The following is a 55600-nucleotide window of genomic DNA, read 5'->3' as shown; positions in this document are numbered from 1 at the left end:
CATGATCGCGTAGCCGACCTTCTCGGAACCGGTGAAGGAGATGACCGGCAGGCGCTCGTCCTGGACCAGGGCGGGCATCTTGTCGTTGGCGACCGGGAGGATGCTCCAGGACCCGGCCGGGAGGTCGGTCTCCGCGAGCAGTTCGCCGATGATCAGGCCGGAGAGCGGGGTGGCGGGCGCCGGCTTGAGGATGATGGGCGCACCGGCGGCGATCGCGGGCGCGATCTTGTGGGCGCACAGGTTGAGGGGGAAGTTGAAGGGCGCGATGCCGAGGACGACGCCCTTCGGGAAGCGGCGGGTGAGGGCGAGACGGCCCTGCCCGCCGGCGTCGGTGTCGAGGCGCTGGGCCTCACCGCCGTTGAAGCGGCGGGCCTCCTCGGCGGCGAACCGGAAGACGGAGACGGCGCGGCCGACCTCGCCGCGGGCCCACTTGATCGGCTTGCCGTTCTCCGCCGAGATCAGCCGGGCGATCTCCTCGGTGCGCTCCACGAGTCGACGGCTGACGTGGTCGAGGGCGGCGGCGCGGACGTGGGCGGGGGTGGCGGCGAAGTCCTCGCGGACGGCGTGGGCGGCGGCGACGGCCTCCTCGACCTGGGCGTCGCTCGGCACGCTCACCTTGCCGACGAGCCGGCCGTCCCACGGGGAGGTGACGTCGAAGGTGTCCTCGCCGGTGGCCTGGCGGCCGGCGAGCCAGAAGGCGGTGGTGACTGCGACGTTGCTCTGGGGCATGTGCGGGTCCGGCCCTTCCGCGGTAGGGGGTGTGCGGGGTGGTTGTGGGTCCACGGTAGGGCGGTGGGGGCGAGGGTGCGCTTGTCCGGGGCGTACTGGTCGGGGGGGCGGGGTGCGCCGGTTTGGCGCGGTGGTGGGTGCGCGGGGTTGCACGGTGCCGCGCGGGAGGGGTGTTTCGCCCCGCCGCTCCTACCGGTCCCGTCCCAGGGGCTCCGCCCCGGGACCCCCGCTCCTCAAACGCCGGAGGGGCTGGATCAGCCCACGGGGCCGGAGTCACCCACCGATGTCGCCTTCAGGGCCAGCCACAGTTCCATCCGTACGTCCGGGTCGTCCAGCGATCGGCCGAGGATCTCCTCCACCCGTCGCATCCGGTAGCGCAGGGTGTGCCGGTGGACCCCCAGGTCTGCCGCCGCCGCGTCCCACTGGCCGTGGCGGGAGAGCCAGGCCCGCAGCGAGGCCACCAGGTCGCCGCGCCCGGTCGCGTCGTGCTCGTACAGCGGGCGCAGCAGCCCGTCCGCGAACGCCTTCACCGCGTCGTCGGCGAGCAGGGGCAGCACGGATCCGGCCGCCAGCTGCTCGTGCGCCACGCACACCCGTCCACGGCGCCGGGCCACCGACAACGCCTGCTCGGCCTGCTTGTACGCCGCCGCGGCCGCGATCGGCCCCACGGGCGCCGACAGCCCCACCACGACCTCGTCCACGTCACCGCCGGCCGGCTCCCGCGCGGCCTCCAGGGCTGCCGCGTACTCACCGCACGCGGCGACCGCCGCACCTCCGTCGGGGGCCAGCACGATCAGCCGTTCCCCCTCGGGCACGAGCAGTACGGCCTCCCCGGCCCGCGCGGCCGCCGACTCCACGGTCTCGGCGAGCGCGGCGAGCGGGTCTCCACCGGCGTCGGTGGCGACCCGCGTGGCCGCCTCGGCGACGATCATCCGGAAGGGGGCGTCGAGGAGGCCTCCGTACAGGTGGCCCGCGACGGCACGCGCATGGTCCGGCTCCCCCGCCAGCAGCATGCGCAGCACCGCCGCGCCGATCCGCTGTTCCGCCGCGTGGAGCGACCTGGAGCGTTCGGTCGTCAGCGTCAGCAGCGCGATCGCCGAGTGGACCGCGTACCGCTCGGCCGTGCCGAGGGCCGCCGCCGTGCCCACCGCGAGCGCCGCCCGCGGCCGCCGCCCGGCGCCCAGGGAGTGCAGTTCGACGCGGTCCTCGTTGTCCGGGGAGCCGACCACCGAGGACGCCGGCGCCGGCCGCTCCTGCAGCCGCTCCACGTCCGCGGTGAGGCGCGCGGCGCGCCGGCCCGCCCACTCCGGTGCGGTGGCGACGACGGCGCCCGAGGCGTCGTAGAGCGCCGCCCAGCCGTCGACCTGCGAGGCGAGTCCGGCGAGCAGGCCCTCCGGACCGTCGGTGAGCGCCTGCTTCGTCAGTTCCCGCTGTGCGGCGAAGCCCGCCGTCACCGCCCGGTACTGGTCGGCGGCGATCTCGGCGGACACGGCCTTGCTGATGGCGAGGAACGGGGTGCGGCGCGGTACTTCGAGGAGCGGCAGCCCTTGCTCCTGAGCCGCGTCGACCAGCGCCTTGGGGGTCTCCTCGTAGTTGACGCCGACGGCGAAGCCGAGGCCCACCACCCCGGCCTCCGCCAGCCGCTTCACATACCGCCGCATCGCCTGCGGATCCTCCGCGTCCAGCTTCAGCGCGGTGATCAGCAGCAGCTCCCCGCCCTCCATGTAGGGCACCGGATCGGAGAGCTCGCTGACATGCGCCCAGCGGACGGGCACGTCCAGGCGGTCCTCACCCGCGCGCACGGTCAGCTTGAGCGCGGAGTGGTGGACGAGCGAGGCGAGCGTCGGGGGCATGAGGCCTTCAGGTCGGCGGGACAGTCTGCGGAGATCACGCGAACAGCGTGATCTTTTGGCCGCCACGTATGAACGACCTCTGCCGATTCTGCCTCACCGTACGGTCACTGTGTGCTGTGAAGGAGGGACCTATCCCCTCAGATCCACCAGCAGCGGTGGCGCGTGCTCCCCCTTCACGTTCGTCAGCGACAGCACCGCATGCCCCGGCGGCACCCCGTGCGCCAGCTCGGACGCCGACCACCGCTCGCGTTCGACCTGCCGGACGGTCACGGCCCGCTGGGTCGGCGCCTTGCCGGTGATCACGCGGCGCAGCACGTGCAGGGCCTTCCCCGCAGGGGTCTCGGCGATGATCTGCCGGTCGGTGACGTCCCGCGCCTCGGTCCACTCCTTGCCCCACACCTCGGCGAAGTCCTGGCCGTCCCACGGGGTGAGCCCGGACAGCGCCATCCGGCATCCGGTGGAGCCGAGCAGCGGACCGCGCAACGGCCTCGGTACGTCGTCCAGGGAGCGCAGGGTGAGCACGGCGCCGGCGTTCGCCGACCGCAGCCGCTGGATCCCGCGCACGGCCTCCGGGGTCACCACCCCGGACGCGTCGTCCAGCACCAGACAGGCGAACAGCGACCGGTCCTCGCGCATCGCCACGCTCGCCGTGAACTGTGCGAGCACCAGCCGCGCCAGCATCCGCGAGGCGTCCGCGTGCCCGCGCTCGGGCAGGTCGATACGGACCCGCACCGGGTGGTCGAGGGCCTTGAGGGAGAACGGCTTGGACTGTCCGGACGTGTCGAAGAACGCGGCGAACGCGGGCCGGTCGAGCAGCGCCACCCGGTCCGCGAGCACCGCCGCCACATCACCGGGGTGCCCCAACTGCCGCTCTCGCGCGTCCAGTTCACGCAGCAGCGACTCCTGACCCGAGCCCTGCAGCGCCGTGCGCAGCGTGTCCAGCGGACCGGGCGCCCCGTCGAGCAGCTGCCGCAGCTCCGGCACGGAGGGGAAGCGGCCGTGGACCGCCCGGAACGGTCCCAGAAGCTGGGCGAGCACGGTCGTGGACCGACGGCTGTCACTGCCCGGGTGCGGATCGGCGAGGTCCCCGACCAGCGCCTCGGCCAGCACGGCCGCGGCCTCGTCGGGGTCGCCGCTCCCGCCGTACAGGTCCAGGTCGTACACCGATTCCGGATGCCCGATCCGTACGACGACGTCGTACGCGTCGACCGGCCCGAGCCCCGCGCCCGCTGCGCCGACCACGACGACCGCGGCCCGTCCGGCGAGGGCGTGCAGGCACAGTGACTCGGCGAGCGGCCGCACCACGGTGCCGGTCTTGCCCGAGCCGGCCGGGCCGACGGCGAGCAGGGAGGTGCCGAGCAGATCGGGGTCGAGGCCGAGGCCGGCGCCGCGGTAGGCGTACGGGTTGCGGGGGTCGTCGGCGGTGATGCCGAGCCGCACCTGCCCGGTCAGCAGGTCGTGCCGGGAGAGCCGGGCCGGCAGGTCACGCTCCCCGGAGGGGTGCAGACAGGCGGCGGCGCCGTCCTTGAGCACGGCGCCGGTGAACGCGGCGAGGGTGTGCCGGCCGCTGCGCACGCCCTGCCAGGCGCGCACGATCCGGGCGTGGTCCACGTCCCGCATCAGCCCGGAGCGGGCCTCGCCGGCGAGGCGCTCGGCGGCGTCGACGGCTCCGGCGGCGCGGAGCTGGGGCCACTCGGCGGGGTCCTGTTCGGGGGCGGGCGGGCGCTCGGTGCGGGGCGCCGACCGCCGGTTCCAGGCGGGCGGCCCGTAGCGGCGCCAGATCTCGCCCCACCGTCCGAGCCTGCCGACGCCGATCATGATGACCAGGGCGATCAGCACGTAGTAGGCGTAGACGACCACGACCGAGGCGAAGCTGTGGGGCTCGGCCCAGGAGCCGGGGATCATCGCGTAGAGCGGGAGCAGCCACCAGCCGCCGAGGTAGCCGTTCCACAGCAGCGACCAGATCAGCCAGCCGACGAGGAAGGCGATCACCGCGCCGCTGACCAGCTGGCGGGCGGGGATGAGTTCGGGCTCCTCCTCCGGCCGGGGCCGGTGCCCGAACCGCCACACGCCCGGCGCCACCTCCGGCCGCGGCGCGCGCAGCCACGTCAGGAACGCCGACCCGTCCGGCCGCGGTGGCACATCCGGCGCCGCGGGAGGCCGGGCCGGCATCGCCGGAACCTGCGGTGGCCCCGCCGGACGCGGCACAGGATTCGCGTGCGTGCCCCGTGCGTCGTGCGTCCCGTCGCTGTCCATCGCCCTCGCTCCCTGACCAGCCGTTCCGTCCTCAGCGGTCAATCTAACGCCCCGGCCAAGGGAGTTCACCGCTTACGCGGCCGCGGGCGGGGAGCGGAACCGAACCCGGTGGTGACCGTCCGGCCGTCCTCGCCATGTCCACCACGGACAACCCGTTTCCCCGACAGCGCCCACATGGAGCATGCCCACCCCCCTCTCCCGGCCCTAACCTGCGAGAAAAGAAGGCAAGAGTCCGCAAGGCCGCACACCCCCAGGAGCCCCTCATGAGTGCACTTCCGCAGGAGCGCCGGATCGTCACCGCCATCCCCGGTCCGAAGTCGCAGGAACTGCAGGCCCGCCGTACCGCCGCGGTCGCGCAGGGCGTGGGCTCCGTGCTGCCGGTGTTCACCGCGCGTGCAGGCGGCGGGATCATCGAGGACGTCGACGGGAACCGGCTCATCGACTTCGGTTCGGGAATCGCCGTGACGTCCGTCGGCGCGTCCGCCGAGGCCGTCGTACGCCGCGCCTCCGCGCAGCTCGCCGACTTCACCCACACCTGTTTCATGGTCACTCCGTACGAGGGCTACGTCGAGGTCGCCGAGGCCCTCGCCGAGCTCACCCCCGGTGAACACGCCAAGAAGTCCGCCCTGTTCAACAGTGGCGCCGAGGCCGTCGAGAACGCCGTCAAGATCGCGCGTGCGTACACCAGGCGGCAGGCCGTGGTCGTGTTCGACCACGGGTACCACGGGCGTACCAACCTCACGATGGCGCTCACGGCCAAGAACATGCCGTACAAGCACGGCTTCGGTCCGTTCGCGCCCGAGGTCTACCGCGTCCCGGTCGCGTACGGCTACCGCTGGCCGACCGGTCCGGAGAACGCCGGCCCCGAGGCCGCCGCGCAGGCCATCGACCAGATCAGCAAGCAGGTCGGCGCCGAGAACGTCGCCGCGATCATCATCGAGCCGCTGCTCGGCGAGGGCGGCTTCATCGAGCCGGCGAAGGGCTTCCTGCCGGCGATCAGCCGGTTCGCCCAGGACAACGGGATCGTGTTCGTCGCCGACGAGATCCAGTCCGGGTTCTGCCGTACGGGCCAGTGGTTCGCCTGTGAGGACGAGGGCATCGTCCCCGACCTGATCACGACGGCGAAGGGCATCGCGGGCGGTCTCCCGCTCGCCGCCGTGACCGGCCGCGCCGAGATCATGGACGCCGCGCACGCCGGCGGCCTCGGCGGCACCTACGGCGGCAACCCGGTCGCCTGTGCCGGTGCGCTGGGCGCCATCGAGACCATGAAGGAGCTCGACCTCAACGCCAGGGCGAAGAACATCGAGGCGGTCATGAAGAGCCGCCTCGGTGCCATCGCCGAGAAGTTCGACATCATCGGCGACGTGCGGGGCCGGGGCGCGATGATCGCCATCGAGCTGGTCAAGGACCGCGCGACCAAGGAGCCGAACCCGGAGGCGGCCGCCGCGCTCGCCAAGGCCTGCCACCAGGAGGGCCTGCTGGTCCTGACCTGTGGCACGTACGGCAACGTGCTGCGTTTCCTGCCCCCGCTGGTCATCGGCGAGGACCTGCTGAGCGAGGGTCTCGACATCATCGAGCAGGCCTTCACGCGCATCTGAGACCAACGGAATCCGCAGCTCACACACAGGGTGCACACCACATGAGCACCATCCGCCCCAGCCCTTGCAGCCCCTGCGATTCCGGGGCCGGGGCGGCCGCCGTCAGGCCGTGTGAAGAAGGTGTGCGAGGTGGATGGCGTAACGCGATTCCGCCTGTCCTGAGCGCTTCGGCTGTCGTAGGTTCTACCCAGATGAGAGATACACCCCGCCCACAGGGGACTGTGGGCGACATCAGGACGGGGCCTCCCCAGCTTCGCCCTGGTCGTGCCCTCGCGCACACACACGGAGCCTTTGGCTCCGGATCTCCTCACCGATCGGACAGTCGCCCGCCCCAAACCCCCCGGGGTGGGCGTCGATCCGATCTGATCGGCCGCCCCGGAACCACCCCCCCTGTTCCGGGGCGGCCGGCCTCCTTTCTTCTCCTTCTCGGGCTTCCCGCCCTTCTCTTCGCGCTGATCACCTGGCAGGTCGTCTCCGACGGCCTGCTTCTGCGCGTGGACCGAAGGGTCAGCCTCGCCCTCACGCATCCGGACCGTTTCTCCGAGCGCCTCTCCGACCTGGGCAATGTCCAGGTCGCGGTGCCGGTGCTCGCCGTAGTCCTGGCCTACGTGGCCTGGCGGGGCCGGGCGTCCGGGATGTACCGCTGGTGGCTGCCGCCCCTCGCGGCGGCCCTGGTGATGGCGCTGGTCCCGGCCCTGATCGTGCCCCTCAAGGCGCTGGTCGACCGCCCGAGCACCCCCGTCATGCCCCCGGCGACCGGCTACTACCCGTCCGGCCACACCGCGACGGCCACCGTCGCCTACGGCTCGGCGACCCTGCTCCTGCTCCCCTGGCTGCGCACGGCGTACTCCCGCCGCGCGCTGGTCACCGCCTGCGCCGTCGTCACGCTCGCCGTCGGGTTCGGCCTGGTCCGGCGCGGCTACCACTGGCCACTGGACGTCGTGGCCAGTTGGTGCCTGTGCACGGTGCTGCTCACGTCTTTGTGGATCTTCCTGGTTCGCGTCGGCCGCACGGGTGGCCGCCGCGAGAGCTCCACGGAGGACGAGTAGGCCTCTGGCCATCAGCGGCCCGTCATGTGTCACCGGCCCGCCATGTGCCCTCCTCGCTCGCCAGCCCCGCTGCCGCCTCGTGCATCGCCAGTTCGAGGAGCGCGGGGTCGGTGAGGGTGCCCGAGCCGTCCGGTGGGATCAGCCAGCGCACCCCACCGGTCGACCGCCCCGGGTACGGCACCACGATCCAGGTGCCGCCTCCCGCGGTGCGGATGCCCGTACCGAGCCAGCGGGCCGCGGTGCCCGGCGGCACGAGGAAGCCGATGCGCGCGTCCCCGAAGTCGACCAGGACCGGCCCCGGCCGGTCGAGGATGCGGGTGAGGACATCGAGCGTGGGATAGCCGAGCCGGCTCGGCAGGATGAGTACGTCCCAGGCCCTGCCGGCGGGCAGCAGCGCGATTCCCAGGGGGTTGCGCTCCCACTCCAGGCGGCAGGCCTCGGGATCCGGAGCAACGGATGCCAGCCACTCGACCGCCGTTTTCGCCCCAGCCATGTGGAGCCTCCCTGTCTCTCCTTGACGCTGATCGACGCTGATCGCGCCAAGGGAGAGAGGGAGGTTTCCTGGCAGGCATTACGCGGGTTTCCACAGCCAACTGAAGTGAGCTGGATCACACTGGATCGCATTCAGCTGTCGAACCCCAGGCCCATTCTGTCCATCGTCCGCAGCCAGAGGTTCCGCCGGCCGCCGTGCGCATCGGCGCGGGCCAGCGACCACTTGGTGAGCGCGATACCGGTCCAGGCGAACGGCTCGGGCGGGAAGGGCAGCGGCTTCTTGCGGACCATTTCGAGGGAGGTGCGTTCCGTGGTCTCCCCCGCCAGCAGGTCCAGCATCACCTCGGCGCCGAAGCGGGTGGCACCCACGCCGAGACCGGTGTAGCCCGCCGCGTAGGCGACGTTGCCGTGGTGCGCGGTGCCGAAGAACGCGGAGAAGCGCGAGCAGGTGTCGATCGCGCCGCCCCAGGTGTGCGTGAAGCGGACGCCCTCCAACTGCGGGAAGCAGGTGAAGAAGTGCCCGGCCAGCTTGGCGTACGTCTCCGGGCGGTCGTCGTACTCGGCGCGCACCCGGCCGCCGTAGTGGTGGACCGCGTCGTAACCGCCCCACAGGATCCGGTTGTCGGCGGACAGCCGGAAGTAGTGGAACTGGTTGGCGCTGTCCCCGAGGCCCTGGCGGTTCTTCCAGCCGATCGACGCCAGCTGCTCGTCGCTGAGCGGCTCGGTCATCATCGCGTAGTCGTAGACCGGGACGGTGTACGCCCGTACGCGCTTGACCAGGTTCGGGAAGATGTTGGTGCCGAGCGCGACCTTGCGGGCGCGGACGGAACCGTAGGGGGTGCGTACGGTCATGCCGGCGCCGTACGGCTTCAGGGTCAGGGCCGGAGTGTGTTCGTAGACGCGCACGCCGAGCGCGAGGCAGGCACGTTTCAGGCCCCAGGCAAGCTTGGCCGGGTGGAGCATGGCCACGCCCCGGCGGTCCCACAGGCCCGCCTGGAATGTCGGTGAGTCGACTTGTTCCCGCACCGCTTCGGCGTCCAGGAACTCGACGCCGTCGGCGAGGCCCTCGCGCTCCATCTCCTCGTACCAGTCGCGCAGTTCCCACGCCTGGTACGTCTCGGTGGCCACGTCGATCTCGCCGGTGCGCTCGAAGTCGCAGTCCAGGGAGTGGCGGGCGACCGCCTTCTCGATCTCGTCGAGGTTGCGTGCGCCCAGCTCCTGCAGCCTGTGGATCTCGTCCGGCCAGCGGGTCAGACCGTTCGGCAGGCCGTGAGTGAGGGAAGCGGCGCAGAAACCGCCGTTGCGGCCCGAGGCGGCCCAGCCCACCTCGCGGCCTTCCAGCAGGACGACGTCCCGTCCGGGGTCGCGCTCCTTGGCGATGAGCGCGGTCCACAGTCCGCTGTAGCCGCCGCCGACGACCAGAAGGTCGCAGGTCTCGGCGCCGGTGAGCGCGGGCTCGGCGTGAGGCTTGCCGGGGTCTTCCAGCCAGAACGGGACCGGCTGTGCGTCGGAGAGTGACTTTGTCCAACTAGGGGGTCCGGGGGTATTTCCCCCAGAATTGAGGGGCATGGCGCCTGGGGCCATGATTTCAACTCCCTACAGGGCTTCTGCGATTATGCCTTCTGCTTGTTTCGGCGATTGCCGATAAGCATCGAGGAAAGCACAAGGAGTACGGCGACGAGGAACATGGCCGTACCGATGACATTGATCTGGACGGGCGTTCCGCGCTGTGCCGAGCCCCAGACGAACATGGGGAAGGTGACGGTCGAGCCCGCGTTGAAGTTGGTGATGATGAAATCGTCGAAGGAGAGCGCGAAGGACAGCAGCGCACCCGCGGCGATTCCGGGCGCCGCGATGGGCAGGGTGACGCGCAGGAAGGTCTGCGCCGGACCGGCGTAGAGGTCCTGTGCCGCCTGCTCCAGGCGCGGGTCCATCGACATCACGCGCGCCTTGACGGCGACGACGACGAAGCTGAGGCAGAACATGATGTGGGCGATCAGGATCGTCCAGAAGCCCAGCTGGGCACCCAGGTTGAGGAACAGGGTGAGCAGCGAGGCCGCCATGACGACCTCGGGCATCGCCATCGGCAGGAAGATCAGCGAGTTCACCGTGCCCCGCGCGCGGAACCGGTAGCGGACCAGCGCGAAGGCGATCATCGTGCCGAGGATCGTGGCGCCGGCCGTCGCCCAGAAGGCGATCTGGAGGCTGATCGACAGCGATCCGCACATGTCGGCGACGCCGCACGGATCCTTCCACGCGGCCGTGGAGAACTGCTGCCATTCGTAGTTGAAGCGCCCCTTCGGTTTGTTGAAGGAGAACACCGTGACGACGACGTTCGGAAGGAGCAGATATCCGAGTGTCAGCAGTCCCGCGATGACGACGAGATGGCGTTTGAGCCAATTGACGACAGGCATTTAAACCAGATCCTCCGTCCCGGCCCGGCGAATGTAGATGGTCACCATGAGCAGAATCGCAGCCATGAGGATGAAGGAGAGGGCCGCGGCCGTCGGATAGTCCAGAATTCTCAGGAACTGCGTCTGGATGACGTTTCCGATCATGCGGGTGTCGGTGGAGCCGAGGAGTTCGGCGTTGACGTAGTCGCCGGCCGCCGGGATGAAGGTCAGCAGCGTGCCGGAGACCACGCCGGGCATCGACAGCGGGAAGGTCACCCTGCGGAAGGTGGTCCAGGGCCTGGCGTACAGGTCGCCGGCCGCCTCGTGGAGCCGCCCGTCGATGCGTTCCAGCGAGGTGTAGAGCGGCAGGATCATGAACGGCAGGAAGTTGTACGTCAGTCCGCAGACCACCGCGAGCGGGGTGGCCAGCACACGGTCGCCGGAGGTCCAGCCGAGCCAGTTGGTGACGTCCAGGACGTGCAGCGTGTTGAGGGTGCTCACCACCGGTCCGCTGTCCGCGAGGATCGTCTTCCAGGCGAGGGTGCGGATCAGGAAGCTGGTGAAGAACGGCGCGATCACCAGGACCATGATCAGGTTCCGCCAGCGGCCCGCGCGGAAGGCGATCAGGTACGCGAGCGGGTAGCCGAGGACGAGGCACAGGATCGTCGCGGCACCGGCGTACAGGAGCGAGCGCAGGAACTGCGGCCAGTACTCGGACATCGCGTCCCAGTAGGTGGCGAGGTGCCAGGTGACCTTGTAGCCCCCCTCCAGGGAGCCCGTCTGCACGGACGTGGAGGCCTGGTAGATCATCGGCAGCGCGAAGAAGATGACCAGCCAGAGGAGGCCGGGGAGCAGGAGCCAGTACGGCACCAGGCGGCCCCGCTTGCGCGGGGGCTTCTTCTCGGGGACCGGCGCCAGGGGTGGCGCCTCACTGAGCGTGGCCATCAGGCGGCCTCCTCCTCGACCTCGGCCACCCCGGCGTCGATGTCCTGATCCGCGTCCAGGCCGAAGGTGTGCGCCGGGTTCCAGTGCAGGACGACCTCGGCGCCGGGCACCAGCCGGGCGTCGCGGTCGATGTTCTGCGCGTAGACCTCGAACTCGGGGCAGACCGGGCTGTCGATGACGTACTGCGTGGAGACGCCGATGAAGCTGGAGTCGGCGATCCTTCCGGTGATGCGGTTGCGGTTCTCGTCGATCTCGCCCGCCTCGTCGGCGTGCGTGAGGGAGATCTTCTCGGGGCGGACGCCGACCAGGACCTTGCCGCCGGTCGTCGTCGGCGCGGAGCAGCGCGACTCGGGCAGCACCAGCTTGCCGCCGCCCGCCTTCAGGACGATGTCGCCGTCGCTCTTGGAGTCGACCTCCGCCTCGATGAGGTTGGAGGTGCCCAGGAAGTTGGCGACGAAGGTGGTGTGGGGGTTTTCGTAGAGGTCGGCGGGCGAACCGAGCTGCTCGACGCGGCCCGCGTTCATCACGGCGACCGTGTCGGCCATCGTCATGGCCTCCTCCTGGTCGTGCGTGACGTGGATGAAGGTGATGCCGACCTCGGTCTGGATGCGCTTGAGCTCCAGCTGCATCTGACGGCGCAGCTTGAGGTCGAGGGCACCGAGGGGCTCGTCGAGGAGGAGCACCTTGGGCGTGTTGATCAGCGCGCGGGCGACCGCGACACGCTGCTGCTGACCGCCGGAGAGCTGGTGCGGCTTCTTGCGCGCCTGCTCGCCGAGCTGGACCAGGTCGAGCATCTCCTCGACCTGCTTCTTCACGCTCTTGATGCCGCGCCGGCGCAGGCCGAAAGCGATGTTCTCGAAGATGTCGAGGTGCGGGAAGAGGGCGTAGGACTGGAAGACGGTGTTCACCGGCCGCTTGTAGGGCGGCAGTTGGGTGACCTCCTGGTCACCGAGGTGGACGGTGCCGCTGCTGGGCTCCTCCAGACCGGCGATCATGCGCAGGGTGGTGGTCTTGCCGCAGCCCGAGGCGCCGAGCAGGGCGAAGAAGGATCCCCGCGGCACGGTCAGGTCGAGCGGGTGCACGGCGGTGAAGGAGCCGTAGGTCTTGCTGATGCCGGAGAGGCGGACGTCGCCGCTGCTGTCTGTGGTCATCTTCGTCACGCCCCTGTGAGCTTCGCGAACTTCTGCTGGTAGGCCGTCTCTTCCTTCGAGCTCAGCGAGCGGAAGGCGACGGACTTCGCCTGCATGGCTTTGTCGGGAAGGATCAGCGGGTTGTTCGCCGCCGACTTGTCGATCTTGGCGAGGTACGGCTTGACGTCCGCGACCGGACTCACGTAGTTGATGTAGGCGGCGAGGTCGGCGGCCGGCCCCGGCTCGTAGTAGTAGTCGATGAGCCGCTCGGCGTTCGTCTTGTGACGTGCCTTGTTGGGGATCAGCAGGTTGTCCGTGGACGTCATGTAGCCGCTGTCGGGGATGACGTAGCCGACGTCGGGGTTGTCCGTCTGGAGCTGGACGATGTCCCCGCCCCACGCGACACAGGCCGCGAGGTCGCCCTTGCTGAGGTCCGAGGTGTAGTCGTTGCCGGTGAAGCGGCGGATCTGGCCCTTGTCGACGGCCTTCTGCAGGCGGGCGATCACCGTGTCGTAGTCGTCGTCGGTGAACTTCGCCGGGTCCTTGCCCATGTCGAGCATGGTCATGCCGACGGTGTCGCGCATCTCCGTCAGCAGGCCGACCCGGCCCTTGAGCGCGGGGTTGTCGAGCAGGTCGGAGACCGACTTCACCTCGACGCCGTCGAGCGCCTTCTTGTTGAACGCGACGACGGTCGAGATGCCCTGCCACACATACGAATAGGCACGGCCCGGGTCCCAGTCCGGGCTGCGGAACTGGTCCGACAGGTTGGCATAGGCGTGGGGCAGGTTGGCCGCGTCCAGTTTCTGGACGTAGCCCAGGCGGATCATGCGGGCGGCCAGCCAGTCGGTGAGCACGATGAGGTCGCGGCCGGTGTCCTGGCCCGCGGCGAGCTGCGGCTGGATCTTGCCGAAGAACTCGTCGTTGTCGTTGATGTCCTCGGTGTACTTGACCTGGATGCCGGTCCGCTTGCGGAACGCGTCCAGCGTCGGGTGGCGCTTGCCGCTGTCGTCGACGTCGATGTACTCGGGCCAGTTGGAGAAGTTGATCACCTTCTCCTTCGCCGAGTGGTCGTCGGCGGACACGCCGCCCTGCGATGTGCCGGCCGCGGGGATCCCGCAGCCGCTCAGTGCCGCTATGCCGCCGGCGGCGAGCGCGCCGCCCGCGGAGGCCCGCAGCACCGAACGACGGGTCATGGCGGCCCGTCCGTTGCGGAGACTGCGTCGCACGGCGGCCGCGGTGGCCGGTGACAGGCGGTCGGGCTCGTACTGCTCCATGCGCGTGCTGCCCTTTCGGGAGGTGGCGGCCGCCTGCGGGCGACCGTGAGTTCTGCTATCGGTCCCCGAAGATGGTGCGGTGCCAGTCCTTCCTGGCCACCGCGGTGTTGTCGAACATGACGTGCTTGACCTGGGTGTACTCCTCGAAGGAGTACGTGGACATGTCCTTGCCGAAGCCGGACGCCTTGTAGCCGCCGTGTGGCATCTCGCTGATGATCGGGATGTGATCGTTGATCCACACGCAGCCCGCCTTGATCTCGCGGGTGGCGCGGTTCGCCCGGTAGACGTCGCGGCTCCAGGCGGAGGCGGCGAGGCCGTACGGGGTGTCGTTGGCGAGCCTGATCCCATCCTCGTCGCTGTCGAACGGCAGGACCACCAGGACCGGCCCGAAGATCTCGGACTGGACGATCTCGCTGTCCTGGTCGGCGTCCGCGACGAGGGTGGGGCGGTAGTACGCGCCGTTCTCCAGAGCTCCCCCGGGAGCCTCGCCGCCGGTCACCACGCGCGCGTAGGAGCGCGCCCGGTCGACGAAACCGGCGACGCGGTCGCGCTGGACGTGCGAGATCAGCGGGCCGAGGTCGGTGCCGGGGGCGAAGGGGTCGCCGAGCCGGACGCTCTCCATGAGGGCGGCAGTCCGCTCGACGAACGCCTCGTAGAGCGGGCGCTGTACGTACGCGCGCGTGGCGGCCGTGCAGTCCTGGCCGGTGTTGATGAGCGCGCCCGCGACCGCGCCGTTTGTGGCGGCCTCCAGGTCGGCGTCGTCGAAGACCACGAAGGGGGCCTTGCCGCCCAGCTCCAGGTGGATGCGCTTGACGGTCGCGGTGGCGACCTCGGCGACGCGCTTGCCGACGGCGGTGGAACCGGTGAACGAGGTCATGACGACGTCGGGGTGAGCGACGAGGTGCTCGCCCGCTTCCCTTCCGGTGCCGGTGACGATGTTGATCACACCGTCCGGGAGGCCGGCGTCGGTCGCCGCCTGGGCGAACAGCAGTGAGGTGAGCGGGGTGAGCTCGGCGGGCTTCAGCACGATGGTGTTGCCCGCGGCGATCGCCGGAAGGATCTTCCAGGCGGCCATCTGGAGGGGGTAGTTCCAGGGCGCGATCGACCCGACGACACCGATGGGTTCCCGGCGTACGTAAGAGGTGTGGTCGCCGGAGTACTCGCCGGCGGACTGCCCCTGCAGATGCCGGGCGGCGCCCGCGAAGAAGGAGGTGTTGTCGATGGTGCCCGGCACGTCGAACTCACGCGTCAGCTTCAGCGGCTTGCCGCACTGCAGGGACTCGGCGCGGGCGAACTCCTCGGCGCGGTCCGCGAGCACGGCGGCGAAGCGGTGCAGCGCGTCGGAGCGCTCACCCGGGGTGGTGGCGGCCCAGCCGGGGAAGGCCTCGCGCGCGGCGGCCACCGCCGCGTCGACGTCGTCGGGACCGGCGAGTTCGTACGTGTACACCTCGTCGCCGGTCGCCGGGTCGACGACCGCGTGCGTACGACCGGAGGTGCCCTTCGTGAGGCTCCCCGCGATGAACTGCGCTCCGTCCGCGAAGCGGTCCTGCGCCGGGAATCGTTCCGGGGTGTTATGACCCGGGTTGTGCATGTCGCTCTCCTCCGCCGTCGCCCCGCGGCTCATGAGGTGGGTGGCGTAGCTCCAGCTCGATTTGACTGCCGATCCTGACAGAGCTGATGGCGTCCAACAAGTGATTCCGTTGTTTCCTTTTGGTTACGCGACGGAATCTGTCGACCAGGTGTCGAGTGAGCTCGCAAAAGGGGGGACGGAGTGTCAGTGGTGCCTGCGAGACTCGCGTGCATGGAAGAGATCATGGGAGAGATCGCGGGGCGGATCGCCTCCCGGGAAGCCCTGGTCAGGGAAGTCCGCGCTGGGGCCCGCATCAAGTATCTGCACTTCTGGGGCCACCGGGCACGGGCGGACGGCCGGGTGGGGTCGAGCTGTCTGAGTCAGTGGTGGCCGGCGTCGTTCACGGTGGACGGGAAGGCGTATGCGACGGCCGAGCACTGGATGATGGCGGCCAAGGCGCGGCTGTTCGACGACGCGGAGGCGGAGCGGCAGGTGCTGGCCGCGGACCATCCGTCTCTCGCGAAGAAGGCGGGGCGGCTGGTGCGCGGCTTCGACGAGGAGATATGGAAGCGCGAGCGCTTCGCGATCGTGGTCGAGGGCAGCGTCCACAAGTTCACCGCGCACCCGGATCTGCGGGAGTTCCTGCTGGGCACGGGCGACCGGGTCCTGGTCGAGGCGAGCCCCATGGACCGCGTGTGGGGCATCGGCCTGGCGGCGGACACCGAGGCGGCGATGGATCCGGAGCGGTGGCGGGGGGCGAACCTGCTGGGGTTCGCGTTGATGGAGGCGCGGGGGCGACTGGGCGGGGGCGCCTGAGTCGACGGGACGGGGGGTGCCGGAGTCGGCTCGGCTGGGGCGACTGAGTCGACTGGGCGCGAGTGCCGGAACCGGCTCGGCGGGGGTGCGCGGCGGGGGTTGCCCGAGTCGGCTCGGCGCGAGTGCCGGAACCGGTGAGCCGGCTGCCGCGCTGAACACACGCGTCCACCCTCTCGGGCCCGCTCTCTCGGGATCACCCACTGGGGGCCGGGAGACCCCGGCGTTGCCGGGCGGCCTGGCCGTCAGAGGTGGGCGATCGTGGCCGCGATCATGACCGCGCCGAGCACGATGCCCACGGCGCCGCAGATGATCCCCGCGAGGGCCTGGCCCGGGTTCGTCGACTCGCCCCGGCGGGCCTTGCCGCGGCTGATCGCGCCGAAGATCACGGCCAGTACACCCAGCACGACCGCGATCGGCCACAGACAGAAGACGACCACCGCGATGATGCCGAGCACGAGGGCGGCGGTGCCCATGCCGTTGCTGGGCATGGGCGTCACGCCGGGCCAGTTGTAGTAGCCCGATCCGCCCTGGGACTGCGGGCCCGGCCCGCCGTAACCGGCCTGGGGCGGATAGCCGTAGCCGTACGGGACCTGGCCGGGGCCGTCGGGGGCGATGGGCGGCGGGGGGATCGGCTCGCCGTGGGCATGAGGGGCGAAGAGGGCGGCAGATCCGCTCGCGTGCGCCGTGGGGTGGGGCGGGGCGAAGGGGTTGGCCGGACCGCCCATCGAGGGCGTCGCGCCGGGCGGGGCGAAGGGGGTGGCCGGACCGCCCGTCGGGGGCGTCGGGCCCTGTGGGGTGAAGGGGGTGGCCCAGGGCTGGGAGGGGGGCGGTGTGTCGTCGATGCCGGGCAAGGACGTGACCGTCAGCTGGTCATGGACGGAAGGCCGCGGCGGGGTGGCCGGGCCGGGCTCGTCGGGCCTCTCACCAGGGCCGTGCCCGGCGACCGTGTACCCGGCTCCCTGGCCTGCGACCGTGTGGCCGGGGCCCGCCTGGGCGTCGGTCGCAGGTGATGACCACGGGTTCGGTTCCGGGGCGGGGGCGGCGGGGCTGTCCGGCTTGGCCAGGGGGACCTTGGGGGCCGTGTCGCGCGAGCCGGCCTCCGACGGTGCGGCCCACGGGTCGCGGGCGGCCGGCGTCTGCGCGTCGTCGGACATGCGCGGAATCCCCTCTGTCGAACGTTCCGTCATGCTACGGCCCGAGCCGGGAGACCCGGGCCGGGGCCCATGGCCAACAGTCCGTGGCCCGTGGCCCATCGCCAACGGCCCGGCGCCCACCCCGCCCCGCCCAAGCCTTCCCTGTCCTGCCCGGCCTTCCCTGCCCCACCCCACCCCGTCTCACCCCACCCTGTCCCACGCGACCACGCCCCCACCCCGCGGACCGAACCCCCGGCCTACGATGATCCCGACCCACCGATCAGCCGATCACCCGCGCCCCGCCAGGCCGAAGCCGCCCGGGGCGCCGTTCCGGGGAGGAACTCTTGACCGAGCATCTCGACGCGTCCGCTGCCGTGCCGCGTGACCTGCACGCCTTCATCGCCGGACTGCCCAAGGCCGAACTGCACGTCCACCACGTCGGCTCCGCCTCCCCCCGGATCGTCTCGGAACTCGCCGCCCGGCACCCCGACTCCACGGTGCCCACCGACCCCGAGGCCCTGGTCGACTACTTCACGTTCACGGACTTCGCGCACTTCATCGACGTGTATCTGTCCGTCGTCGACCTGATCCGCACCCCGGAGGACGTACGGCTGCTGACGTACGAGGTGGCCCGGGATCTGGCCCGGCAGCAGGTGCGGTACGCCGAGCTGACCATCACGCCGTGGTCCTCGACCCGCCGCAACATCGACGAGCGTGCCTTCATGGACGCGATCGAGGACGCGCGCAAGGCGGCCGAGGCCGAGTTCGGGACCGTGCTGCGCTGGTGCTTCGACATTCCCGGCGAGGCCGGCCTGGAGGCGGCACAGGAGACGACGCGGCTCGCGACCGACGACCGGCTGCGGCCGGAGGGGCTGGTGTCGTTCGGGCTCGGCGGGCCCGAGATCGGGGTGCCGCGGCCGCAGTTCAAGCCGTACTTCGACCGGGCCGTCGCCGCCGGTCTGCGTTCCGTGCCGCACGCCGGGGAGACCACCGGCCCGGAGACGGTGTGGGACGCGATCACTCACCTGCACGCCGAGCGCATCGGGCACGGCACCAGTTCCTTCCAGGACCAGAAACTCCTCGCGCACCTTGCCGAGCACCGGATCCCGCTGGAGGTCTGCCCGACGTCGAACATCGCCACACGCGCGGTCCGCACCCTGGACGAGCACCCGATCAAGGAGTTCGCCGAGGCGGGGATCGTCATCACGGTCAACTCCGACGATCCGCCGATGTTCGGCACCGACCTCAACAACGAGTACGCGGTCGCCGCCCGCCTGCTGGAGCTCGACGAACAGGGTCTCGCGGCCCTCGCCAGGAACGCCGTCGACGCCTCCTTCCTCGACGAGGCGGGCAAGGTCCGCATCCGTCAGGAGATCGACAGCTACACCTCGGCGTGGCTCGCCCCCTGACGCCCGCCACAATGGGGCCATGCAGAACGTGACCGCCGTGGCCCACCGCGGCGACCCCTACCGCGTCCGCGAGAACACGATCGACTCGCTGCGTTCCGCGCTCGACCAGGGCGCGGACGCCGTCGAGATCGACGTACGACTCACCAAGGACGGCGTCCCCGTGCTGCTGCACGACGCGACGCTGAAACGGCTGTGGGAGCACGAGCGGCCCCTCGGCTCCCTGTCGGCGGACGAGGTGCGCGGGCTCACGGACGGCCGGGTGCCGACGCTCGCGGAGGCGCTGGCCGCCGCTGACGGCGCGCGGCTGATGCTGGACCTGCCGGGGATGCGGGACGTAGGGGCGGCCCGCCGCGTCGTGGACACCGTACGGGAGGCCGGGGCGGCCGAGCGCGTCTACTACACCGCGGACTCCGCCGCGATGCTCGCCGTCCGCGCCGCCGACCCGGCCGCCGAGATCGCCCTGACCTGCACCAGTCTGGCGCCCCCGCGCCCCGCGCTGCTCGCGGCCGTGAAGCCGCGCTGGCTCAACTACCGCTTCTCCCTGGTCAGTCGCGAGCTGGCCGCCCGCGTCCACCACGACGGCTACCTGCTGTCCGTGTGGACCCCGGACACTCGGCGTTCCATGCGCCGCCTCATCGATGTCGGCGTCGACTCGATCACGACCAACCGCGTCGATGTCCTGTGCGCACTGCGCGACGGCGGCTGAACGGCTACACCCGGGAGCGCTGAGGCACCGTCGCCGGGTCGGCCGGGGTCGCACGGGTCACGTACTGCGGGACCGGGGTGTCGTCCTTGCCGGTGTCGCGGTCCAGGCCGTAGCGGATCACGCCCTGTGCGGGGCCGGTCATGATGTCCTTCTCCGCCGCGTCCCAGGTGGTCGGGAAGACGTTCAGGTTGTAGTCGGCGCCGTGTTCGTTCACGGTGAGGGTGACGCTGCCGTCCACGTAGAAGTACTCGTTCTGCCACATCTGCTGGGTGCCGGGCGGCAGGACGTCGAAGCCGGTCGCCCGGCTGCCCATGCCGGTGGCCGTGGGGTCGGTGCTGCTGACGCGGTCGTCCATGCGCCGGCCGCCGCCCGAGGCCACGTGGAAGAGCTTGCCCTTGAGGCCGGTCCAGCTCGGCGGGACCAGGCTGCCGGGCCGGTACTGCGGCTCGATCTGCCAGCGGACCAGGACATAGCCCTGGCCGGTGAGGGTCACGCCGTCGCCGCGGTGGGTCATGGTGGCGTGCGCGCCCCCGGTGCTGGTGATGCCGGACGCGGGCCGGTGCGGGAGGGCGGCGGGCGGGGCGTCCGGGGCGGGCGCCTTGTCGACGGCGTCGAGGACACTGCCGTAGAGCTCGGTCTTCTTCTTCGTCACCGACGGGGACGGGGAAGGGGAAGGGGAGGGCGTGGGCGAGGCGGACCGGGGCGGCGGGCGGTGGGTGCTCGACACCGTGGGAGGGCTCGACGCACGCGGGGGCGGCGTGCCCGGGGTCTGCGTGACCACGTACGCGCCGCCCGCGGCGATGGTCGCCCCCGCCGTGACGGCGACCGCGGGCTTGGTCAGGATGCCGAGCACCTTGGCGGACCAGCCGACGGAGGTGGCGGCCGCCGCCGTCTTGCCGCCGAGGGCCAGCGACAGCGTGAAGCCGGCCGGGACCGGTACGAGCGCGATGCCGACCAGGAGCCGCTCCGCCGGTACGACGGACTCGCGCGCGTCGCCGCAGTAGCCGCAGCCCCTGATGTGCCGGGCCAGCCGCTTGCGCCAGACCGAGTCGGGCCGCCCGTCCCAGCGGCCGGTCAGCTCCCGCAGTGCCGGGCACGCCCCGTCCAGTGCGCGCACGATCCCGCGCGAGGTCTCCAGGCGTTCCTTCATCCGCTGGACGCGTACGGCGGCGTGCTGCCGGCTGATGCCGACGGCCGCCGCCAGGTCGCGCCGGGTCAGCTCGCCCGCGACCTCCAGCCACCACAGGGACAGCAGTTGCCGGTCCTCGTCGTCCAGCCAGCGCACCGCCTCCGCCACCTCGCGCCGCTGGCCCTCCAACTGGAGACGCAGCACGGTGAGTTCGGCGAAGTCGGTGGCCTCCTGGGCGGCGCTCTCGTCCAGTTGCCGCGGGGATCTGCGACGCGCCCGGTCCCGTATCTGCCGCATGGCGATCGCCATCAGCCAGGACCGGAAGCTGTCCGGGTCGCGCAGTGAGCCGAGGTTGCCGACGGCCCGCAGCATGGTCTCCTGCACGACGTCGTCGACGTCCGCGTGGCCGTTCAGGGCGCGGCCGACCACGTTGTAGACCAGCGGCAGCCAGCCGGCGACGAGGTCGTCCAACGCGTGCCGGTCACCGGCCTGCGCGGCCGCGATGGTGGCCCGCCACTCCTGCCCGGCCCTCTCTCCCACGTCTACCCTCTCCCAGGTCATATGCCGTCCGACCGCACCTTCTCAGCCCGACCCGGTCAGGTGGCTATGTCCGAGGTCACAGTGCGGTCCGGGTGCGGGCGGTGCAAGGGGTCTCCCGGGTGTGCGGGAAGTGGGGGACGTGAGGGGAGACGCGGTGGATGCCGACGGGATAACACTTTTCGCGGAGCGGATCGTGCAGGCGGCCCTCAGGTGGCGAGCACCGGGGCGGGATTCGGGGCGGCGGTCAGCGTCTCCAGCCGCTTGATCTTCTTGCGGACGACGTACAGCGGGAGCACGCCGAAGACGCCGAAGGACATGTCGATCACCGACCACCACAACGGGATGCCGCGGAGCGGTCCGCAGATGAGGGCGAGCGGGATGATTCCGGCGCAGGCGATCATCGCGAACTCGACGACCCAGATGTTGCGTACGGGGTCGCGGTAGGGCCCGTAGAAGGCGACCGCGATGACGAGGTGCGCGAAGGCCAGCCAGTCCGTGCCGTAGAGGAGGAAGGGGTAGTCGGTGTCGGCGGTGTCGAGTCCGCGCCCGACGCGCTCGATCCAGTCCGTGAGCGCGGGCAGGTGGTCCGGCACCGACAGGACCCTGAGCAGCTCCTCGGTCCAGCGCAGCTCGTGCACCAGTGGGAACGCCGTGGCGCCGCTGAGCACCAGGCAGACGACGAACAGGACCAACCAGGCGCGGATGCCCTTCAACAGGGCGGCTCTGTCGCTCATGACGGCAGCGTACGCCTTTGTTGAACGTGTTCAAAACTGTCTGCGCGAGGCGTCTCCCTTCCGTGGTGACTACTGACGGGGCGCGCTCGACGGCGTCGCGACGGCCCGGGACCCGGGCGCGGACGGCTGGACGGAGGCGGGTCGGGTGGGCATCGGGGCAGCCGTCGCGGCGGTGGAGCTGGACGGTTCGGCCGCGCTCGGCCCTCTGGTCGGTCCGGCGGTCGGCGCGGAGGTCGGCGGGGCGGAACGGGACGGCCGGCCGGGCCCGGTGCTCGACGGTACGGGCTTCGCCGTCGGGGGCGGCAGGGTCGAGGGGCTGCTCGCCGGGGGCGGGGCGAGGGGCACCGTCGGGGAGCCGGGAGCGTCGGAGGCCGCCAGGCGCAGCGGCAGTACGACCAGGGCGGCGACACCGCAGGTCAGGGCGGCACCGGCGGCCGCGCGCAGCATCCTGCGGCGGGACGCGCCGCGGCGGATCGCCTCGTAGTGGCCGGGGGGCGGTCCGAGGTGCTCGGCGGGGGGTCGCAGGATGACGGTGAGCGGGTCGTCGGGGTCGTGGTCCGGGCCCTCGTCAGAGTGTGTGATCAAGGCTTCTCCTCAGGTGGGCGCGGAGTAGTTCGCGGGCCGCGTGGAGGTCGGCCTTGACGGTTCCTTCCTTGCGTCCGGTGAGCACGGACACCTCCCGGATCGGCATGTCAGCGTAGTAGTGCAGGAGGATCGGGACGCGCAGTCGTTCCGGGAGGGACTGCACGAGCAGGCGCACCGAGGGGTCGGCCTGTTCGGGATGCGGGGTCACCGCGGCCTCGGTGGTCGCCCGGCGTACGGCTCTGCGTTCGCGCTCCAGCTTGCGCCAGTGGTCCCGGACGAGGTTGGCCGCGGTGACGTAGAGAAAACCGCGCGGCTCCGCGACGGCCGTCCAGCGTGCCCAGAGCCGGGTGAACGCCTCCGAGGCGATCTCATGGGCCGTCTCGTCGTCGTCGACCAGCCGGCGGACCCAGCCGGCGAGACGCGGATAGAGGGCGGCGAACAGCTCGGACGCGGCCGTCTCACGGGACCGTTTCAACGTTCTCCCGGGTCGTGGGGCACTCGTGGGGGGACTCGTGGCGTTCACAGCGCCCAAAGCGCTCGTGGCGCTCGTGGCACTCAGGACGGGCGGGACAGGCAGGACAGGCAGGACAGGCAGGACAGGCAGGACGCTCACGGGGGAAGAGCCCGGACCGACGGCGTTCGTTGCGTCGGTCCGGGACCCCGGTCGGATTCGGCCTGCCGACCGGCCGGTCAGGGGCTCGACGATCTCAGTGCCGCGAAGACGATCACGTTGTCGAGGTATCCGTCACCGCTCCGTTCGCCGCCGCACGTGATCAGCCGCAGCTCCGGCCGCGTCACGTTCCCGTACACCTCCTTCGACGGGAAGTCGGCCTTGGCGACCGTCCGCACGTCGGTCACGGCGAACACCGCAGCCGTGCCGTTCTCCAGGCGCGCCACGATCTGCTCCCCCTTGTGCAGGTCCTTCAGGTGCCGGAAGACCCCGTCCCCGTAGGCGCCGACCGTGACATGGCCGAGGATCACCGACGGACCGGTCTGCCCCGGCGTCGGGGAGTGTTCGTACCAGCCCGCCCGGTCGTGCGCCGCGATCGGCGGCACCTGCACGGTGCCGTCCGCGGCCAGGCCCAGCTTCGTGACCGGGGTGTCGACCCCGATGGCCGGTATCCGGAGCCTGACCGGGGTCGATCGCCCCACCGCGGACACCGACCCGGCGGGCGGTGGCGCGGAGGACGACGATGCGGAGGACGAAGAGGCACTCGCCCGGCTCCCGTCCGGGGAGTTGCCGGTCGTGGCGCCCGGCCCGCCGCAGCCCGCGAGGAGCGCGGTGAGGGCCGCGGCGGCGAAGGCGCGCCTGGAGAGCGGACTCATGCCCCGTTCGCCCGACGGCGGCGCACGAGGAAGACCGCGCCGCCGCCGAGGGCGACGGCCGCGGCGGCGCCCCCGCCGATCAGAGTGCCCGCGCCCGACGAGTCCGAAGAGGTCGGCACCTCACCGGTGTTGGGCGCACCGCTCGGCACGACGGAAACCTGACCACGCGACGGCGCGCGGGTCGGAGCCGCACTGGGCGCGGCGCTCGGGGCTGTGGTCTCGGCGGGGGCGGACGTGGGACCGGTGCTGGGCGCGCGGCTCGCGGAGGGGACGGCGCTCGGAGCCGCGGACGCCCCGTCGGCGAACGCGGGCACCGCGCCCGCCAGCACGGCGGTGCACGCAACTGCCAAGGCACTGAGGCCGGTTCGGCGCATGAATCGCTCTCTTTCGTCGGTCCGCCCGGCAATCGGCCGGGCGGGCTGTGTCATTGATCGAGCGGAGAGACGAGGCAGCCACGGCACAGGTTGTAAAGAGATGGCAAAGTCGACGGCTTCGATGGGGCAATTGGTGACGACCGTGTGCGCGGGTCTTGAAGGAGGCTTGCGGCGCTCCTTGTCATGACGTAGTTACGTGAATCATGAACCTGTTCACCCGCGGTGCGTCCCTGCGCCGCCCGGCTCCCCCCACCCCGTCCACCGCACCCGCTCCGCAACGGCCCCATCAGCCACCGGCGTTCGCTCCCACGGCGAGCCTGTCGGATCCCGCGCAGGCGGCGTTGACCGGCGAGTGGATGATCGACCCGGCACACAGTCGTATCGGTTTCTCCGTCCGCCATGCCCTGGTCACGACCGTGCGGGGAGCGTTCACCGAGTACCAGAGCCGGCTCTACTTCGACGGCCGAGATCCATCCCGTTCACGCGCCGAGATCGTGCTGTCCACCGCGTCGGTCGACACAGGTGTGGAACAGCGCGACGCCCATCTGGTCCACAGAGACTTCCTGGACGCGGCGACCTATCCCCATCTGCGCTTCGTCAGTACGACAGTGGAGCTCGTGGGCAGCGACGTCTACCGCATGAACGGCGACCTGACCATCAAGAACGCCACCCGGCCGGTCGACCTGGAACTCACCTACATAGGCCATGTCACCGACCCGTTCGGGGACGAGCGGGTGGGCTTCGACGGTACGACCACCATCAACCGCTCCGAATGGGGCCTGACCTACAACCAGCGACTGGCGGAGGGCGGTGCCATGGTGAGCGAGAAGGTGCGCCTCCAGTTCGACATCGCCGCCATCCGTACGAGCCCGCGCGGCTGACGGCTCGAAGACCCGGTCGGCCTCCTCCGGCGGCGGTCCGGGCCCTTCGCCGACCACCATCGACCACCGCGATCACACCAGATCGGTGACGCCCACATCCAGGGCCGGGCCACTGTGACCAGGATCGATAGTCGGCACCCGGAAACGTTCGTGACCTGCGCTGATGCCAACTAGCTCCAGCAACTGGTGACCCGGAAACAGAGAGAAGGTTGGCACTTTGGTACAGCGCAGGTCAGGGGGTGTTTCGCCCGGAGGAAGTGGCCGGCTACCCCCTGTCGGCTGAGGCCCCGTGCGCGTCTGACGTCCCGATACAGCTGCTCTGCCGATGATCCGTACGGTGGTGCATCCAGAGCACCACGTCGCAGACCCGAAGAGCAATGACTGTCGCGGGGAGGTCGGCGATCGTCCAGCAGTTTTTGCACGGCAGGTCCGCCAGCGGTCCTAGCATCGACGCCGTCCCCGAAACCGGGGCTCGGTTCGCCCGAAGCGACCCGCTATCCGGCCCAGCAAGCCCTCGAACATCGCCTGCCAACGGGCAGACACTGCGCTGTGGCCTGCGGCCACCGCTTCATCTTCATTCCACACACCTGACGATGATCACCAGTGGCCGCACCTGTCTTCCCACCGGCCCCCACCAGCAAGATCACATCTCCGGCTGGAGTACTGAGCGGGATGCCAAGGCGTGTGTCCGCCTGCCGAACCCGCGCCGCACCGGTCGGCGCTGACGTGCTGCTTGGTTAGGGAGGCACTCTCGATGAGGGCGAATGCGACATGTCGTCTTCCGCAAACCTCGGCCCCCCCCTGGAGGGGGAGCAGAGCGCAGGGGGCGGCCGCTACGGCAGTCGCGCACTCAGCGATCGCAGGCACGGACACGGTCTGGCGCAAATCTATTCAGATCCCACAGTTCTCAATATCAGAACCAACAACTGTTGGATTTCCAGATCGGCCATTTCTAGAGTGAGCACGCGACGTGCACAGCACCGCGAACTCGCCAAGGCGTCCGAGAGGAGGAAGCTCATGCAGCATCGCATCCTCGGCGACCGGAACGTCTCCGCGATCGGCCCGCCCACCGGCTCGGCGTCGACGCGATCGGCCTGGTGAAATACGGAAGTTGCTCGACGAGGATGTCGTCATGATGGCCGGAATCTCCAACACCGCCGTCGCACAGATCGACGCAACCCGCGCATTGCTCGGCGGTCGGCTCGTGTCGGTTCAGGACCAGTTCTCGCCCGCTTCCGCTCCAGCCGGGAAGAACTCGAGCACTGCACCAAGCTCGGCCTCGCCTTCCTGCCCTGGCGCCCGCTCGGCGGTATCGCGAACGCGAAGGGTCACGCAGAACGCCACAGCGCGATCCACCAGGCCGCCAACGAGACAGGCACCAACGTCCACCGAATCACGCTCACCTGGGAACTCGCGCTCGCGCCCGCCGTCATCCCGATCCCAGGGCCTCGCGCTCCGCAAGCATCCGTGACTTCGCAGCCGCGGCCGATCTCGAGCTCATAGCCGACCAGTTCGCACTTCCTTCGGTCTGAAACGTTCAAGTCACAGCGAAAGAGTCACATGAAGACCTTCATCCTGCCCGGCACCGACATGGTGGTCCCCAACGTCGTTCTTGGACTGATGCGCATCCAGAACATGACCGACGAGGCGGTGCGCAGGCTCGTGAACACTGCACGCGACACCGGCATCACGTTCCTCGATCACGCCGACGTATACGGCTCGGACTACCACGGTTGCGAGCGTCGGTTCGCTGAAGCCATGAAACTCAGCCCGTCGGAGCGTGAGCAGTTCGTCATTCAGTCGAAGGCCGGCATCGTCAAGGACGCGTCATACTTCGACTTCTCTCATCACCACATCATCGAGTCCGTGAACGGTTCACTCCGGGCACTGGGCACGGACTATCTCGACATCCTGCTGCTGCACCGTCCCGACGCTCTCGTCGAGCCGGAGGAGGTGGCCCGTGCCTTCGACGAGCTGTCGGCGGCAGGCAAAGTCCGTGCCTTCGGCGTCTCCAACCAGACCCCCCGACAACTCGACCTGCTGCGCAAACACGTGACGCAACCAATCGTGGCGAACCAGCTGCAGCTGTCGATCACTCACGCCCCGATGATCGCGCAGGGCGTCGCCGCGAATATGCAGGACCTCGATCAGTCGGTCGTACGTGATGACGGAATCGTCGACTACTGCCGCCTGCACGACATCACCATTCAGGCGTGGTCGCCTTTCCAGGCCGGATTCTTCGACGGCCCGTTCCTCGGTTCCGAACGCTTCCCCGAGTTGAACGCCGTAATCGACCGGCTGAGCGACAAATACGGCGTGCCGGCCGAGGCGATCGCGGTCGCCTGGATCACGCGCCATCCCGCGCAGATACAGGTCGTGCTCGGCACGACCACGCCAGAACGTGTCACGGCCGCCGCGCTCGGTTCCGACATCCCGCTCACCCGATCCGAATGGTATGAACTGTTCCGTGCCGCCGGATACAAAGTGCCCTAATCCGCGTTTTCACGAGGTGAGCTGTCCAGGAGTTGATCAGAAACGCGGAAAGTGCCCTTGACCTGCAACGATGGGACTTGCTGAGGGTCCTGTTGACTGCAAGGAAAAGAGCCGGTTCGGGTCGTCGTCGTCGGTGTCGATGTACAGCGGCCAGTTCGCCCAGGTCAGCCGCTTGTCACTGACGGAGAGATCCACGGCTCCGCGATCACCGGGATGCACATACGCGGCAGGTACCCCGCAGCCGGCCAGGCCACCGAGCACCGCGCCACCGCCCAGCGCGCGCAGCAGGGACCGACGAGAGAACGAGGACGTCTTCGGCGTGAGGGGCATTGACGCAGCATGCCGCCCCCACCTGCGGCCCGACAATCGACGGGGCGTCGAGTGCCTCGACCCGGTCCGGACACCCTGTCCAGCCGGGCAGGCCGGATGGCAAGGGGGAACACGCGGCCCCGGACGGTCGGGTGACCGTCCGGGGCCGCGTGCCACTCCACGAGGACTGGAGGACCGCAGGACCAGCCGTCCAGCGACCGGGCGTTCGGCGACTAGCCGTCCAGCGACGTCATCACGTGCTTGATCCGCGTGTAGTCGTCGAACCCGTACGCCGACAGGTCCTTGCCGTAGCCGGACTTCTTGAACCCGCCGTGCGGCATCTCGGCGACCAGCGGGATGTGCGTGTTGATCCACACGCACCCGAAGTCGAGCTTCTTCGACATGCGCATCGCACGCCCGTGGTCCTTGGTCCACACCGACGACGCGAGCGCGTACTCCACGCCGTTGGCCCACTCCACGGCCTGCTCCTCGTCTGTGAAGGACTGGACGGTGATGACCGGCCCGAAGACCTCCCTCTGGACGATCTCGTCGTCCTGCTTCAGCCCCGAGACGACGGTCGGCGCGTAGAAGTACCCCTTCTCGCCGACCTGGTGGCCACCGGCCTCGACCTTCGCGTGCGCGGGCAGCCGCTCGATGAAGCCGGAGACCTGCTTCAGCTGGTTGGGGTTGTTGAGCGGGCCGAAGAGCACGTCCTCGTCGTCCGGCCGGCCGGTCCTGGTCTCGGCGGCCGCCTTCGCGAGCGCGGCCACGAACTCGTCGTGGATGCCCTCCTGGACGAGGACACGGGTCGCCGCCGTGCAGTCCTGGCCGGCGTTGAAGAAGCCCGCCACCGAGATGTCCTCGACGGCCTTGGCGATGTCGGTGTCCTCGAAGACCACGACCGGCGCCTTGCCGCCCAGCTCCAGGTGGACCCGCTTGAGGTCCTTGGACGCCGACTCGGCGACCGACATGCCGGCGCGCACGGAGCCGGTGATGGACGCCATCGCCGGGGTCGTGTGCTCGACCATCAGCCGGCCGGTGTCACGGTCGCCGGTGATGACGTTGAAGACGCCCGTGGGCAGGATGGAGCCGATGATGTCGGCGATGAGCACCGTCGACGCGGGAGTCGTGTCCGAGGGCTTCAGCACGACCGTGTTGCCCGCGGCGAGCGCCGGGGCGAACTTCCACACGGCCATCATCATCGGGTAGTTCCACGGTGCGACCTGCGCGCAGACACCGATCGGCTCGCGGCGGACGATCGAGGTCAGCCCCTCCATGTACTCGCCGGCGCTGCGCCCCTCCAGCATCCGGGCCGCACCCGCGAAGAAGCGGATCTGGTCGACCATGGGCGGGATCTCCTCGGACCGCGTGAGCCCGATCGGCTTGCCCGTGTTCTCCACCTCGGCCGCGATGAGTTCCTCGGCCCGCTCCTCGAACGCGTCCGCGATCTTCAGCAGGGCCTTCTGACGCTCGGCGGGGGTGGTGTCGCGCCAGGCCGGGAAGGCCGCGGCGGCGGCCGCCATCGCGGCGTCGACGTCCGCCGGTCCGGACAGCGGCGCGGTCGCGTACGCCTCGCCCGTCACGGGGTTGACCACCTCCGTGGTCCGTCCGTCGGCGGCGTCCCGGAACTCACCGTCGATGTAGTTGCGCAGACGACGCAGCTCGGTGCTCACTGCCGGCCCTCCAAGTTCGAGTGGATCCAACGTGTCCATTGGCTGAGACACCACCCTAATCCGCAAGCCCACGTTTTCAACACCCCTGATCGCCGGAAGACTACGAAATCCGCAGGTCTCAGTCACGTAAACAACGAATTTCATTGGTCTGCCCTTGCGGAACTGTCGAGACGTCGTGCACAGTGACCTCGTGGCCAGTCGAAGCGCAGAGCACAGGGACTCCCGCGAGTCCAGGAACGGCACTCCTCACCTGGATGCCGTCTCCCTCGCCATCATCGAACAGCTCCAGGAGGACGGCCGCCGGCCCTACGCCGCGATCGGCAAGGCCGTCGGCCTGTCCGAGGCGGCCGTGCGCCAGCGCGTCCAGAAGCTGCTCGACCAGGGCGTGATGCAGATCGTCGCCGTCACGGACCCGCTCACCGTGGGCTTCCGCCGGCAGGCGATGGTCGGTGTCCACGTCGAGGGCGACCTGGACCCGGTGGCCGAGGCGCTGACGGCCATGTCGGAAGTCGAGTACGTGGTGATGACGGCGGGCTCGTTCGACATCCTCGCCGAGATCGTCTGCGAGGACGACGACCACCTGCTGGACGTCATCAACAAACGCATCCGGGCGCTCCCCGGCGTGCGCTCCACCGAGAGCTTCGTCTACCTGAAGCTCAAGAAGCAGACCTACATGTGGGGAACCCGATAACCGTGAGGACCCGATAACAGTGAGCACCAAGGACCTCAGCCGCACCGCGTACGACCACCTGTGGATGCACTTCACCCGCATGTCCTCGTACGAGAACTCGCCGGTCCCGACCATCGTCCGGGGCGAGGGCACCTACATCTACGACGACAAGGGCAAGCGCTACCTCGACGGTCTCGCGGGCCTGTTCGTGGTCCAGGCCGGCCACGGCCGTGTGGAGCTCGCCGAGGCGGCCTTCAAGCAGGCGCAGGAGCTGGCGTTCTTCCCGGTGTGGTCCTACGCCCACCCGAAGGCCGTGGAGCTGGCCGAGCGCCTCGCCGACCAGGCCCCGGGCGACCTGAACAAGGTCTTCTTCACCACCGGTGGCGGTGAGGCGGTGGAGACCGCCTGGAAGCTCGCCAAGCAGTACTTCAAGCTCACGGGCAAGCCGACCAAGTACAAGGTCATCTCCCGCGCGGTCGCCTACCACGGCACCCCGCAGGGCGCCCTGTCGATCACGGGCCTGCCGGCCCTGAAGGCCCCGTTCGAGCCGCTCGTCCCCGGCGCGCACAAGGTCCCGAACACCAACATCTACCGCGCCCCACTCTTCGGCGACGACCCGGAGGCCTTCGGCCGCTGGGCCGCCGACCAGATCGAGCAGCAGATCCTCTTCGAGGGCCCGGAGACGGTCGCCGCCGTCTTCCTGGAGCCCGTCCAGAACGCCGGCGGCTGCTTCCCGCCCCCGCCCGGCTACTTCCAGCGCGTGCGCGAGATCTGCGACCAGTACGACGTGCTGCTGGTCTCGGACGAGGTCATCTGCGCCTTCGGCCGCCTGGGCACCACCTTCGCCTGCGACAAGTTCGGCTACGTCCCGGACATGATCACCTGCGCCAAGGGCATGACCTCGGGCTACTCCCCCATCGGCGCGTGCATCGTCTCGGACCGTCTGGCCGAGCCGTTCTACAAGGGCGACAACACCTTCCTGCACGGCTACACCTTCGGCGGCCACCCGGTCTCCGCGGCGGTCGGCCTCGCCAACCTCGACCTGTTCGAGCGCGAGAACCTCAACCAGCACGTGCTCGACAACGAGGGCGCCTTCCGCTCGACCCTGGAGAAGCTGCACGACCTGCCGATCGTCGGAGACGTCCGCGGCAACGGCTTCTTCTACGGCATCGAGCTGGTGAAGGACAAGGCCACCAAGGAGTCGTTCAACGACGAGGAGACCGAGCGCGTCCTGTACGGCTTCCTCTCCAAGGCCCTGTACGACAACGGCCTGTACTGCCGTGCCGACGACCGCGGCGACCCGGTCGTCCAGCTCGCCCCGCCGCTGATCTCCAACCAGGAGACCTTCGACGAGATCGAGCAGATCCTGCGCGCGACCCTGACGGAGGCGTGGACGAAGCTCTGATCTTCGTGGACCGGTCCTGGTACACCGTTCTTCCCGGACCGATCTTCGTTCTGGATGATCAACACCGGCCCCGGTGCCGCCCGTTCGAGTGAGAAACGGGGGCCCGGGGCCGTGTGCTGTCCGGCATCCCCACCTGAACTGCCTAGCGTGCCGAGTGACCGATCGGCCCTGTCTTCGTTCCCCCGCACGGGGGATGTGGCACGGCAAAAACGGATCTGAACCGAGGTGTACGCGGATGGTGGCCCCGCCGGACAACGACGTGCTCTGGGCACGAGCCCTGCACTTCCAGCACAGGGACGGCTCGCCCGCGCTCAGCGGCGTCTCGATCGGCGTCAAGGAGGGCGAGATCCTCGCCGTCAGCGGCCCCCGGGGCAGCGGCAAGACGACGCTGCTGCGCTGCCTGTCCGGCCTGCTGTCGGCCCAGCGCGGCGAGGTCTGGTTCAACAGCGCGCCGGTCCACACCATGGGCCCCCTGACCCGTGAGCGTCTGCGCCGCGACCGGTTCGGCTGGATCGACCCGGCGCCCGTGCTCGTACCCGAGCTGAACGTCTGGGAGAACGCCGCCCTCCCCCTGATGCTGCGCGGCACCAGCCGCCGTCGCGCCAAGACGGCCGCCCTGGAGTGGCTGGAGCGCCTCGACGTCGGCGACAAGTCCCGTCGGCGCCCGCACGAACTGAAGCAGGCCGAGCGGCAGCGCGTGTCGATCGCCCGGGCCCTCGCCCCATCCCCCACGGTCCTGTTCGCGGACGAGCCCACGGCGCCCCTGCACCGCGCCGACCGCGCCCACGTGCTGCGCACGCTCACCACGGCGGCCCGCTCGCACGGCATCACGGTCGTCCTGGCCACCCATGACGCGGAGACCGCGGCCCTCGCCGACCGCACGGTGTCGCTGCTGGACGGCAGGCGCGTGAACACGGTCCATCTGCCCCCGGTCGCCGAGGCGGAGGGCCGGGCCGCGTGCTCGCTCTCCGTCTGACCCGCGGCGCCCACCCGGCCGTACGGCTGCGCCGCGTCCTGGTGGCGCTGGCGTCGGCCGGCACGGGCTTCCTCCTGCTGTGCGCCCTCGGCTACGCCATGAGCCACGCGGAGAACCCCGTCGGCTCGGCCCTGCGTCTGGCCTGGTGCCTGACCCCGCTGGCCGCCACCGTGCACCTCGCGGTGGCGGTGGCTCGCACCGACCCGGCCACGAAACCCCGCCCCGGCCTCTCGTCCATCGGCCTGGGCCCGGCCCGTCTGATGACGATCTCGGCCACGACCACGGCCCTGTCCTGCACGCTGGGCTCGCTGCTGGCACTCCTGCTCTTCCTCCAGCTCCGCGGCGACCTCATGGGCCTGCCCTTCGACGGCGCGGCCTCCGCCTTCCTCGCCGCCGACCAGCCGTTGCCCTTCCCGGCGGCCCTGACCCTGCTGGCGCTCGTCCCGGCGATCTCCTCGGTGACGGTGGCGTTCGTCCTGGCCCCGCGGGTCACCAGGCCGGCCGCGGCACGGACGGCAGCGCGCGGATACGGCCGGTTCGGGGCGTTCGGCCGGTCGGTGGCACGGGAGACCTTCGGGGCGTACGGCCGCTTCGGCGCCCACCGGCGGGGCACGGGGCGCCGTCCCGCCGCCGCACGGGCGTCCGGAGGCCACGCCGCCTCTTCGGAGCCGGCCCCCGTCACCGCCGCGTCCGACCCCGACCCCACCCAGCCCCCGGCGCCCCACAGCGCCCCGGCGGGCCTGCCCTGGGGGATCTCCGTACTCACCGTCGGTCTGGCCGTGCAGGCCTACGCGGGCCGTACCTCGGCCGTACCCGGGCTCGCCCTCCCCGGCGGCCTCACCTCAGGCACCCCCGCGGTCGTCGCCGGCTGGGCCCTCACCGCCCTCGGCCTGGCTCTCGCGGGGCCCGGCCTGACCCACCTCTGCGGCCGTCTCCTGCAGGCGGCCCGCCCCGGCGCCCTGCGGCTGCTCGCCGGCCGCGTCCTGATGGAGGAGGCCACCCGCATCGGGCGCCCTCTCGGTGTCGTCTGCGCGGCCGCCTCCGGCGCGTTCGCCATGACGGCGCTGTACGAGACCAGTTCGCCCTCCCTCGGCCCGCTCACCACCGTCGGCACGTTTCTCGTCACCGGCTGCACCGTCGCCACGCTGCTCATCGCCGCCATGGAGGCCAAGCACGCCCGCGCCGACACCACGGCCGCCCTGTTGCGCCTGGGTGCCCCCGCCACGATGCTGCGCAGTGCCGCCGCCCTCCGGGCGGGCACGCTGCTCGCCCTGTTCGGCCCGCTGACCCTGATCGTGGCGGAGCTGGCGGCCCTTCCACTTGCCCGCTGAGAACCCGTAGGAAAGAAATTCCCGGGCGCCGATGAGTTGTGCGCCGACCGCCGGTCTACCGCACCGAACGACACACACTCGACGGGAGCCTCCAGCCATGTACCAGCAGATGATCTTCGTGAACCTGCCCGTGAACGACCTCGACGCGTCGAAGAAGTTCTACACGGAGCTCGGCTACACGCTCAACGCGCAGTTCAGCGACGAGAAGGCGGCCTCCGTCGTGATCAGCGACACCATCTTCGCGATGCTGCTCACCAAGCCGTTCTACGCCACCTTCACCGACAAGGAGATCGTGGACGCCACGAAGGCCAGCCAGGTGCTGCTGTGTCTGAGCGCCGAGAGCCGCGAGAAGGTCGACGAACTGGTGGACAAGGCGGTCGCGGCGGGCGGCACCGCCAACGACGACGTCCAGGACCAGGGCTTCATGTACGGCCGTTCCTTCAACGACCTCGACGGCCACGGCTGGGAGGTCATGTGGATGGATCCGGCGGTGGTCCAGAGCTGACCCCCGAGATCTCTAGCATGGGCCCGTGCAGACGAGCCCGGCCCATGCGGCCCACCACGACGAACGCGAGATCGAGACGGTCGAGGACTTCGACGCGACCGTCTCGGCCCGCGGCACCCTCTCCGGCTACCGCGTGCAGGGCGTCGATCTGACGGACCGTACGCGGGAGTTGCTCACCACCGCCACCGACGAGGCCGTCTTCCTCGGCTGCCCGATGCGCGAGGACGCGGCGGCGAAGGTCCGCGCCGACGGCGCCCTGGTCTTCCCGCCGGTCCCGAACCTGCCGTTCGACCCCTACCGCGGCCATCTCTACACGCCGGACGACCTGTTCGCCTCGCTCGACAAGGGGTACGAGCAGACCCCGGACGCGCTCGCCTACGCCTGGTTCCAGCGGACGAAGGCCGACGGCGACATATACGCGTCGATGCTGCGCGCCGTCCACGACGACTCGGTCTCCGACGCCCTCGACGAACTCCTGCGGGGCGCACGGGTGGTGGGCGTCATGGGCGGTCACGCGATGGCGCGCGGGACGCAGGCGTACGCCGGTGCGGCGCGCCTGGGCCGGGAGCTGAGCCGCGGCGGGTTCACGGTGGCGACGGGTGGCGGCCCGGGGGCGATGGAGGCGGCGAACCTGGGCGCGTACGCGGCGCCCTACGACGACGCCATGCTCGACGAGGCCTGCGAACTCCTGGCGAAGGCCCCGTCGTTCGCGCCGTCGGTCAGCGAGTGGGCGCGGTGCGCCTTCGAGGTGCGCACCCGCTGGCCGAAGGGCAACCATTCGATCGGCATCCCCACCTGGTTCTACGGCCACGAGCCGCCGAACCCCTTCGCCTCGCACATCGCCAAGTACTTCGCCAACGCCACCCGCGAGGACGGCCTGCTGGCGCGCTCGAACGCGGGCGTGGTCTTCCTGCCGGGCGCCGCCGGCACCGTACAGGAGATCTTCGACAACGCGACGCCCAACTACTACGAGTCGCGCGGCGAACCGACGCCCATGGTGCTCGTCGACCGCGCGCACTGGACGGAGCGGCTGCCGGCCTGGCCACTCTTGCGGGCACTCGCCCGGGAACGTTCGATGGAGTCCCGTATCGCCCTCGTTGACCGGATCGAGGAGGCTCCGGAGGCGTTGAAACGTCTTGCTGGTTAATAAGAGTGCAAAGCCAACGGCCCAGGCCCGCCTTTGCATTGACACTCCTTATGGAACGCTTATAAACCTGTGAGTCTCATGGGGTACGTGAGGCTTCACCTCGACTGTCGCCTCGCTTCCCGCCGTAAACCCCCCGCAGTCGCGCATCCCGTGAAGGGCAAACGTGTCCATAACTCGCCGTACCGCACGTCGTTCCGTGCAGATCCTGGGCGTTGCCGCCGCCTCCTCCGCGCTCGCGCTGAGCGCCGCGGGCAGTGCACTCGCCTGCAACATCAGTGAGTTCTCCGCCGAAGCCAAGTGCGACAGCAGCAAGGGCGTCATCTCGGTCACCGACCAGGACGCCTCCGGCACCCCGGCAACGGTCACCGTGTTCCTCGAGAGCAACGGCGCCGACGTGCAGAAGGTCGGCGAGCAGGAGGTGACCGGCTCGCGCGAAGGCACGGTCGTCACCTTCTCCGAGGACTGGAAGCCGAACGCCGAGTACCGCGTCCACGTCTCGGCCGGCAAGGGCGATCGCAAGATCGTCGACAAGGACATCACGCCGAACCTGACGACCCCCTCCGAGGGCTGCTCCAAGGACGAGTCGACGCCGCCCGCGACCCCGTCGCCGTCGGAGTCCACGCCGGCCGAGGAGTCCCCGACTCCGACCCCGTCGGCCTCCGAGAGCACCACCGCTCCGGCCGGCACCCCGAGCAACGCGCCGTCCCCGGCGGCCGGTGACTCGAACCTCGCCGAGACCGGTGCGAACTCCAACACCGGCCTGATCGCCGGTGTCGCGGGCGCGCTGGTCGTGGTCGGCGGCGGCGCCGTCTTCTTCGGTATGCGCCGTCGTGGGGCGAACAGCAGCCGCTGACGCCTCTCGCAGGACATCGTTGTGGCCCGCCCCCGTATCCCCGGGGGGCGGGCCTCAGTCGTTCAGAAGCTCGCTCGCTCCAGCCAGAACTCCAGCAGCTCCCGGTCGCCGAGGATCTCCAACTCGGGGCTGTCCAGCGGGAGTCGTCCGTAGAAGGCGAGGAGCAGTGGAGTGAGGGGGCCGCGCAGGGCGACGTCCGCCTTCTCGTGGCCGCGGTGCCAGGAGACGCCGTCCTCGGTGAGCTCGACGACCCACTCGGCGTTCAGCTCGGGGGCGGCGTCGGTGGCATGGAGATGGATGCTGCGACCGGGGCCGCGCAGCTCCCGCCAAGCAGCCTCGTCCGGCTCCGCCCGCTGGGACCATTCCACGATCTGCAGCCACTCGTCGATCGTGTCGGCGGCCACCTCGGGCGCGACCTCGTACGGCAGCCCGGCGGCCAGTGTGGCGTCCGCTCGATGGACGGTGATCTCGTGCGCCATACGTCGCGCCCAGAAGCCGGACGTGTGGATCCCGGACCAGGCCCACACCTTCGCGTCGGGCCCGGCCTCGCGCATCGCCCCCACCGCCAGCTCCCCGGCCTCCGCCAGCCAGGCGTCGAGGGCTTCGGCGTCCCCCGGGGTCTCGGGGCCGTCGCCCCGCGGGATCTCCTCGTCGGGGACGTTCTCCTCGGCTCGTTTGCGCACCAGCGTCCCGGCCCAGCGCAGGACTCCGCCCATGTGCAGGTTGAGCTGTTCCAGGGTCCAGTCCGGACAGGTCGGGACGGTCGCGGACAGATCGGCACCGCTCGTCACCACCGCCCTCAACTGCTCGACCTGGTGGGCGATCTCGTCGCAGTAGCGATCATGTGCAAGTAGCGTCATGCCGATCACCCTACGATCGGTGTCCTCAGCCGAGCACCACGATTTCGGCGGCATCGAACTCCACCCCGACCGCCTCCCCCACCTCCGGCGCCTCCCGCAGCGCCACCGCCGCCTCCAGCCTCGGCACGTCCTCGGGCTGCAGCTGTACGGCGACGTGGGTGCCCTTGAAGGTGCGTGCGGCCACCGTGCAGCGCAGGCCCTCGTCGGCGGGGACCAGACGCACACCGGCGGGGCGTACGAGGAGGGTGCGCGTCCCCTGCGGGGCGCCCTCGGTCACCGGCAGCTTGCCCCAAGGGGTGTCCGCGGCCTCACCGCTCACCATCCCCTCGACCACGTTGTCGAATCCGAGGAACCGGGCCACGAACTCGTCCGCCGGTCGCTGCCACACCTCAAGTGGCGTACCGGACTGGGCGATCCGTCCGTCCCGCATCACCACGACCCGGTCGGCGAGCGCGAAGGCCTCGCCCTGGTCGTGTGTCACGGCGAGGACCGTGGTGCCCAACCGGCCGAAGAGTTCCCTGAGTTCGACGACCAGCCGCTCCCGCAGCGAGCGGTCGAGCTGACCGAGCGGCTCGTCCAGCATCAGCAGCCGGGGGCGGGGCGCGAGCGCACGGGCCAGCGCGACGCGCTGCTGCTCACCGCCGGAGAGCGAGGCGACGGCCCGGCGGGCGGCGCCCGGGAGACCGACGAGTTCCAGCAACTCCCGTACGCGCTCTCCTTGTTGAGGACGTGACGCCCCGCGCATCCGCAGCCCGAAGGCGACGTTCCCGCCCACGTCCCGCTGCGGGAACAGCTGATGGTCCTGGAACATCAGACCCACCCCACGCTTGTGCGCGGGCACATCCGACTGGTCCCGTCCGTCGAGCAGCACCCGCCCACCACCGAGGGGCTGCAGCCCGGCCACCGCCCGCAGCAGCGTCGACTTGCCACTGCCGCTGGGGCCGAGCACGCACACGATCTCGTGCTCGGCGACACCGAGGCCGACGGCGTCGAGCACGGCCCGCCCCCCGAACCGCACGGTCGCCTCTTCCAGGCTCAGCAGCATCTAGAACTCCCCGGTCCGGTCGGTACGGAGCCGCTCAAGCACCAGCAGCGCCACCGCGCACACCACCATCAGAATCGTCGAAAGGGCCATCGCCCGGCCGTAGTTGAGATCGCCGGGCCGGCCGAGCAGACGCGCCACGGCGACCGGCAGCGTCGGGTTGTCGGGCCGCGCGATGAACACGGTCGCCCCGAACTCCCCCAGCGACACCGCGAACGCGAACCCGGCCGCGACCAGCAGCGCCCGCCGCACCATCGGCAGATCGACCTCCCGCCACACCCGCCACGGCGACGCCCCGAGCACGGCCGCGGCCTCCCGCAGCCGCGCGTCCACGGCCCGCAGCACGGGCAGCATGGTCCGTACGACGAAGGGGACGCCCACCAGCGCCTGCGCGAGCGGCACCAGGATCCAGGACTGGCGCAGGTCCAGCGGAGGCTCGTCGAGGGCGATCAGGAAACCGAAGCCGACGGTCACCGCGGAGACGCCGAGCGGCAGCATCAGCAGCGCGTCGAAGCCGCGGACCAGCCGGCCCGCGTCCCTGCGGGTGAGGGCCGCGGCGGCGAGAGCGCCGATCACCACGGCGATGGCGGTGGCGGCGAGGGCGTACTGGAGGGAGTTGCCGATCGCCTGGATCGGCGGGACGAGGAAGGTTCCGCCGTCCTCGCTCGTGAGCGCCCGGTAGTAGCCGAAGCCGGGTGCGCCCAGCGACCGTTGCACCAGGACGGCGAGCGGCAGCACGAGCAGGACGGCGATGGTGCCGAGGACAGCGGCCAGCAACGCCCACTGCCCGGCCCCACGCGGCCGCCGGGCCGTGGTGTTCGCGTCCACCAGCCGCAGCGCGGTCTCCCGCCGGCGTACGGTCCGGGCGTGCACGGCGAGGATCGCGCCCACCGCCACGAATTGGACGATCGTGAGTACGGCGGCCGTGGACAGGTCGAAGATCTCGGATGTCTGCCGGTAGATCTCCACCTCCAGCGTGGAGAAGGTCGGCCCGCCCAGGATCTGCACCACACCGAAGGAGGTGAAGGTGAAGAGGAAGACCATGAGCGCGGCGGCGGCGACTGCGGGCGCGAGAGCGGGCAGCGTGACCCTGCGCCAGGCCTTGAAGGGCGAGGCGCCCAGCATCCGCGCCGCCTCCTCCTGACGCGGGTCGAGCTGCCCCCACAGGCCGCCGACGGTCCGTACGACGACGGCGTAGTTGAAGAAGACGTGCGCGAGCAGGATGGCCCAGACGGTGGTGTCCAGCCGTACACCCCACAGCTCGTCGAGGAGTCCCCCGCGTCCGACGAGCGCCAGGAACGCCGTACCGACGACGACCGTCGGCAGCACGAAGGGGACGGTGACAACGGCCCGCAGGACCTGCTTGCCGGGGAAGTCGAAGCGCGCGAAGACGTACGCGCCGGGGAGCGCGATCAGCAGCGTGAGCGCGGTGGAGGCGAGCGCCTGCCAGGTGGTGAACCACAGCACGTGCCGGATGTCGGACTGCGCGACGACGTCCGCGATCCTGCCGAACCGCCAGGACCCGTCGACCTTGAGCCCGCGCGCCACGATCGCGGCGACGGGCCAGGCGAAGAACAGGGCGAAGAACGCGACCGGCACGGCCATGAGCCCGAGCCGCGCCGCGCTCTGGCGCCTGCGCGGCGCTACTTCAGTACGAGTGACGTCCACGACTTGACCCACTGGTCACGGCTGGCGGCGATCCTGGTCGGGGCCATGGTCTCGGGGTCCTCGGCCTGCGGCCCGAACTTCACGAACTCGGGCGGCACCTGGGCACCCTCGCGCACCGGGTAGACGAACATGTTGAGCGGCATGTCCTCCTGGAACTCCTTGGTGAGCAGGAAGTCGAGGAACGCCTTCCCGCCCTTGCTGTTCCTGGCGTTGCTGAGCAGCCCCGCGTACTCGATCTGCCGGAAGCAGGTGCCGTACGACACTCCGGTCGGCGCGGCCTTGGGCTTCGGGCGGGCGTAGACGACCTCGGCGGGCGGCGAGGAGGCGTACGACACGACGAGCGGCCGGTCGGCCTTGGCCTTCTTGCCGCCCGCGGACCCGGAGAACTCCTCGGTGTACGCCTGCTCCCAGCCGTCGACGACCTTGACGCCGTTCGCCTTGAGCTTCTTCCAGTAGCCCTGCCAGCCGGCATCTCCGTACTTGGCCGCGGTGCCGAGCAGGAAACCGAGGCCGGGCGAGGAGGTGGAGGCGTTCTCGGTGACGAGGAGGTTCTTGTACGCGGGCTTGACCAGGTCGTCGAACGACCGCGGCGGGGCCAGCTTGTGCTTGCTGAAGTACGCCTTGTCGTAGTTGACGCAGATGTCGCCGGAGTCGATGGGCGTGACACGGTGCTTGTCCTGGTCGACCCGGTACTGCGCCCGGATCTGTCCCGCGCCTTTCGCCTCGTACGGCTGGAAGAGGCCGTTGTCGAGCGCCCGCGACAGCAGGGTGTTGTCGACGCCGAAGAAGACGTCGCCCTGCGGGTTGTCCTTGGTGAGGATGGCCTTGTTGACGGCCTGCCCCGCGTCACCGTCCTTGAGGACGTGGACCTTGTAACCGGACTGCTTCTCGAAGTCGGCGAGGACGCTCTTGGAGACGGCCCACGAGTCGTGGCTGACGAGGGTGACGGACTTGGAGTCCGCCGAGCCCCCGCTGCCGGACGACGACCCGCACGCGGACAGCGTGATCAGGCCGAGGCCGACCGCGGCGACCACGAACGTCTTGGTGTGCACTGGATTCCTCCTGGCTGACCAGGAAGAGACGCGGCCCTGCCCGGGACCGTCGGAAAGATCCGCCGGCTCCCGGGCAGGGCGCAACAGCTCGAGTGAAGACCGAACTTCCTACCCAGAATGACCTGGGCAAGGTTCAGAGGGTCTGCGGCCCGGTTGCCGCACTCTCAGCGCTGTGGCGCTCCCCTGTCGGAATATGAAGATGTACGTACGGGTCAGGTTACCCGGTCACCGCTCGGTGGCAGCGAGCTGGCCGCAGGCTCCGTCGATCTCCTGGCCCCGGGTGTCCCGGACGGTCACCGGCACGCCGTGCGCCGCGATGGCCTCGACGAACGCCTTCTCGTCCTCGGGCCGCGAGGCCGTCCACTTCGAACCCGGCGTCGGGTTCAGCGGGATGAGGTTGACATGCACGGGCTTGCCCTTGAGCAGCCGCCCGAGCCGGTCACCACGCCAGGCCTGGTCGTTGATGTCGCGGATGAGCGCGTACTCGATGCTCAGCCGTCGCCCGCTCTTCTCGACGTAGTCGAACCCGGCGTCGAGGACCTCGCGTACCTTCCACCGGGTGTTGACGGGGACGAGGGTGTCGCGCAGTTCGTCGTCGGGGGCGTGCAGCGAGATGGCGAGCCGGCACTTGAAGCCCTCGTCGGCGAACCGGTGGATCGCCGGGACGAGCCCGACGGTCGACACGGTGATGCCGCGCTGCGACAACCCGAGCCCGTCGGGGGCGGGGTCGGTGAGCGCCCGGACGGCACCGACGACCCGCTTGTAGTTGGCGAGGGGCTCGCCCATGCCCATGAAGACGATGTTGGACAGCCGCGCAGTCCCACCGGGGACCTCCCCGTCCCGCAGCGCCCGCATCCCGTCCACGATCTGATGGACGATCTCCGCGGTGGACAGATTCCGGTCCAGCCCCGCCTGCCCGGTCGCACAGAACGGGCAGTTCATCCCGCACCCGGCCTGCGAACTGATGCACATGGTCACCCGGTCGGGATACCGCATCAGCACCGACTCGACGAGCGTCCCGTCGAACAGCCGCCACAGCGTCTTGCGGGTCGTCCCCTCGTCCGTCGACAGATGCCGTACGACGGTCATCAGCTCGGGAAGCAGCACCTCCTGGAGCTTCCCGCGCGAGCCGGCCGGAATGTCGGTCCACTCCGCCGGGTCGTGCGCGAACCGCGCGAAGTAGTGCTGCGAGAGCTGCTTGGCACGAAACGGCTTCTCGCCGATCTCGGCCACCGCTTCCTTGCGCTCGGCAGGCGTGAGGTCGGCAAGGTGCCGCGGCGGCTTCTTGGCTCCGCGGGGGGCGACGAAAGTGAGTTCTCCGGGCTTAGGCATAGCTCAACCAGTGTCGCAGATCCATTCGTGTGCCCTGCGGCCGCGACTGCGAGGGCGGGCGTCGACGGCCCCCGCTGACCCACCCTCCACCACCGCGGACGGCTTGGCGGCGACCCCGCGGCCTGCCTGACCTGGGGTTACGTGGATAACGTCGGCGAGCGGGCGGCGAAGGGCGGGCCGACCTCGATCGGCATCGACGCAGCGGAAATCCAGCGCCGGGCCGACGACGCCTTCGGATCCGGCGCCTTCCGCTTCCCGCGGCCTCCGTTCACGCCGCGCGTCACGGGCTGCGTCTGGGCCTGCTGAGGACGTCTGCGTCTCCTGACGACGTCTGCGCCCCTGATGGGTGCCTGACCCCGGAGGCCCTACGTGGTCGCCGTATGCTCCAGCCTGTCCTTCAGCAACTGCTCGTTGCGCGGCAGTTCCTTGCGGACCTGGGGGCGGACGAGGAGTGGCAGAAGGACTTTGCCGATGCCGTGGCCGTCGAAGTCGAGGTCCATCGTCACGCGGGACCGCCGGCCGTCGTCGAGCGGCTCCACCGCCCCGTGGAAGTGGCCCCTGACCGGGCCGTCGATACCGCGCAGGCCCCAGCTGTGCGGCGGGTCGTACTCGGTGAACTCCATGGTCATCGGCATCTCACGGCGCCCGACCCGGCGGGTGACGCGGACCCGGGAACCGGGGTGGAGAGGCCCCTCGTCGAGCTGTTCCGCGGAGACCGCGCTCAGCTGCCACTCGGGCAGATGCGAGGGATCGATGACGTACGCCCAGACGTCTTCGGGAGTGCGGTCGACGTCGATCTCTTCATGGAAGGCGGACATGGCGCCCTCCCTTCAGGGAGATCCCCTTTGGGGGCTTACACCGGAATCGTCCCACTCGGCTGAGACTGGCGCCATCGACCGGGTGGGACTTCCGAAACCCTCAGCCGGAGCCGACGAACAGCACCATCAGCAGCCACACCACGGGCGCCGTGGGCAGCAGCGAGTCCAGCCGGTCCATGATCCCCCCGTGGCCGGGGAGGAGCGTGCCCATGTCCTTGATGCCCAGGTCCCGCTTGATCATCGACTCGCCGAGGTCGCCGAGCGTGGCGCTGGCCGCGACCGCGAAGCCGAGGACCAGGCCCTGCCACCAGGAGCCGTCGTCGATGAGGAACTGCATGCACAGCGCGCCCGCCACCATCGCGAAGGACACCGCCCCGAGCAGGCCCTCGCGGGTCTTGCCGGGGCTGATGCGCGGGGCGAGCTTGTGCTTGCCGAAGCGCCAGCCGACGGCGTACGCGCCGGTGTCGCTGACCACCGTCAGCAGCAGGAAGGTCGTGACGCGCCAGGGGCCGTCGTGGGCCGCCAGCATCAGCGCGACGAACGTCGCCAGGAACGGCACGTAGAACGCGGCGAAGACACCCGCGGTGACGTCCTTGAGGTAGCCCTCGGGCGGCTCCGTCATACGCCATACGAGGACGGCGAGTGCCGTGAGCGCCATGGCGACCCACGCACCCTCGGCGCCCCGGACGTACCCGGCGACGACCATCGCTGCGCCACCGAGCGCCAGCGGGACCAGGGGCGCCTTGATGCCCTTGCGCTCCTGCAGCCGGCTGGTCAGCTCCCACAGGCCCACCACGACGGCGACGGCGACCACGCCGACGAAGACGGCCTTGACGACGAACAGGGACGCGATGATCACCACGCCGAGCCCGACGCCGACGCCTATGGCCGCACCCAGGTCGCGCCCCGCGCTCTTCTTCTGCGGCGGGGGCGCCGGCTGCGGGGCGTCGGGCATGGGCTCCGGATTCTGCTGCGCCGCTGGGTAGGGCGGCGACTGCGGCGGTTCGTCGCGGAACAAGGAGCCGCTCAGCCGAGCGGCCCCCCGGTCGTCATCCTGGTCACCGCCGTACGCGGGTACCTCGGGCACGATGGGCATGGGGCGAGTCTGCTGCGCCTTGGGCGCATCGTACGCGGGACCCGCCGGGGCAGCCCCCTGGACAGGTCCCTGGTCGGTCGGCCCCCAGTACCCGGCCTGTGACCCGGTGTGGGGCGGCGCTCCCCAGGAAGATTCGTTCATCAGACCTCGAGCAGCTCCGCTTCCTTGTGCTTCAGGAGCTCGTCCACCTGGGCCACGTACTTGTGGGTGGAGTCGTCGAGTTCCTTCTCCGCACGGCGGCCCTCGTCCTCGCCGACCTCGCCGTCCTTGATCAGCTTGTCGATGGCGTCCTTGGCCTTGCGGCGCACGGAGCGGATGGAGACCCGGGAGTCCTCGGCCTTGCCCTTGGCGACCTTGATGTAGTCGCGGCGGCGCTCCTCGGTGAGCTCGGGGAACACCACCCGGATGATGTTGCCGTCATTGCTCGGGTTGACGCCCAGGTCGGAGTCACGGATGGCCTGCTCGATGTTGCGCAGGGCCGTCTTGTCGAACGGGGTCACTACCGCCATGCGCGGCTCCGGCACGGAGAACGAAGCCAGCTGGTTGATCGGCGTCGGCGCGCCGTAGTAGTCGGCCACGATCTTGTTGAACATCGCCGGGTGCGCACGACCGGTGCGGATCGCGGCGAAGTCCTCCTTGGCGACCACGACGGCCTTCTCCATCTTCTCCTCGGCCTCGAGGAGGGTCTCTTCGATCACCACTTGCTCCTGCGTGTCTTGAGTGAGGCCCGGCTGCGGTTCCTTGGTGGGGCGGCGGCCGGCTGCGTCGCGTCTTCTTCCTGCACGGTTCCCGACCGGCAGGACATTGTCCATCCCCCGGTCAGGGTCCATGGGTGTTGCTGGTCAGTCCCGGTTGTCCTGGTCACCCACGAGCGTGCCGATCTTCTCACCCTTGACGGCGCGGGCGATATTGCCCTCGGCGATGAGCTCGAAGACCAGGATCGGGAGCTTGTTGTCGCGGCACAGGGTGATGGCGGTCATGTCCGCGACCTTGAGGTCCTGGGTGATGACCTCGCCGTAGCCGAGGGAGTCGAACTTGACGGCGTCCGGGTTGCGCTTCGGGTCGGAGTCGTAGACCCCGTCCACGCCGTTCTTGCCCATCAGCAGCGCCTGGGCGTCGATCTCCAGGGCGCGCTGAGCGGCGGTGGTGTCGGTGGAGAAGTACGGCATGCCCATACCGGCACCGAAGATGACCACGCGGCCCTTCTCCAGGTGCCGTACGGCACGCAGCGGGATGTACGGCTCGGCGACCTGGCCCATGGTGATGGCGGTCTGCACCCGGCTGTCGATGCCCTCCTTCTCCAGGAAGTCCTGGAGGGCGAGGCAGTTCATGACCGTGCCGAGCATGCCCATGTAGTCGGAGCGGGCCCGGTCCATGCCGCGCTGCTGCAGCTCCGCGCCACGGAAGAAGTTGCCGCCGCCGATGACGACCGCGATCTCGGCGCCGTCCCGGACGACGGCGGCGATCTCACGGGCGATCTTGTGCACCACGTCGGGGTCCACTCCCAGGCCCCCGCCGCCGGAGAAGGCCTCACCGGACAGCTTCAGCAGAAACCGGCCGTGTACTTTGCCGTCGTCGCTCTTCTGAGCCTTGGTGGTCATGGAGATCCCGCCTCTTTCAGGTGATGCACATACGAAGAAGGCCACTGCCGGTGGGGTGTCGTTCGCAACCCATTCTCGGCAATGGCCTCCTTGTCAGATCTGCTGTCGTCCGTCACGCGCGTGCGTGACGGCGTACCGGACGACTGCACTCGACCCTATCGGGCCGACGCGCCGATCGCGGCACGGACTCAGATGCCGACCTTGATGCGCGTGAAGCGCTTCAGGGTGACACCGGCCTCGTCCAGGACCTTCTGGACCGACTTCTTGTTGTCGAGCGCGAACGGCTGACCGAGCAGCGTGGCGTCCTTGAAGAAGCCGTTGAGGCGACCCTCGACGATCTTCGGCAGGGCGGCCTCGGGCTTGCCCTCGGCGCGGGTGGTCTCCTCGGCGACGCGGCGCTCGGACTCGACGACCTCGGCCGGCACGTCCTCCTTGGAGAGGTACTTCGGCGCGAACGCGGCGATGTGCTGGGCGACGCCCTTGGCGATCTCCGCGTTCGGCTTGTCCAGCTCGACGAGGACACCGATCTGCGGCGGCAGGTCGGGCATCGTGCGGTGCATGTACGCGGACACGAAACCGTCGGCGTACTGCGCGAAGCGGTCGAGGACGATCTTCTCGCCGAGGTTGGCGTTGGCCTCGTCCACGAACGCCTGGACGGTCTTGCCGGCCTCGATCTCGGAGGCGAGCAGGGCCTCGAGGTCGGCCGGGGAGGTCTTGGCGACGTGCTCGGCGATCGCGTTCGCGACAGCCTGGAACCTGTCACCCTTGGCGACGAAGTCCGTCTCGCACTTCAGCTCGACCAGGACGCCGGAGGAGTTGTCGTCGGCGATGATCGAGACCACGGCGCCGTTCTCGGCGGAGCGGCCCTCGCGCTTGGCGACGCCCTTCTGGCCCTTGATACGGAGCGCCTCGACGGCCTTCTCGACGTTGCCCTCGGCCTCGTCCAGCGCCTTCTTGCAGTCCATCATGCCGGCGCCGGTGAGCTCACGAAGCTTCTTGACGTCGGCGGCGGTGTAGTTCGCCATGAGTCTGTGAATCTTTCTCGAAGTCTGGAAGATCGAAGATCTACGGGGTCTACAGCCCCCATGTAGTCGGAGGCCGCTGACACTCCGCCGACCTACGGGTCAACGGCGGGAGCGGACTCCACCAGCACCTGAGGCGCTGGTGGATGCAGTACCGCTCCCGCCGTCAACTCTGACGCTGACGGATCAGGCCTGCTCGGCGTCCGCGGCCGGAGCGGCCTCTTCGGCCGGGGCCTCAGCCGCGGGGGCCTCGGCGGCCGGGGCCTCAGCAGCAGGGGCCTCGGCGGCGGGAGCCTCGACAGCGGCCTCAGCGGCGGGAGCCTCGGCAGCGGCTTCGGCCGGCTTCTCGGCGGCCTCTTCGGAGTCCGCCTTCTTCTCGCCCTCGAGCAGGTCGCGCTCCCACTCGGCGAGCGGCTCGCCCGCGGCCTTCTCGCCCTTGTCACCGGTGGCGACGCGAGAGCGGGAGATGAGGCCCTCGGCGACCGCGTCGGCGATCACACGGGTGAGCAGGGTGACGGAGCGGATCGCGTCGTCGTTGCCCGGGATCTTGTAGTCGACCTCGTCGGGGTCGCAGTTGGTGTCGAGGATGGCGACGACCGGGATGTTGAGCTTCCGGGCCTCACCGACCGCGATGTGCTCCTTCTTGGTGTCCACGATCCAGACGGCGCTGGGCACCTTCTGCATCTCGCGGATACCACCGAGGGTCTTCTCCAGCTTGGCCTTCTCGCGCGAGAGCACGAGAAGCTCCTTCTTGGTCAGACCCGACGCGGCGACGTCCTCGAAGTCGATCTGCTCGAGCTCCTTGAGGCGCTGCAGACGCTTGTAGACGGTGGAGAAGTTGGTGAGCATGCCGCCCAGCCAGCGCTGGTTGACGTAGGGCATGCCGACGCGGGTGGCCTGCTCGGCGATGGCCTCCTGCGCCTGCTTCTTCGTGCCGACGAACATGACCGTGCCGCCGTGGGCGACGGTCTCCTTGACGAACTCGTAGGCGCGGTCGATGTACGACAGCGACTGGAGCAGGTCGATGATGTAGATGCCGTTGCGCTCGGTGAAGATGAAGCGCTTCATCTTCGGGTTCCAGCGACGGGTCTGGTGACCGAAGTGGACGCCGCTTTCCAGCAGCTCCCGCATCGTGACGACGGCCATGGCCGTTCTCCTTGGTGTTCTCGGTTGTGCCGCGGGGCCGGACGGCTCCCGCGCCTGACGCCCACATGCGCCGTGCCACGAAGGACCGAGGAGCGCTGACACCGGCTTTTGATCGCCAGATGTCGGGGCGTGCGAAGTCGACCCGGTGACCCGGATCGCCAGAAGAAGTGTACGGGACCGGCGAGGCACCGGGTGACGTCGCTGTCCACAACCAGGGAGTAGTCCACAGATCCCGGCCATGTCCGGGCGGTGTGCGGGACGGTGACGGCATGCGAGCGAAGCGATACGTGCGCCTGACGGGAGCGGCCCTGCTGGCGCTGACCTCGGCGGTCCTGACCCCCTGGGCCTGGGCGGACGCCCCGCCCCCACCGCCTGCCCCGAGCCCTGCCACCCCGGCGGTCGCCCGCGCCTGGCCGGTCGGAACGCACCCCGCGGTGCTACGGGGCTGGGAGCCCCCGGCGACGTTCTACGGCCGCGGCCACCGAGGCGTCGACCTGGCGGCCCCGGCGGGAACACCGGTGCGGGCGGTGGCGGCCGGGCGGGTGTCCTTCGCGGGCCGTGTGGCGGGACGGGGCGTGGTCTCCGTGGAGTTGACGGGCACCGATCTGCGGACGACGTACGAACCGTTGAGGGCGTCGGTGAAGAAGGGCGACGAGGTGCGGGCCGGCGAGCCGGTGGGCATGGTCGAGGCGACGGGATCGCACTGCGCGGTCACGTGCGTGCACTGGGGCCTACTGAGGGGCGACACCTACCTGGACCCGCTGTCGCTGCTGCCACCCTGGCTGCTGCACAGGGGGCCGTCCAGGCTGCTGCCCGTACTGGGAGTCCCCCTGCCTCAGCCTCGAACGCCCCGCAGCGCCATGGCCACAGCCGCGTCGGTGATCTCCGCCGGGTCCTCCGCAGCCCCGAGTTCGATCCGCCGGACAGCCGCGTCGACGATCCCCTGAAGCAGCATCGCCGCCAGTCGGGGCTCCGCGTGGCCCAGCTCCCCGAGCGCCTCGCCGATCATCGCGACGAGCCCGCCGTGCGCGGCCCGGATCTTCTCCCGGGCGCCCGCATCGAGTTCACTCGCCGAAATGGCGACCACGGCCCGGTGCCGCCGGTCCCCGACCAGGGCCAGTTGCTGTCGCACATACACCTCGACCGTGGCCTCGGCCGACTCCGCCCGCTCCATCGCCGCCGCGACCTCGGCGGCCCACACGGGAAAGTCGACCGCGCACAGTTCCTCGACCACGGCGGCCCGGGACCGGAAGTACTCGTACACGGACGACCGCGCAAGGCCGGTCCGCTCGGCGAGGGCCGGGAAGGTCAGCGCCTCCGTCCCGCCGTCGGACAGCAGCGACCGCGCCGCGTCCAGGAGGGCGGCTCGCTGCATCGACCGGTGCTCGGCCACGGAGGCCGCTCGAATCCTTGGCACGTCAACCACTCTACGGACGCACCACCCCCGACGGGAGTGACCGAGCCGCTCAGCGTCCGAAGCTCGCCAGCTTCGCGCGCAGTTGCAGCACCGACTTGGTGTGGATCTGACTCACCCGGCTCTCGGTCACACCGAGCACGTTCCCGATCTCGGCGAGGGTCAGCCCCTCGTAGTAGTAGAGGGTGACCACGGTCTTCTCCCGCTCGGGCAGGGTGTTGATCGCCCGCGCCAGAAACCGCCTGAGCTCCCGGTCCTCGACCACCTCGACCGGGTTGTCGGCGGCGGTGTCCTCCAGCGTGTCCATCACGCTGAGGCCGTCCCCGCTCTCGCCCCCCACATGCAGCAGCTCCTCCAGGGCCACCACGTTCGCCAGCGACAACTGGCTGAACACCGCGTGGAGTTCGTCCACGGCGATGCCCATCTCGGAGGCCACCTCCCCCTCGGACGGCGTCCGTCTGAGCCGCGCCTCCAGCGTCGCGTACGCCCGCTCGACATTGCGCGCCTTCTGCCGCACCGACCGCGGAATCCAGTCCAGCGCCCTGAGCTCGTCGATCATCGCGCCCCGGATCCGGGTGATCGCGTACGTCTCGAACTTGATCTCCCGGTCGATGTCGAACTTCTCGATCGCGTCGATCAGCCCGAACACCCCGGACGAGACGAAGTCGGCCTGCTCGACGTTGGGCGGCAGACCGACGCTCACCCGTCCGGCCACGTACTTGACCAGTGGTGAGTAGTGCAGGATCAGCTGCTCCCGCAGCCGCTCGTCCCCCGTGTCCTTGTACGACCGCCAGAGCTCTTCGAGCGTCGAGGGAGCGGGCGGCCGCACGCTGCCACCGTCACGGGCGGCTGGGGGGATCGCCGCCCGGTCGGACCCGGAGGTGTGCTGGGGCATTCGTCGCCTTGTGCCGTTCTGCAGTGAAGTGGGGCTGCCTGGGTGAGCTGTCGGTCTGATGTCGAGATGCCGGTCTGCGCCGGAATCCACGTGAGCGTAGCGTGACTGGAGTGTTGCGGTGCGCGAACGCCGGCGGAGAACCTGTGCGCGGACGCGTTCCGCAGGGCACTCCACCGAGTCACGAAGGTTGCTGTGCGTGACGACTTGGGGACGCCAACTGGGCGTATTTGCACAGGTGTCAGGCTTCCCCCGGACGGCCGAACACGCTCGGTCAGCATCAGCCTCGACCCCCGCGGACGGAGATCATCGCCTGGCGTGTCAACTTCCAGCCGTCGCCGTGTCGTTCGACGTAACCGAGTGATCGGAGTTCGTACAGTTTCGCGATCGCGTCGTCCTGCGTGGTCTGCGCGCCTCGCGCGATCTCGCGAGGTGGCGCCGCGCCTCGGCCGGGCAGCGCGGCCAGCACCCGCCGCGCGCCCGGGTCCAGCAGATCGCGCGGCAGCACCGGCCCCTGCCGCTCCGGCGCCAGCTCCCCCATGTCGCCGACGAGCTCGACGACTTCCGCGGCGTCGGAGACCAGCACGGCGTCGTCCCGCAGGAGTTCGTGGACTCCCGCGGACAGGGCGCTCGTGGCGGGGCCGGGCACTCCCATCGTGTGACGCCCGAGCCGCTGGGCCGCCCGTGCCGTGGCCAGCGAGCCACTGCGGTCGGCGGCCTCGACCACGACGGTGCCCCTGGTCAGGGCGGCGATCACCCGGTTGCGGACGATGAATCTGCTCGGCGTCGGATGAGCGCCGGGCGGTAACTCCCCGATGACGAGTCCCTGTTCCGCGATCCTGGTGATCAGCTCGGTGTGTCCGGGCGGGTAGCAACGGTCGACCCCGCAGGCGAGGACGGCCACAGTGGCGCCGCCGGCGCCCAGTGCGCCCCGGTGTGCGGCGCCGTCGACCCCGTAGGCACCGCCGGACACGACCACCCAGCCGTGCTCGGCGAGGCCTGCGCCGAGGGTGGCCGCCATGTGCGCCCCGTAGCCGGTGCACGCCCGTGCGCCCACGACGGCGACGGATCTGAGCGCCCACATCCGCAGGCTGGGCCGCCCCCGCACCCACAGCCCGACGGGCCGCGTGTCCCCGAGATCATCGAGCTGTCCCGGCCAGTCCCCGGCCCCAGGCACCACGAACCGCATCCCGGCTTCCCGGGCGGCGGCCAGGTCCCGCTCCGGCTCGGCCGCCCGTGCCCTGTCCAACAGCCCGGCCCACCGCTTGTCGGTGATTCCGACGAGCTGCGGCCCACCGTCGCGCAGCCTGCCCGCCACTTCCATCGCCCCGAGTTCCCGCAACCACCGCCCGGCGACCTCGTCACCCGGTTCGAGGACCCGGCTGAGGAAGACGCGGGCGAGCAGCTCACAGCCCTGATCGTCGTCGGCGCTCATGTCCGCGCCCCGATGGCCATGGGCACGCCGCGTGGTACGCCGGTACGCAGTTGCAGCGCCAGGGCGACGTCCGTCGCGTCGGGTCGGTCGTGGCCGACGAGGTCCGCGACGGTCCAGGCGACGCGCAGCACGCGGTCGAGACCGCGGGCGGTCAGCATGCCCCGCTCCAGGTTGCGTTCCGCCTCGTCCATCGCTCCGCTCGCGGCGTGCCAGCGACCCCGCAGCTCCTGGCCCGGGACTTCGCTGTTGGTCAGCCATGGAGTGCCTTCGAGCCGGGCCGCCGCCCGTTCCCTGGCCGCGCGCACCCGGTCGGCGACCGTGACGGTGGACTCGCCGTGGCCATCGCTCCGGGTCAGCTCGGCCCGGGTGACCCGATCGACCTCGACCCGCAGGTCGACGCGGTCGAGCAGGGGGCCGGACAGCCGCGCCTGGTAGCGCCGGATCGCCGAGGGCGGACACTCGCAGAAATCGTCCCTCTGCGAGAAACGGCCGCACGGGCAGGGGTTGGCGGCCAGCACCATCAGGAACTTCGCCGGGAACCGCACCACGCCCGCGCTGCGCGCGATCACGACGTGCCCGGCCTCCAGGGGCTGCCGCAGCGCGTCGAGGGCCCGGCTGCTGAACTCGGGGGTCTCGTCGAGAAAGAGAACACCGCGATGGGAGAGCGAGACGGCGCCGGGGCGCGCCATGCCGGGTCCGCCGCCGACGAGGGCCTGCATGGTCGCCGAGTGGTGCGGAGCGCAGTACGGGGCGACGTTGATCATGGGTTTGCCCGGGGGCAGCAGGCCGGCCACCGAGTGCACCGCGGTGACCTCGAGCGACTCCGTCCGGCCGAGCCGGGGCAGGATGGCGGGCAGTCGCTCCGCGAGCATCGTCTTTCCGGCGCCCGGCGGGCCCTCCAGGAAGAGGTGATGGCCGCCTGCCGCGGCGACCTCGACCGCGGTCCTCGCCGAGGTCTGCCCCACCACATCGGCGAGGTCATGGCCGTGGTCGTACTGTGCGGCGCCCATGCTGTGCATCCCCGTGGCCGCGCCGGTGCCGGGCACCCGCAGGCCGGCGAGGAGCGGATCCGGGCGGCCCCGCTCGTCCGGTTCCTCGTCGGGCACGGGCTCGTCCGCCAGGACCGCGATGAGCTGCCGCAGGCTGCGCACACCCAGTACGGACACGCCGGGCACCAGGGAGGCCTCCGCGGCCGCGCACTCGGGCACGACCACCTGCTCGTAGCCGGCGTCCGCCGCGGCCAGCACCGCCGGCAGGATGCCCCGGACGGGCCGGACCCGGCCGTCCAGTCCCAGCTCCCCGATCATCACGATGTCGGCGAGCACCCGCGGATCGATCCGCTCAAAGGCTCCGAGCACGGCGCAGGCGATGGCCATGTCGAAGCCGCTGCCGGCCTTCGGCACCGACGCCGGGCTGAGCCCGACCGTGAGTTTCCTCTGCGGCCATTCGCCACCGGAGTTGACGACCGCCGCCCGTACCCGGTCCCGGCTCTCGCTCAGGCTCTTGTCCGGCAGGCCCACCAGCGTGAACGCCGCCACTCCGGGCTCCAGATCGGCCTGGACCTCGACCACCACACCCTCGACGCCGACCAGCGCCACCGAGCACGCACGCGCGAAGCCCATCTCAGGCCACCCCCCGCGCGTGCTCGACCACCGGTGCGCCCTTGTCCGGGAGGACGACGCCGATCAGGTCGATGCGGACGCCTCCCGGTGGGGGTCCCCCATGTGTCTGGATCCAGCGCTCCGCGAGATCGCGCAGTCGTTGCACCTTCTCCGGACCGATCGCCGCCATCGGATGCTCGAAGCGGCCGTCCCTGCGGGTCTTGACCTCGCAGACGACCAGCACTTCGCCGTCGAGGGCGACGATGTCGATCTCGCCGGCCCTGCCACAGCGCCAATTCCGCTCAAGGACCGTCATCCCGGCTTCGGCCAGCCGCCGCGCGGCCAGGTCTTCGCCGTACCTGCCGAGTGCACTGCGTGCGTTCATGTCGGCACCACCTCCGGCGCCAAACGTCACGCACCCGCCCCCAAGAAGTGGATCTTGGTGGACAACTCAGCGGTTGTGGATAACCCCGTCACCCGCTGGGCAGCTCCAGGTCGCTCTTGTTCAGCTCCTCGATGTTCACGTCCTTGAACGTGAGCACCCGCACCTGCTTCACGAACCGAGCCGGCCGATACATGTCCCAGACCCAGGCGTCCGCCATGGACACCTCGAAGAACACCTCACCCTGGACCGAGTGCACCTGCATCTCGTAGTCGTTGGTCAGATAGAAGCGCCGCTCGGTCTCGATCACGTATTTGAACAGACCGACGACATCGCGGTACTCCCGGTAGAGCTTCAGCTCCATCTCGGTCTCGTACTTCTCGAGGTCCTCGGCGCTCATGGCAGCTTCCCCTTCACCCGTGCGATCCCACCATTGTGCGCCAGTCCCGTGAGCCCCTAGACGATTTCGGGGTCAAGCGTCACGGGCCCGGCCGGGGGACCTTCGTCGAGCAGCCTGCTCAGCAGCTCGGCGAGTCTGGTCGGATACACCGTCTCATGTGCCCGGGTCAGTTCCTGACACGTCCACCAGCGTGCTCCGGCGACGCTGCGCCGCTCCAGCTCCGTGAGGCCCATGGCCTCGGGCACCACCTCGGGCGTGTCCGCCGTCCGGGCCAGGTAGTACCACTCGTCCTGGTCCCAGCGGCGCCCCGCGAACGGGAAGGAGCACATCCGCCGCCACAGCACCGGGCCGAGTTCGACCTCGGTGATGCCGGTCTCCTCGGCGAGTTCCCTGCGGGCGGCCTCTTCACGAGTCTCGTCGCCCTCCAGGCCGCCGCCCGGCGTGAACCACCAGTCGTCGGCCGGATCGCCCGGCTCGTGGCCGTGCAGGAGAAGGATGCGGTCCTCGGGGTCCAGCAGAACGATCCGGGCGACCTTGCGCAGACCGCCCCGGTACGCGCCCTCGTCAGTGCCCGCCGCCTCAGCGGGCACCCACGGGCTCCGTCCCCGCCCGGGTGCGGCGCTTGTCCATCCGCTTGGCGACCGGGCCGTACGCTCCGCCACCGAGGACGAGGACGGCTCCGGCCACGATCAGGGCGACGATGATGCGCAAGGGGCCCGGCTGGGACAGCGCCCCGAGGGGCTCGAAGCCGGTGGGTCGTTCCAGCATGCCGTTCATGGGCCAGACGACGGCGTCCACCCGGGCGGTCACCGCCGAGCGCGCGACGGTGCCCTGGGCGGCGTCGCTGAGGTGGGCGGAGGAGTCCAGCGAGCCTTCGCGCTCGTCGCCGAGCAGGAACAGGCGGCCCTTGGGGACCTTCACGCTCGGGATCTTCTTGTCCTCGACGACGTTGCCCTTGAGATAGGCCTCGTCGATCTGCTTGCCGTTGACGGTCAGCTTGCCGTTCGTGCAGCAGGAGACCGTGTCGCCGCCGACCGCGACCACGCGCTTGACCACGGCCGCGCCGGTCACCCAGGACTTGTCGTTGAAGACGACGACGTCGCCCCGGCGTATCTCGCTGCCGTCGACGCGCTGCGCCAGGACCCGGTCGCCGGCGTCGATGGTCGGTGTCATCGAGCTGGTCGGCACGGTGTACGGCCGGTAGGCCACCGCTCCCCAGGCGAACCCTCCGAGGAACAGCACACAGCCCAGTGCGACCGCCAGTCCGGACAGTCGCTGTCCGGTCCGGCTGCCCACCGGGCCCGTGCTTGTGCCACCGCTGCGCGGGGCCGTACGCGTCGTGCTCTCGCCACCCATGGGTCCGCACCCTACCCGGCGGTACCTGAGCCGGTCAGCCCCTCCGCCGCGACCAAGGTCACAAGCTCCACGAGGGTTTCACCAGACCGTCGGGTCGCCCGGAGAGCGGCGGCCCGAGAGGCGGCTCAGCGCGTCTGCTCGACGGCGGTCTTCCTACGGCGCCACAGGGCCACCGGAATCACACCGGTCAGGGCGAGCG

The 55600-nt window shown here is 70.4% G+C and carries 53 protein-coding genes and 4 pseudogenes (2 of these 57 only partly in view); 17 read left to right on the top strand and 40 right to left on the bottom strand.

What is annotated here, in order from left to right:
• The 3 genes from ACYUED_RS32025 to ACYUED_RS32015 form a co-directional block, all read right to left on the bottom strand.
• On the bottom strand, window positions 1–729 hold the 5' end (the start) of the coding sequence (locus tag ACYUED_RS32025; RefSeq protein WP_491287740.1) for an aldehyde dehydrogenase family protein. It extends 732 nt beyond the left edge of the window; the window shows 729 of its 1461 coding nt (coding positions 1–729); it begins with the start codon at window positions 727–729; its stop codon lies off the left edge, out of view.
• Window positions 730–983: 254 nt separating this feature from the next.
• Complete coding sequence (locus tag ACYUED_RS32020) at window positions 984–2582, bottom strand: PucR family transcriptional regulator (protein WP_491287738.1); 1599 nt, start codon at window positions 2580–2582, stop codon at window positions 984–986.
• Between the two features lie 129 nt (window positions 2583–2711).
• Complete coding sequence (locus ACYUED_RS32015) at window positions 2712–4838, bottom strand: ATP-binding protein (protein ID WP_266926542.1); 2127 nt, start codon at window positions 4836–4838, stop codon at window positions 2712–2714.
• A 263-nt stretch (window positions 4839–5101) separates the two neighbouring features.
• Between ACYUED_RS32015 and gabT the strand changes: the two genes are divergently transcribed.
• Together gabT and ACYUED_RS32005 are read left to right on the top strand one after the other, a co-directional pair.
• Window positions 5102–6436: a 4-aminobutyrate--2-oxoglutarate transaminase gene (gene gabT / locus ACYUED_RS32010; RefSeq protein ID WP_491287735.1), complete on the top strand. Its 1335-nt coding sequence runs from the start codon at window positions 5102–5104 to the stop codon at window positions 6434–6436.
• Window positions 6437–6657: 221 nt separating this feature from the next.
• Complete coding sequence (locus tag ACYUED_RS32005) at window positions 6658–7485, top strand: phosphatase PAP2 family protein (protein ID WP_491294526.1); 828 nt, start codon at window positions 6658–6660, stop codon at window positions 7483–7485.
• A 22-nt stretch (window positions 7486–7507) separates the two neighbouring features.
• Here the strand turns inward: ACYUED_RS32005 and ACYUED_RS32000 are convergent, their stop codons facing one another.
• The 7 genes from ACYUED_RS32000 to ACYUED_RS31970 form a co-directional block, all read right to left on the bottom strand.
• Window positions 7508–7978, bottom strand: a complete 471-nt coding sequence (locus ACYUED_RS32000; RefSeq protein ID WP_491287733.1) for a hypothetical protein — start codon at window positions 7976–7978, stop codon at window positions 7508–7510.
• Between the two features lie 131 nt (window positions 7979–8109).
• Complete coding sequence (locus tag ACYUED_RS31995; protein ID WP_491287731.1) at window positions 8110–9561, bottom strand: NAD(P)/FAD-dependent oxidoreductase; 1452 nt, start codon at window positions 9559–9561, stop codon at window positions 8110–8112.
• A 29-nt stretch (window positions 9562–9590) separates the two neighbouring features.
• The gene (locus ACYUED_RS31990; RefSeq protein WP_491287728.1) at window positions 9591–10391 is read right to left on the bottom strand and encodes an ABC transporter permease; all 801 of its coding nucleotides are present in this window, start codon (window positions 10389–10391) and stop codon (window positions 9591–9593) included.
• Entirely contained in the window at window positions 10392–11315 is a 924-nt protein-coding gene (locus ACYUED_RS31985; RefSeq protein WP_491287726.1) for an ABC transporter permease, read from the bottom strand.
• Window positions 11315–12466 carry an ABC transporter ATP-binding protein gene (locus ACYUED_RS31980; protein WP_491287723.1) on the bottom strand — a complete coding sequence of 384 codons (1152 nt, stop codon included), beginning with the start codon at window positions 12464–12466 and terminating at the stop codon, window positions 11315–11317. The genes ACYUED_RS31985 and ACYUED_RS31980 overlap by 1 nt, the downstream gene beginning before the upstream one ends.
• A gap of 5 nt (window positions 12467–12471) precedes the next feature.
• Window positions 12472–13719 (bottom strand): ABC transporter substrate-binding protein, encoded by a 1248-nt coding sequence (locus tag ACYUED_RS31975; protein ID WP_491287721.1) that lies wholly within the window; start codon window positions 13717–13719, stop codon window positions 12472–12474.
• A gap of 55 nt (window positions 13720–13774) precedes the next feature.
• A complete protein-coding gene (locus ACYUED_RS31970) occupies window positions 13775–15310 on the bottom strand; it encodes a gamma-aminobutyraldehyde dehydrogenase (RefSeq protein WP_491287719.1) in 1536 nt (511 codons plus the stop codon).
• 210 nt (window positions 15311–15520) lie between these two features.
• Between ACYUED_RS31970 and ybiA the strand changes: the two genes are divergently transcribed.
• Entirely contained in the window at window positions 15521–16105 is a 585-nt protein-coding gene (gene ybiA / locus ACYUED_RS31965) for a riboflavin biosynthesis intermediates N-glycosidase (RefSeq protein WP_491287717.1), read from the top strand.
• A 242-nt stretch (window positions 16106–16347) separates the two neighbouring features.
• Here the strand turns inward: ybiA and ACYUED_RS31960 are convergent, their stop codons facing one another.
• Window positions 16348–17259 (bottom strand): DUF4190 domain-containing protein, encoded by a 912-nt coding sequence (locus ACYUED_RS31960; protein WP_491287716.1) that lies wholly within the window; start codon window positions 17257–17259, stop codon window positions 16348–16350.
• A 231-nt stretch (window positions 17260–17490) separates the two neighbouring features.
• Here ACYUED_RS31960 and ACYUED_RS31955 point away from each other — a divergent pair.
• Both ACYUED_RS31955 and ACYUED_RS31950 read left to right on the top strand, forming a co-directional pair.
• Window positions 17491–18647 (top strand): annotated as a pseudogene (locus ACYUED_RS31955) (adenosine deaminase); the annotation flags it as partial.
• Between the two features lie 19 nt (window positions 18648–18666).
• Window positions 18667–19353, top strand: a complete 687-nt coding sequence (locus ACYUED_RS31950) for a glycerophosphodiester phosphodiesterase (protein WP_491287715.1) — start codon at window positions 18667–18669, stop codon at window positions 19351–19353.
• Window positions 19354–19357: 4 nt separating this feature from the next.
• Here ACYUED_RS31950 and ACYUED_RS31945 read toward each other — a convergent pair whose 3' ends face one another.
• From ACYUED_RS31945 to ACYUED_RS31920, 6 genes are all read right to left on the bottom strand, one after another.
• Window positions 19358–21043 (bottom strand): RNA polymerase sigma factor, encoded by a 1686-nt coding sequence (locus ACYUED_RS31945; RefSeq protein WP_491287713.1) that lies wholly within the window; start codon window positions 21041–21043, stop codon window positions 19358–19360.
• A 185-nt stretch (window positions 21044–21228) separates the two neighbouring features.
• Window positions 21229–21756, bottom strand: coding sequence for a hypothetical protein (locus ACYUED_RS31940; RefSeq protein ID WP_491287712.1), 528 nt, complete (start codon window positions 21754–21756; stop codon window positions 21229–21231).
• Between the two features lie 69 nt (window positions 21757–21825).
• A complete protein-coding gene (locus tag ACYUED_RS31935; RefSeq protein ID WP_491287711.1) occupies window positions 21826–22341 on the bottom strand; it encodes a hypothetical protein in 516 nt (171 codons plus the stop codon).
• Window positions 22325–22816, bottom strand: coding sequence for an RNA polymerase sigma factor (locus ACYUED_RS31930; RefSeq protein WP_491287709.1), 492 nt, complete (start codon window positions 22814–22816; stop codon window positions 22325–22327). Before ACYUED_RS31930 ends, ACYUED_RS31935 begins: the two co-directional genes overlap by 17 nt.
• Before the next feature lie 215 nt (window positions 22817–23031).
• A complete protein-coding gene (locus tag ACYUED_RS31925; RefSeq protein WP_491287708.1) occupies window positions 23032–23667 on the bottom strand; it encodes a class F sortase in 636 nt (211 codons plus the stop codon).
• Window positions 23664–24041 carry a sortase-dependent protein gene (locus ACYUED_RS31920; protein WP_491287706.1) on the bottom strand — a complete coding sequence of 126 codons (378 nt, stop codon included), beginning with the start codon at window positions 24039–24041 and terminating at the stop codon, window positions 23664–23666. The genes ACYUED_RS31925 and ACYUED_RS31920 overlap by 4 nt, the downstream gene beginning before the upstream one ends.
• Before the next feature lie 203 nt (window positions 24042–24244).
• Here ACYUED_RS31920 and ACYUED_RS31915 point away from each other — a divergent pair, with 203 nt between their 5' ends.
• Window positions 24245–24922, top strand: a complete 678-nt coding sequence (locus tag ACYUED_RS31915; RefSeq protein ID WP_491287704.1) for a YceI family protein — start codon at window positions 24245–24247, stop codon at window positions 24920–24922.
• A gap of 394 nt (window positions 24923–25316) precedes the next feature.
• Here ACYUED_RS31915 and ACYUED_RS31910 read toward each other — a convergent pair.
• Window positions 25317–25486 (bottom strand): annotated as a pseudogene (locus tag ACYUED_RS31910) (IS701 family transposase); the annotation flags it as partial.
• 393 nt (window positions 25487–25879) lie between these two features.
• On the opposite strand from ACYUED_RS31910, the gene ACYUED_RS31905 reads away from it, so the two are divergent.
• A complete protein-coding gene (locus tag ACYUED_RS31905) occupies window positions 25880–26023 on the top strand; it encodes a hypothetical protein (RefSeq protein ID WP_491287702.1) in 144 nt (47 codons plus the stop codon).
• A gap of 459 nt (window positions 26024–26482) precedes the next feature.
• A complete protein-coding gene (locus ACYUED_RS31900; RefSeq protein ID WP_491287699.1) occupies window positions 26483–27415 on the top strand; it encodes an aldo/keto reductase in 933 nt (310 codons plus the stop codon).
• 93 nt (window positions 27416–27508) lie between these two features.
• On the opposite strand, the pseudogene ACYUED_RS31895 reads toward ACYUED_RS31900, so the two are convergent.
• Both ACYUED_RS31895 and ACYUED_RS31890 read right to left on the bottom strand, forming a co-directional pair.
• Window positions 27509–27745 (bottom strand): annotated as a pseudogene (locus ACYUED_RS31895) (spermidine/putrescine ABC transporter substrate-binding protein); the annotation flags it as partial.
• Between the two features lie 212 nt (window positions 27746–27957).
• Entirely contained in the window at window positions 27958–29397 is a 1440-nt protein-coding gene (locus tag ACYUED_RS31890; protein WP_491287697.1) for a gamma-aminobutyraldehyde dehydrogenase, read from the bottom strand.
• A gap of 175 nt (window positions 29398–29572) precedes the next feature.
• Here ACYUED_RS31890 and ACYUED_RS31885 point away from each other — a divergent pair, with 175 nt between their 5' ends.
• The 7 genes from ACYUED_RS31885 to ACYUED_RS31855 all read left to right on the top strand — a co-directional run bounded on the left by ACYUED_RS31885 (window position 29573) and on the right by ACYUED_RS31855 (window position 36284).
• Complete coding sequence (locus ACYUED_RS31885; protein WP_491287694.1) at window positions 29573–30088, top strand: Lrp/AsnC family transcriptional regulator; 516 nt, start codon at window positions 29573–29575, stop codon at window positions 30086–30088.
• A 19-nt stretch (window positions 30089–30107) separates the two neighbouring features.
• The gene (locus ACYUED_RS31880; RefSeq protein ID WP_491287692.1) at window positions 30108–31472 is read left to right on the top strand and encodes an aspartate aminotransferase family protein; all 1365 of its coding nucleotides are present in this window, start codon (window positions 30108–30110) and stop codon (window positions 31470–31472) included.
• Window positions 31473–31707: 235 nt separating this feature from the next.
• Entirely contained in the window at window positions 31708–32448 is a 741-nt protein-coding gene (locus tag ACYUED_RS31875; protein ID WP_491287690.1) for an ABC transporter ATP-binding protein, read from the top strand.
• Complete coding sequence (locus tag ACYUED_RS31870; RefSeq protein ID WP_491287688.1) at window positions 32430–33779, top strand: hypothetical protein; 1350 nt, start codon at window positions 32430–32432, stop codon at window positions 33777–33779. The genes ACYUED_RS31875 and ACYUED_RS31870 overlap by 19 nt, the downstream gene beginning before the upstream one ends.
• 97 nt (window positions 33780–33876) lie before the next feature.
• Window positions 33877–34284 (top strand): VOC family protein, encoded by a 408-nt coding sequence (locus tag ACYUED_RS31865; RefSeq protein WP_491287686.1) that lies wholly within the window; start codon window positions 33877–33879, stop codon window positions 34282–34284.
• A gap of 25 nt (window positions 34285–34309) precedes the next feature.
• Window positions 34310–35431: an LOG family protein gene (locus ACYUED_RS31860; protein WP_491287684.1), complete on the top strand. Its 1122-nt coding sequence runs from the start codon at window positions 34310–34312 to the stop codon at window positions 35429–35431.
• A gap of 163 nt (window positions 35432–35594) precedes the next feature.
• Window positions 35595–36284, top strand: a complete 690-nt coding sequence (locus ACYUED_RS31855; protein WP_491287682.1) for an LAETG motif-containing sortase-dependent surface protein — start codon at window positions 35595–35597, stop codon at window positions 36282–36284.
• A gap of 62 nt (window positions 36285–36346) precedes the next feature.
• On the opposite strand, the gene ACYUED_RS31850 is transcribed toward ACYUED_RS31855, so the two are convergent.
• The 5 genes from ACYUED_RS31850 to rlmN form a co-directional block, all read right to left on the bottom strand.
• Window positions 36347–37144, bottom strand: coding sequence for a maleylpyruvate isomerase family mycothiol-dependent enzyme (locus ACYUED_RS31850; RefSeq protein ID WP_491287680.1), 798 nt, complete (start codon window positions 37142–37144; stop codon window positions 36347–36349).
• A gap of 25 nt (window positions 37145–37169) precedes the next feature.
• Window positions 37170–38189 (bottom strand): ABC transporter ATP-binding protein, encoded by a 1020-nt coding sequence (locus ACYUED_RS31845; protein WP_491287678.1) that lies wholly within the window; start codon window positions 38187–38189, stop codon window positions 37170–37172.
• Window positions 38190–39791, bottom strand: a complete 1602-nt coding sequence (locus ACYUED_RS31840) for an ABC transporter permease (RefSeq protein ID WP_491287675.1) — start codon at window positions 39789–39791, stop codon at window positions 38190–38192.
• Between the two features lie 38 nt (window positions 39792–39829).
• Window positions 39830–40906 (bottom strand): thiamine ABC transporter substrate-binding protein, encoded by a 1077-nt coding sequence (locus ACYUED_RS31835; RefSeq protein ID WP_491287673.1) that lies wholly within the window; start codon window positions 40904–40906, stop codon window positions 39830–39832.
• Window positions 40907–41131: 225 nt separating this feature from the next.
• Window positions 41132–42238 carry a dual-specificity RNA methyltransferase RlmN gene (rlmN, locus tag ACYUED_RS31830; protein ID WP_491287671.1) on the bottom strand — a complete coding sequence of 369 codons (1107 nt, stop codon included), beginning with the start codon at window positions 42236–42238 and terminating at the stop codon, window positions 41132–41134.
• Between the two features lie 141 nt (window positions 42239–42379).
• On the opposite strand from rlmN, the gene ACYUED_RS31825 reads away from it, so the two are divergent.
• The gene (locus tag ACYUED_RS31825) at window positions 42380–42544 is read left to right on the top strand and encodes a hypothetical protein (protein WP_491287668.1); all 165 of its coding nucleotides are present in this window, start codon (window positions 42380–42382) and stop codon (window positions 42542–42544) included.
• Between the two features lie 59 nt (window positions 42545–42603).
• Here ACYUED_RS31825 and ACYUED_RS31820 read toward each other — a convergent pair whose 3' ends face one another.
• The 6 genes from ACYUED_RS31820 to rpsB form a co-directional block, all read right to left on the bottom strand.
• Complete coding sequence (locus ACYUED_RS31820; protein WP_491287665.1) at window positions 42604–43056, bottom strand: SRPBCC family protein; 453 nt, start codon at window positions 43054–43056, stop codon at window positions 42604–42606.
• Between the two features lie 100 nt (window positions 43057–43156).
• The gene (locus ACYUED_RS31815; protein WP_491287663.1) at window positions 43157–44293 is read right to left on the bottom strand and encodes a phosphatidate cytidylyltransferase; all 1137 of its coding nucleotides are present in this window, start codon (window positions 44291–44293) and stop codon (window positions 43157–43159) included.
• Entirely contained in the window at window positions 44293–44850 is a 558-nt protein-coding gene (gene frr / locus ACYUED_RS31810) for a ribosome recycling factor (RefSeq protein WP_266522185.1), read from the bottom strand. The genes ACYUED_RS31815 and frr overlap by 1 nt, the downstream gene beginning before the upstream one ends.
• A 144-nt stretch (window positions 44851–44994) precedes the next feature.
• On the bottom strand, window positions 44995–45753 hold the full coding sequence (pyrH, locus tag ACYUED_RS31805) for a UMP kinase (RefSeq protein ID WP_491287660.1): 759 nt from the start codon (window positions 45751–45753) through the stop codon (window positions 44995–44997).
• A 188-nt stretch (window positions 45754–45941) separates the two neighbouring features.
• Window positions 45942–46778 (bottom strand): translation elongation factor Ts, encoded by an 837-nt coding sequence (gene tsf / locus ACYUED_RS31800; protein ID WP_491287658.1) that lies wholly within the window; start codon window positions 46776–46778, stop codon window positions 45942–45944.
• Between the two features lie 183 nt (window positions 46779–46961).
• Window positions 46962–47921 (bottom strand): 30S ribosomal protein S2, encoded by a 960-nt coding sequence (gene rpsB, locus ACYUED_RS31795; RefSeq protein ID WP_491287656.1) that lies wholly within the window; start codon window positions 47919–47921, stop codon window positions 46962–46964.
• 269 nt (window positions 47922–48190) lie between these two features.
• Between rpsB and ACYUED_RS31790 the strand changes: the two are divergent.
• A pseudogene (locus tag ACYUED_RS31790) lies at window positions 48191–48757 on the top strand (M23 family metallopeptidase); the annotation flags it as partial.
• Here the strand turns inward: ACYUED_RS31790 and ACYUED_RS31785 are convergent.
• From ACYUED_RS31785 to lepB (ACYUED_RS31745), 9 genes are all read right to left on the bottom strand, one after another.
• On the bottom strand, window positions 48757–49314 hold the full coding sequence (locus ACYUED_RS31785; protein WP_491294523.1) for a TetR/AcrR family transcriptional regulator: 558 nt from the start codon (window positions 49312–49314) through the stop codon (window positions 48757–48759). The pseudogene ACYUED_RS31790 and the gene ACYUED_RS31785 overlap by 1 nt on opposite strands.
• 73 nt (window positions 49315–49387) lie before the next feature.
• Window positions 49388–50230: an RNA polymerase sigma factor WhiG gene (gene whiG, locus ACYUED_RS31780; protein WP_491287654.1), complete on the bottom strand. Its 843-nt coding sequence runs from the start codon at window positions 50228–50230 to the stop codon at window positions 49388–49390.
• A 277-nt stretch (window positions 50231–50507) separates the two neighbouring features.
• Window positions 50508–51662, bottom strand: a complete 1155-nt coding sequence (gene dprA / locus ACYUED_RS31775; protein ID WP_491287652.1) for a DNA-processing protein DprA — start codon at window positions 51660–51662, stop codon at window positions 50508–50510.
• A complete protein-coding gene (locus ACYUED_RS31770; RefSeq protein ID WP_491287650.1) occupies window positions 51659–53284 on the bottom strand; it encodes a YifB family Mg chelatase-like AAA ATPase in 1626 nt (541 codons plus the stop codon). The genes dprA and ACYUED_RS31770 overlap by 4 nt, the downstream gene beginning before the upstream one ends.
• Before the next feature lies 1 nt (window position 53285).
• On the bottom strand, window positions 53286–53648 hold the full coding sequence (locus tag ACYUED_RS31765; RefSeq protein ID WP_491287648.1) for a YraN family protein: 363 nt from the start codon (window positions 53646–53648) through the stop codon (window positions 53286–53288).
• Between the two features lie 88 nt (window positions 53649–53736).
• A complete protein-coding gene (locus tag ACYUED_RS31760) occupies window positions 53737–54045 on the bottom strand; it encodes a DUF2469 domain-containing protein (RefSeq protein WP_003993268.1) in 309 nt (102 codons plus the stop codon).
• A gap of 56 nt (window positions 54046–54101) precedes the next feature.
• Window positions 54102–54635 carry an NUDIX hydrolase gene (locus ACYUED_RS31755; protein ID WP_491287643.1) on the bottom strand — a complete coding sequence of 178 codons (534 nt, stop codon included), beginning with the start codon at window positions 54633–54635 and terminating at the stop codon, window positions 54102–54104.
• Window positions 54625–55401, bottom strand: coding sequence for a signal peptidase I (gene lepB, locus ACYUED_RS31750; protein ID WP_491287641.1), 777 nt, complete (start codon window positions 55399–55401; stop codon window positions 54625–54627). The genes ACYUED_RS31755 and lepB (ACYUED_RS31750) overlap by 11 nt, the downstream gene beginning before the upstream one ends.
• Window positions 55402–55526: 125 nt before the next feature.
• Window positions 55527–55600: the final stretch of a signal peptidase I gene (gene lepB, locus ACYUED_RS31745; protein WP_491294521.1), read on the bottom strand. The gene runs 910 nt beyond the window's last position; the window shows 74 of its 984 coding nt (coding positions 911–984); its start codon lies beyond the right edge, outside the window; the stop codon is at window positions 55527–55529.

Source organism: Streptomyces sp. DF42, assembly GCF_058267695.1.
Note: the sequence above shows the minus strand (reverse complement) of the source record. Positions and strands in the feature narration are given on the sequence as shown.

What these genes read in the sequence shown, in the direction of transcription:
- ACYUED_RS32020 (WP_491287738.1), bottom strand. Translation starts at nt 2,582, where the DNA reads ATGCCCCCGACGCTCGCCTCGCTCGTCCACCACTCCGCGCTCAAGCTG.
- ACYUED_RS32015 (WP_266926542.1), bottom strand. Translation starts at nt 4,838, where the DNA reads ATGGACAGCGACGGGACGCACGACGCACGGGGCACGCACGCGAATCCT.
- gabT (WP_491287735.1), top strand. Translation starts at nt 5,102, where the DNA reads ATGAGTGCACTTCCGCAGGAGCGCCGGATCGTCACCGCCATCCCCGGT.
- ACYUED_RS32000 (WP_491287733.1), bottom strand. Translation starts at nt 7,978, where the DNA reads ATGGCTGGGGCGAAAACGGCGGTCGAGTGGCTGGCATCCGTTGCTCCG.
- ACYUED_RS31995 (WP_491287731.1), bottom strand. Translation starts at nt 9,561, where the DNA reads ATGGCCCCAGGCGCCATGCCCCTCAATTCTGGGGGAAATACCCCCGGA.
- ACYUED_RS31990 (WP_491287728.1), bottom strand. Translation starts at nt 10,391, where the DNA reads ATGCCTGTCGTCAATTGGCTCAAACGCCATCTCGTCGTCATCGCGGGA.
- ACYUED_RS31985 (WP_491287726.1), bottom strand. Translation starts at nt 11,315, where the DNA reads ATGGCCACGCTCAGTGAGGCGCCACCCCTGGCGCCGGTCCCCGAGAAG.
- ACYUED_RS31980 (WP_491287723.1), bottom strand. Translation starts at nt 12,466, where the DNA reads ATGACCACAGACAGCAGCGGCGACGTCCGCCTCTCCGGCATCAGCAAG.
- ACYUED_RS31975 (WP_491287721.1), bottom strand. Translation starts at nt 13,719, where the DNA reads ATGGAGCAGTACGAGCCCGACCGCCTGTCACCGGCCACCGCGGCCGCC.
- ACYUED_RS31970 (WP_491287719.1), bottom strand. Translation starts at nt 15,310, where the DNA reads ATGCACAACCCGGGTCATAACACCCCGGAACGATTCCCGGCGCAGGAC.
- ybiA (WP_491287717.1), top strand. Translation starts at nt 15,521, where the DNA reads ATGGAAGAGATCATGGGAGAGATCGCGGGGCGGATCGCCTCCCGGGAA.
- ACYUED_RS31960 (WP_491287716.1), bottom strand. Translation starts at nt 17,259, where the DNA reads ATGTCCGACGACGCGCAGACGCCGGCCGCCCGCGACCCGTGGGCCGCA.
- ACYUED_RS31950 (WP_491287715.1), top strand. Translation starts at nt 18,667, where the DNA reads ATGCAGAACGTGACCGCCGTGGCCCACCGCGGCGACCCCTACCGCGTC.
- ACYUED_RS31945 (WP_491287713.1), bottom strand. Translation starts at nt 21,043, where the DNA reads ATGACCTGGGAGAGGGTAGACGTGGGAGAGAGGGCCGGGCAGGAGTGG.
- ACYUED_RS31940 (WP_491287712.1), bottom strand. Translation starts at nt 21,756, where the DNA reads ATGAGCGACAGAGCCGCCCTGTTGAAGGGCATCCGCGCCTGGTTGGTC.
- ACYUED_RS31925 (WP_491287708.1), bottom strand. Translation starts at nt 23,667, where the DNA reads ATGAGTCCGCTCTCCAGGCGCGCCTTCGCCGCCGCGGCCCTCACCGCG.
- ACYUED_RS31920 (WP_491287706.1), bottom strand. Translation starts at nt 24,041, where the DNA reads ATGCGCCGAACCGGCCTCAGTGCCTTGGCAGTTGCGTGCACCGCCGTG.
- ACYUED_RS31915 (WP_491287704.1), top strand. Translation starts at nt 24,245, where the DNA reads ATGAACCTGTTCACCCGCGGTGCGTCCCTGCGCCGCCCGGCTCCCCCC.
- ACYUED_RS31900 (WP_491287699.1), top strand. Translation starts at nt 26,483, where the DNA reads ATGAAGACCTTCATCCTGCCCGGCACCGACATGGTGGTCCCCAACGTC.
- ACYUED_RS31875 (WP_491287690.1), top strand. Translation starts at nt 31,708, where the DNA reads ATGGTGGCCCCGCCGGACAACGACGTGCTCTGGGCACGAGCCCTGCAC.
- ACYUED_RS31865 (WP_491287686.1), top strand. Translation starts at nt 33,877, where the DNA reads ATGTACCAGCAGATGATCTTCGTGAACCTGCCCGTGAACGACCTCGAC.
- ACYUED_RS31850 (WP_491287680.1), bottom strand. Translation starts at nt 37,144, where the DNA reads ATGACGCTACTTGCACATGATCGCTACTGCGACGAGATCGCCCACCAG.
- ACYUED_RS31845 (WP_491287678.1), bottom strand. Translation starts at nt 38,189, where the DNA reads ATGCTGCTGAGCCTGGAAGAGGCGACCGTGCGGTTCGGGGGGCGGGCC.
- ACYUED_RS31840 (WP_491287675.1), bottom strand. Translation starts at nt 39,791, where the DNA reads ATGGCCGTGCCGGTCGCGTTCTTCGCCCTGTTCTTCGCCTGGCCCGTC.
- rlmN (WP_491287671.1), bottom strand. Translation starts at nt 42,238, where the DNA reads ATGCCTAAGCCCGGAGAACTCACTTTCGTCGCCCCCCGCGGAGCCAAG.
- ACYUED_RS31820 (WP_491287665.1), bottom strand. Translation starts at nt 43,056, where the DNA reads ATGTCCGCCTTCCATGAAGAGATCGACGTCGACCGCACTCCCGAAGAC.
- ACYUED_RS31815 (WP_491287663.1), bottom strand. Translation starts at nt 44,293, where the DNA reads ATGAACGAATCTTCCTGGGGAGCGCCGCCCCACACCGGGTCACAGGCC.
- pyrH (WP_491287660.1), bottom strand. Translation starts at nt 45,753, where the DNA reads ATGACCACCAAGGCTCAGAAGAGCGACGACGGCAAAGTACACGGCCGG.
- tsf (WP_491287658.1), bottom strand. Translation starts at nt 46,778, where the DNA reads ATGGCGAACTACACCGCCGCCGACGTCAAGAAGCTTCGTGAGCTCACC.
- rpsB (WP_491287656.1), bottom strand. Translation starts at nt 47,921, where the DNA reads ATGGCCGTCGTCACGATGCGGGAGCTGCTGGAAAGCGGCGTCCACTTC.
- whiG (WP_491287654.1), bottom strand. Translation starts at nt 50,230, where the DNA reads ATGCCCCAGCACACCTCCGGGTCCGACCGGGCGGCGATCCCCCCAGCC.
- dprA (WP_491287652.1), bottom strand. Translation starts at nt 51,662, where the DNA reads ATGAGCGCCGACGACGATCAGGGCTGTGAGCTGCTCGCCCGCGTCTTC.
- ACYUED_RS31770 (WP_491287650.1), bottom strand. Translation starts at nt 53,284, where the DNA reads ATGGGCTTCGCGCGTGCGTGCTCGGTGGCGCTGGTCGGCGTCGAGGGT.
- ACYUED_RS31765 (WP_491287648.1), bottom strand. Translation starts at nt 53,648, where the DNA reads ATGAACGCACGCAGTGCACTCGGCAGGTACGGCGAAGACCTGGCCGCG.
- ACYUED_RS31760 (WP_003993268.1), bottom strand. Translation starts at nt 54,045, where the DNA reads ATGAGCGCCGAGGACCTCGAGAAGTACGAGACCGAGATGGAGCTGAAG.
- lepB (WP_491287641.1), bottom strand. Translation starts at nt 55,401, where the DNA reads ATGGGTGGCGAGAGCACGACGCGTACGGCCCCGCGCAGCGGTGGCACA.